The organism is Hyphomicrobium sp. (assembly GCF_019744875.1).
In the GTDB taxonomy this organism is placed as follows: Bacteria; Pseudomonadota; Alphaproteobacteria; order Rhizobiales; family Hyphomicrobiaceae; genus Hyphomicrobium_C.
Genome location: NZ_JAIETU010000002.1, coordinates 1,242,163 through 1,297,962, shown reverse-complemented (window position 1 = coordinate 1,297,962; position 55,800 = coordinate 1,242,163). Strand labels below are relative to the sequence as shown.

The following is a 55,800-nucleotide window of genomic DNA, read 5'->3' as shown; positions in this document are numbered from 1 at the left end:
TGTGCGCGCAATCAGCACCCCGACGTGGTCGTGCTGGACATCAATCTCGAAGGCGCGAGCGGGCTCGAGCTGCTCCGTCGCCTCCGCATCGAGAACAGCAGCGTGCGCGTGTTGATGTTCTCCATGCATTCCGAAGCGATCTACGCGAACCGCGCTCTGCAGGCCGGCGCCTACGGCTACGTCTGCAAAAGCGCCGGCGCCGACGAACTGACCACGGGCGTGCTGCGCGTCTTCCAGGGCGAGCGCTATCTCGACACGACGCTGGCGGGAGAGCTCGCCATGAGCGCGGTACGCGCCGAGGATCCGATGCGCAACCTGACCAACCGCGAGATCGAGATCCTGCGCATGCTCGGCGAGGGCAAGAGCCTGCAGGGCATCGCGGATGCCATCGGCATCGCCTACAAGACGGTCGCGAACTCGTGCGGGCGCATCAAGGAAAAGCTCGACCTGCCGAGAACGTCGGACCTGATCCGCTTCTCGATCGAAAATCGCCGCAACTAAACCGCGCGCCGTCGCGCCGGATGCCGAACGTGGTTAGCGCGCCAGCCGCTCGCGCGTGAGCGTCTTGGCCAGCTCCACGGCGGGCTGGTCGAAGGGATCGAGCTCAAGCAGCCGTCCGGCCAGGATCGTCTCGATCATGAAATGCATGAGCAGCGCACCCATCGTGCGCTCGTCCAGAGCCGCGAGATCGAACGTGCGGACCGGGCGGCCCGCCTGTGTGAGCGCGTCCGCGATGGCGTGAGCCTGCGCATCGACGACGTCGCCGATGGTCCTGCCGCCCAGGAAGCCCTGGCCGGCCGTCTTGGCCATCTCGGCGTCAAGCACGGGGCCTTCGCCGGCGCTCGCCACGCGCACGAGCGTCACCGCGATCTCGCGCGGGCCGTCCATGAACAGTTGCAACTGGCTGTGCTGATCGAGCGGTCCGAGCGCCGGAACCGGCGTCGTGCCTTCGCCGCCCTTGCCCAGGCTCTCGGCCCAAAGCTGGACGTACCACTCAGAAAAGCGCCCGAGGCGGTCGTTGTACGGCATCATCACGAGCGTGCGGATGCCGCGCTCCTTGGAAAGGCCGACGGCCGTCGCCGCGCCGATGGCGGGCGCGAACGCGGCCGGGAAGGATGAGGAAACGAGGCTGTCGATCACCTCCTGCGCGCCCGCGCGGATCTTGCGCACGTCGAGCCCGCGCGCCATCGCCGGCATCAGCCCGACGTTGGTGAGGCACGAGAAGCGCCCGCCGATGCCGGTGTGGTGAGGAATCATGGGAACGCCGAGGCTCGCCAGCAGCGCGCGCAGGCCGTTCGTTTTGCCGGCAACTTCGGGTTCGGTGATGCCGAGGAACATCTTCGGGATCTGGCTTTCGAGGCCTGCGGCTTTCACCGCTGCGAGCGTCGTCAGAAGCTGCGCCAGCGTTTCCGTGGTGCCGCCCGACTTCGACGTCACGACGAAACGCGTCTTTGCGAGATCCAGCCGGTTGAGGCCCGCCGCGAGCGTCAGCGGATCGAGATTGTCGTAGAAGCGAGTTTGCGGCCGCGGGTGGCGCAGATCGGAGCAGCACGACACGCCGGGCAGGTTCCAGCCCGCGAGCTGCGCCAGCGTCTGCCCGCCGAGCCCGGAGCCGCCCGTGCCGAAAAACACGACGGCATTGCCACCTTCGAGCAGGCGCGTCAGCGCCGCGTCGGCCTCATCGATGTCGGCGGTCTCTTCGGCGATCTTCAACAGTGGCAGCCGCCCGCTCGCATGGTCCGCCTTGAGGTCGTGCAGCGCGGGCGCGCATTTTTCGAGCCAGCGGCCAAGCTCGCTTTCGCTGAGCCCGTGCGCGCCGATGGCGCCGGACAGGCATCCGGCAATCGACTGGCGATATGGAGCGGAGGAGGCAGGCGAAGAGGATTTGGTCATGGCGTTCCGGGATGGCGGGGCGTCCCACGAACCGGCGAGACGGACGGTTGGTTTCCGGAGGGATTAGCCGTTTTCCGGAGACGCGCCAAGCGAGAGCGCGTGGCCAAGGGGAGGAGAGCTAGGAAATTTGTTGCGCGCGACAGAAGGCACGTCGAGACCCCGGCGGCGCGGACGCCACCGGGGTGTGTTAAGCGTCAGCCCTTCTTGTCGCTAGCTGCCGCGGCGGTGGCGGGCTGGCCCACGATCGTGATGATCAGGTTCTCGGGCGCGAGCAGGCGCTTGGCAACGCGCTTGGCGTCGTCGAGCGTGATTGCCTCGATCATCTTGTTGCGGTTCTCGATGTACTCGGGGCCGAAATCATCTTCGAGCAGGCCGAGGAGCTGGCTCGCGATCTTGGCGTTCGTATCGAACCGCAGCGCATACGAGCCGATCAGGTACTTCTTCGCGTTCTCGAACTCTTCGGGCTTCGGGCCTTCCTCGGCGACCTGCTTCAGCTCTGCACGGATCACGTCGAGCGACTGGTTGATGGCGTCCGCCCGCGTCGCCACGCTGCCCATCAGGATGGACGTGTGCCTGAAGGGCTGCAGATAGCTGTAGACCGAATAGGCGAGGCCGCGGCGCTCGCGCACCTCTTCCATCAGCCGCGAGGCGAACCCGCCGCCGCCGACGAGATGGTTGATGACGAACGCGGGCATGAAATCCGGATCCTTGCGCGCCATCGCGGGCAGGCCGAACACGGCGACGGACTGCGGCACGTCCATCGTGATGCGCTTCTCGGTGCCCGCGACCGGCGTCGTCATCGGCACGGGTACGAGGTCCGGGTTCGCCGGCAGGTCGCCGAACACGTCGTCGAGCAGCTTTCCGAGCTGCTCGGGAGAGATGTCGCCGACAGCCACGACCTTGAGGTTGCTGCGCGCGAAGGTGCGCTTGCGGAACGCTTCGAGGTCCGCGCTCGTGATGGCACCGACTGTGGCTTCCGTGCCCTGCGAGGGGCGCGCATAGACATGCCCCGCGAAGGCAGTTGCGAACCACTCCCGGGCCGCGACCTTGTCCGGGCTGCGGTCGGCGTAGACGAGATTGGCGAGCAGCTGACTGCGGATGCGCTCCACGGCGTCCGCGTCGAAGCGCGGCTTCGTGATCGCGAGCTTGAGAAGCTTCACAGCTTCGTCGCGGTTCTGCGTCAGCGTTTCGAAGTTGCCGTAGAACGCGTCGCGGCTGTCCTCATAGGACATGCGCATCGCCAGCGTTTCCATCTGCTCCTGGAAATCCGATGACGTGAGGTCGCCGGCGCCCTCGTCGAGCATCGCCGTCAGGAAGTTTGCGACGCCGTCCTTGCCGGCCGGATCCTGCGCGTTGCCGCCTTCGAAGGAGAACTTGAGAGCGAGCAGCGGATTTTCATGGGCTTCGACGAGCCACGCTTCGATGCCGCCGGGGCTTTTGATTTCTTGGATTTTCATCGCGTGTGCGGGCCTGGTGAAGGAGAGACAAAGGGCGAGCGCAAGAACCGGCAAGATCGCGGCGCCGGAACGGGCAACACGCACGCCGAAGCGGAGCTGATCCAGACAGGCGGAGCGGAGCTTATCCATAAACGACTGGTCCTTGCGACGAGGGCGTCCGGTGCGGCGAGCCGGAGCGAGGCGGCTGCCCCGATCCGGCAAGACCGACAAAGGCATCAGGAACGGCTTTTCGGAGCCGGCAGTTCAGGCGCGCGCGCGGCGTCGTTCTCGGCCGAAGGCGTGAGGTATCCGGTCACCGAGCGGCGCACATCGAGGTAGGTCGCGGCGGCCCGCTTGATGTCGTCGACCGTGACCTTCGACAGCGCATCCGGCCAGCCTTCGATCTGCGCCACCGTGCGGCCGACCGCGAGGCCCCAGCCGTAGCGGCGCGCGAGCGAAGCCTGATCGTCGTTTTCATAGATGTAGTCGGCGATGTAGCTCGACCGCGCCCGCTTGAGCTCGGCTTCCGTCACGCCGTTGTCGCGCAACTCGCCGAGCACCTTGTCGATCGACGCTTCGACCTTGGGCAGGTCGCCGGCATTAGCCGCGATGGCGTAGAGATTGATCGTGCCGTAGTCGAGGCTCGAGCCCTGGTAGCTGCCGCCAGCGGACGAGGCGATCTTCTCTTCCACGACGAGGCGCTTGTAGAGGCGGCTCGTTGCGCCGTCGGCCGCGATCTTCATGAGCAGGTCGAGCGCTTCGGCTTCGCCCGGCTTGGCGGTCATGTAGCTGGGCACGACGTAGTCGCGATGAAACGAGGCCTTGCCCGCGCGCGGATCGGAATACTCGACGCGGCGCGCCGCGCGCTGCGGCGGATCGGACGGCCGGTTGCGCGACTTGTCGACGGCAGGGTTGGAAGGCACCGCGCCGTAGGTCTTCTCGGCGAGCGCGCGCACCTCTTCGGCCGTCACGTCGCCGGCAACGATCAGCACGGCGTTGTTGGGGGCGTAGAAGTGCTTGTAGAACGTCAGCGCGTCGTGCGGCGAAAGTTTAGCCATCTCATGCTCCCAGCCGATGACCGGGATGCCGTAGGGATGCGAGTAGTAGAGCGTCGCGTTCATCTGCTCGTCCATGATCGCGGCGGGATTGTTCTCGATGCGGCTGCGCCGCTCTTCGAGGATGACGTCCCGCTCCGTCAGCACTTCCTTCTCGGTGAGGCGCAGGTTGACCATGCGGTCAGCCTCCATCTCCATCACCGTTTCGAGGCGCTCCTTGGCGATGCGCTGGAAATAGCTGGTCACGTCGTGGCCGGTGAAGGCGTTGTCCTGTCCGCCGAGACGCGCGACGATCTTCGAGAACTCGCCGATCGGGATCTTCTCCGTCGACTTGAACATCAGATGCTCGAGGAAATGCGCGATGCCCGACACGCCCTTGGGCTCGTCGGCCGCGCCGACCTTGTACCAGATCATATGCGTGACGACGGGGGCGCGATGATCGGGGATCACGACGACCTGAAGACCGTTGGCGAGCTTGAACTCGCTAGTGCGGGGCTGCGCTTGGGAGGGCGAGATGGCGAGCATGAGGGTGAGTGTCCACGTGAGAAGGCGCAGAACGCCCGGGAAGTTCATCATATGATCCTCGGTGGCGAGAGATCGCGGGTCAATCTGGACGTCCGGCGCCGACGGCACGGCCAGGTTAAGCGACTGCAGCAGATCTCGTCATTCAGGCCGGTTATGTCAAATGACAACGCGTTCATGTCGCTGTGATTTGGCAAGCGTTCGCGCACGCTAAGTCGTTGCAATAAAATATGAAATGAGGGGGCGGCAGTGCCAGCGCGAGTTACTCTTCGCTGTCGTCGCTGTTCTCGGTGCCCGTGAAGGTCTTGATCGCCGAAAGCACCGAGCCGCGGCACGGTCCGAGCGGACCGGCGGCGAGATCGGCATCGTTGTCGCCGCGCGCCTTCGCCTGCTCGTAGTTGACCTTGCAGTACTCCGCCTGCTGGCGCTCAAGCTCCAGCTTCGACACCTTCGCGACCTTGTCGGGATCCTTGAGCGCGGCGACTTCGTTTGCCGCAACCTCGGGCGGCAGGCCCGGTTCAGGAACGCGCTCCGGGTTAGGAGGCATGACGAGCGGCGCGCGCTCGGCCATCTTGGGTTCGGCGGACTTTACGCTAGCGGTGTTGAGGCCCACGGCATCGAAGATCTTGCCGTTAAGCTCGACGTCGTCGGCGGAGCAGCCCGCCAGGACGACCGAAAACGGAACGGCTGCGAGCAACGCGATGCGTGCGCGATGCCGGCGGCTGGTCAAGCTTTTGGCCATGTCGATCGCAAGCCCCGTCTGTAACCGATTGTGTCTGTAACCGATTGAGTTTTTTAGCGATTGAGTCTCGCCCCTTGCACACCCGGGCTACATCGGGTTTGCGGCGTCATTGCGACTCCCCACGATCGAGTCATACAGGAGGGCCACTACACCGGCAACAATGGCCACATCTGCGATGTTGAAGACATACCAGTAGTAACCAAATGCGTGCAGCGAGAAGAAGTCTGCAACCCCGCCGATCAGGAGCCGGTCGAGCCCGTTTCCGATGGCCCCGCCGATGATCAGGCCGAGCGCGATGGCCATCAGGCGGCCCGTTCCCGCCACCGACAGCCAGACCCACAGGGCGAGCGACGCCACAACCGCAAACAAAGCAAGAACATTCTGCCAACCCTGTCCGGATTGGTCGAGCATCGAATAGCTGATGCCGGTGTTTTTCACGAAGACCAGGTCGAGGAACGGCGTGATCTCGACGCGCCCCTTTTCGGCGATCCGGTAGATGAGCAGCATCCACCACTTGTGCGCCTGGTCGATCAAGAACACCGCCGCGGCCACTTTCAGGGCGAGCGCGGCGTGAGGTCCCCAGAACCAGCGCGAGAGACGGCTGCGTCCGCCGCTGCGGTCTTCGTCGGCGGTGCTCATGCGGACACCATGGCGTCACGCTCGCGCACCGCCGCCGCGTCGCGGGCCGAGAGATCGGGGAAGTCCGGATCCGAGCCCACGTCCTGGGTTACGCGCCACGAGCGCGCGCACTTGCGCCCTTCCGCGCGCCGAACGATGACGCCCACGCCCGGCACGTCCGGCAACGTGAAGGCGTCCTCGGGAGCCGCCGTGGCCGTCACGGTGGCGCCGCTCGTGAGGGAGATCTCCGCGAGATCGAGGCTGGCGACGAGGGTGAGCGTCTGAGGATCCGTGATGTAGACCTCGGGTGCGGCTTCGAGGCTCGATCCGATCCGCTTTGCCGCCCGTTCGATCTCAAGCGCGCCCGTCACCACGCGGCGCACATCGCGCACGCGCTCCCACTTCGTGGCGAGCGCATCGTCACGCCACGCGGCCGGCACCTCGGGGAACGTTTCGAGATGCACACTGCGGGCTTCGCCGTAGCGATGTCCCCACGCCTCCTCGGCCGTGAAGGAAAGAATGGGCGCCAGCCACGACGTCACGCAGCCGAAGATCTGGTCGATGACGGTCAGCGCCCCGCGCCGCTTCACGCTCGAATGGGCTTCGCAGTAAAGCGTGTCCTTGCGGATATCGAAATAGAACGCCGAGAGGTCCGTGTTCATGAACGGCAGCAGCGCCGCCACCACGCCGCGATAGTCGTAGGCGGCGTAAGCGGCGCGCACCTCCGCGTCGAGTTCCGAAAGGCGATGCAGCATCAGCCGTTCCAGCTCCGGCAGCTCGGCCTTCGGCACCTGCAGGTCCGGCGAGAAGTAGTGCAGCGCGCCGAGCATCCAGCGCAGCGAGTTGCGCAGCTTGCGATAGGATTCGGCGGCGGACTGCACGATGGCGGGTCCGAAGCGGATGTCGTTCGTCGTGTCGGCGGAGGCCACCCAGAAGCGCAGGATGTCGGCGCCGGACGTCTTCATGACGTCCTGCGGGGAAAGTACGTTGCCCTTCGATTTGCTCATCTTCTCATCCCCCTTTTCGTCGAGGATGAAGCCGTGCGTCAGCACCACGTCGTAGGGCGCGCGCCCGCGCGTGCCGCAGCTTTCGAGCAGCGAGGAATGGAACCAGCCGCGGTGCTGGTCCGAGCCTTCGAGATACATCACGCGATCATATTGCTTGCCCGCCTCCGGCAGGACCCCATCATGCGGTTTGCGCTGGATGCCCGCGAGACCGGGGAACTGCTCCGGGTCTTCGAGCGTGAACGCATGCGTCGATCCGGAATCGAACCACACGTCGAGCACGTCGCGCACCTGCTCCCAGTTCGCCGGATCGTACTTCGGCCTGAGGAAGCGCTCGGCGGCGCCGGCTGCAAACCATGCGTCCGCGCCTTCCTTGGCGAAGGCCTCGGCAATGGCGTCGTTCACGTCTTCGTCGCGCAGGATGTCGCCTTCGATGAAGGCGTCATGATCGCGCTTGGCCACGAACACGCTGATCGGTACGCCCCAGGCGCGCTGGCGCGAGACGACCCAGTCGGGCCGGTTCGCGATCATGCCGTTGATGCGGTTCTCGCCCGTCTCCGGCACCCACTCGGTGGCGCGGATTTCGTCGAGCGCGACAGTGCGCAGCGAGCGGTCGGCGCTGCCTGCGAAGGGCTTGTCCATGGCGATGAACCACTGCGGCGTATTGCGGAAGATGATCGGCTTCTTCGAGCGCCACGAGTGCGGATACTGATGCTTGAGGCGGCCGCGCGCGATGATGTTGCCGGCCTCGCTCAGGGCTTTGATGACGGCGTCGTTGGCGTCGCCCTTGTCGCCGTTCTCTTTCAGGACGCGTTTTCCCGTGAAGCCTGGGGCTTCCTTCGTCAGCACGCCGTCCGCATCGACCGTGAACGGGATCGTGGTGTCGATGGCGCGGTCGCGCAGCGCCTTCTGGTTCGCGATCCAGATGATGTAGTCGTCCGCGCCGTGCCCCGGCGCCGTGTGCACGAAGCCCGTGCCCGTGTCGTCGGTGACGTGATCGCCATCGAGGAGGGGCACCGGAAATTCGTAACCGAGGTGGCGAAGTGGATGCACGCACACGAGCGTGGCGAGCAGGTCGTTGGGTACACTCTTTAGTCGCGTGTACTTCGACACTTTTGCAGCTGCCATGACCTCTGCTGCTCGCTTGTCAGCGAGGATAAGTTCAGTGCCTGGCGTAAGCCAATTTCCGTCAGGGGCGTCATCTACGACGTAAACTGCGTAATCGATCTTTGAGGAAAAAGAGATCGCGCGGTTTCCAGGCAAAGTCCAAGGTGTCGTGGTCCAAATGACAACATTCGCCCCTACCAAGAGATGTTCTTCCGCCGCTTGAGGGCCCCATACCTCGAACTTCACCCACACCGCGTCCGACTGATAGTCGTGATACTCGACCTCGGCTTCCGCCAGCGCCGTCTTCTCGACCACGCTCCACATGACCGGCTTCGAGCCGCGATAGAGCAGCCCATTGGCGGCGAACTTCATCAGCTCGCGCGCGATGGTCGCTTCCGCTGGAAAGCTCATCGTCAGATAGGGGTGCCCCCAGTCGCCGATCACGCCGAGCCGCTGGAACTCCTCGCGCTGCACGTCCACCCACTTGGCGGCGAACGCCCGGCACTCGTCGCGGAACGCATTGATCGCGGCCGGATCGGAGAAGTTCGGTTTCTCCTTCCCCTTGGCGCGATACTGCTCCTCGATCTTCCATTCGATGGGAAGGCCGTGGCAGTCCCAGCCCGGCACATAGTTGGAATCGAAGCCGAGCATCTGCTGGCTCTTGACCACGAGATCCTTGAGGATCTTGTTCAGCGCATGCCCGATGTGGATGTTGCCGTTGGCGTAGGGTGGGCCGTCGTGCAGCACGAACTTCGGTCGCCCCTTGGAGGCCTCACGCAGCTCGCGGTAGAGATCGCGCGCCTTCCACTTCTCGAGCAGCTTCGGCTCGAGCTCGGGGAGCCCGGCGCGCATCGGAAAGTCGGTTTGGGGCAGATTGAGCGTTTGGCTCCAGTCGCGCTCACCCGCGCCCTCGCCGCCTTTGACGCCCTGATCGGCCACGCCGTTTCCCTTAGCCATTTTCGCAGTCTTTCATGTCAGGAGGGGCGGCCCAGAATTCGGCGCCGCCCCGATTTGCAGGCGTTCTACCAACCTGCGGGGCGAGACGCAAAGCCCGCCCCCCAAAAGCCCGGCCCCAAGGCTGCCCGGCTTAGCCGGCAAGGCGTGCCGCATCCGCCGCCTTTGCGGCGATGCGAGCCGGACGGGCTTCGAGCCGCGCCACGTAGTCGACGAACTCCGGCCGCGGCGGAAGGACGCCGAACCCGAGCATGTAAGCGAGGCCCGAGCCCACCATGACGTCCGCCGCCGAGAAGCGCGCGCCGAGCAGCCACGGTCCCGGCTTAAGCCCGGCCGAGAGCGTATCGAAGACGTTTTCGGGCGTGCCCCAGCCGGCGAACGTCGGCGGTGTCTCGCGTTTGACGGCAATGTCGATGCTGGCCGGCTCGACGCAGCTTCCGTAGAAAAACATCCAACGGAGAAAGGTGCCGCGATCCGGGGCGTCGATGGCGGGCGCCAGACCGGCCTTCGGATACTTGTCAGCCAGGTAGACGAGGATCGCCGGCGTCTCGGTGACGATCACGTCGCCGTCGCGCAGCACCGGGATCTTGCCCATCGGATTGATCTTCAGGAATTCGGGCAACTTGTGCTCGCCCGCCTTGAGATCGATGGGCACGATCTCGAACGGCTCGCCGAGCTCGTGCAGCATCAGGTGGACGGTCGTCGAGCGCGACTGCGGGTTGTGATAGAGCGTCAGCATCGGGTGTCCTCTCGGTTAGTGCCAGTCGCCGAGCACGGCGTTCACGAGGGCAAGCGCAGCGACGGCCGCTGTATCCGCGCGCATGATGCGCGGCCCAAGCGACAATGCGATGGCCTCGGGATGGGCGAGGATCATCTCCCGCTCATCGGGCGAAAAGCCGCCCTCGGGTCCGATCAGCACGGCCACCGGGCCGGGTTTGAGATCGGCAAGCGTCGCCACCGGGCTTTGCTGCGCGGCCGCTTCGTCGCAAAAGATCAGACGGCGGCCAAAAGGCCACTGCGCCAGCAGCGCCGCGAGCTTGACCGGCTCGGCGACGTCAGGAACGCGAAGCACGCCGCATTGCTCCGCAGCCTCGACGACGTTTGCGCGCATGCGGTCGAGATTGACGCGCTCGGCAATCGTATGCCGCGTGATCACGGGCACGATGCGCGCGACGCCGAGTTCGGTGGCCTTCTGAACCATGTAGTCGAGCCGCGAGCGCTTGAGCGGCGCGAAGATGTAATCGATATCCGGGCCGCCGGTCTGCTCGCGCACGAGCTCCTGCACGTCGAGCACGGCCCCGCGTTTGCCGGATGCTTCCAGGCGCGCGCGCCATTCGCCGTCGCGGCCGTTGAAGATCAGGAGGTCGGCGCCGTCGCCGAGGCGCAGCACGGTGCGCAGATAGCTCGCCTGCTCGGGCGTGCACGTCACCCGCGCGCCGCCCGCCAGCGGGTGAGCAACGTACAGCCGCTGCGAAGTGAAATCATGGATCGCCATGCGGCTTCCATATCCGAAAGGCCATCGAGATCCAACACGCGTTGACGGAGGTTGGCTCTTCACCTAGCATTCTTGGCGCGGTTGCAAGCCGCATCCGGATCCGCGGGAAGGGCAGAGCCCACTTGCTTCGGCACATGATCAGTCTTCAACCTTTGTGCAGCCGTTTTGCGGATCGTCGGCGCTTCATGCACGGAGGTATTTATGAAGCGGCTTCCCGCACGCCCCGATCTTGGCCAACTGAAGAAGCAGGCCAAAGACCTGCTCGCCCGATCCCGCCAGGGTGCCCCCGAAGCGCTTGAGCGGTTCCGCCAAGCCCTTCCGGCCGTCGCCGCCGGCAATCTCGCCAACACCGCGCTGCGCCTGCACGATGCGCAATCCTGCATCGCGCGCGAGCACGGCTTCCCCTCGTGGTCGGCGCTGAAAGTCTTCGTCGAAGCACGCAATGCAATGGCCGGCGCGAACGCGGCGGAGACGACCCTGAACCTGTGGCGGCTCCTCTACGCGAGCGACATCGCAGGCGGGGAGAACCGCGCGCATCCTGCCGCCGCTGTCCGGCTGATTGAGGAAACCCCCGAGCTTGTGACGGGCGATCCGTATCTCGCCTGCGCCCTCGGCGACGAAGCGGTGCTGAAACGCGAAACGGCGCGTGATCCGGGCTGGGTCAATCGCGCAGGCGGTCCGCTCGCGCTCCCGCCGCTCGTTGCCGTCGCGCATTCGAGCCTGATGCGTTTGCCCGCCTACCGCGACCGCCTGCACGCCTCGGCGCGTCTGCTGCTGGAAGCCGGTGCCGATCCGAACCAGGCCGTAGCGAACCGGTGGATGGCTTCGGTGGAGACGGCCGACCCGTCCAATCCACTCTCGGCGCTCTATGGCGCGGCGGGACAGAACCACGATCCGGTTCTCACTCAGCTCTTCCTCGACCACGGCGCCAATCCGAACGACGGCGAGTCGCTCTACCATTCGCTCGATAATCCCGCCTGCACCGAGCTGCTGCTGAAAGCGGGTGCGCGCGTCATGGGATCGAACGCGCTCTACCGCGCCCTCGACCTTGAGGATGTGGCGCCCCTGCGTGTGCTGCTGGCCCACGGCGGCAATGCGAACGAGCCGCCTCTCGGCCCGCCGACGTCGGACTGGGGATCGCTGCTGGGGTGGGCGATCCGTCGCCGAAGGTCCCTCGCGCACATCGAGGCGCTGCTGGCCGCCGGAGCCGATCCATCGGCCAAGACGCCGCGGGGCGAAACCACAGAGCTGCTCGCGCTCAAGTTCGGCTTGCCCGACGCCGCGCGCCTTCTGAGAGAGGCGGCGGGGGGCAAAAGCGATCTCACGCCCGAGGACGCCTTTATTGCCGCATGCACGCGCGCCGATGAGCCGGCGGCGCGCAGCCTTCTCGCCGCGCACCCGGGCCTGATCGCAGCGCTCACCGAGCCGGATCTGAAGCTGCTGCCGGAAATTGCCGCCAGCCCAACCGGCGATGATGCGGTTCGCCTGATGGTGAGCCTCGGCTGGCCGATCGGCGTCCGCGGCGGCGACTGGAACGCCTCGGCGCTGAACCACGCGGTCATGCGCGGCGATGCGCCTCTCACCCGCTTTCTGCTGGAGCATGGCGCCCAGTGGACCGAGGAGCACGCCTTCGGCGACAACGTCCTCGGTACGCTCTCATGGGCGTCGTGGAACGCGCCGCACGAGGGAGGCGACTGGGCGGGCTGCGCAGAGGCCCTGATGGCCCACGGGCTTCCGCCCGCCGCGCCGGATCCGGGCGGATCCGACACGAGGGTCCTCATTCGCGGCGGCCGCGGCCGGTTTTCCGCCGAGGTTGTCGAGGTCCTGCTGGCTGGCTCTCGAAGTCCGCCGCCATGAGTTGCCGTCGAACGCCGTGGCGGCTAACGTCCCGGCGCAATCGAGATCGAGGACGACGACGCAATGATGGCAAGCGCGGCGAGCCCGGGCCAGGAGCCCAATGACGGCGCAAAGGCGGTGGCCGACGCCGAAGCCGGCAATTGGGTCGACCGGATCGCCCCTGTTTCCTGGCGCCCCTACCTGCGCCTCGCCCGCATGGACCGCCCGATCGGAACGTGGCTGCTGCTGTTTCCGTGCTGGTGGTCGCTGACGCTTGCGGCCGTCTCGAACGGCCAGCCCTACCCCGACCTGTGGATGCTGTTCCTGTTCGCGGTCGGCGCCGTCGTCATGCGCGGCGCGGGCTGCGCCTACAACGACTACGTCGACCGTGAGTTCGATGCCCGCGTGCAGCGCACGGCCAGCCGGCCCATTCCGTCGGGGCAGGTCACGCCGGAGGCGGCGCTGCTGTTCACCGTTGCGCTGGCGCTGATCGGTTTTTGCGTGCTGATCTGGTTCAACCTGTTCACGATCCTGCTCGGCATCGCCTCGCTCGGGCTGGTCGCGATCTACCCCTACATGAAGCGGCTGACCTACTGGCCGCAGGCCGTGCTCGGCCTCGCCTTCAATTGGGGCGCGCTAATGGGATGGGCCGCCGTAAAAGGCTCGCTCGACTGGCCGCCGATCCTGCTCTACGCCGGCTCCGTGCTGTGGACGATCGGCTACGACACGATCTACGCCCACCAGGATACCGAAGACGACCTGATGCTGGGCCTGAAGTCCACCGCACTGACGTTCGGGGACGATACGCCGTTCTGGATCGGAAGCTTCTACGTCGTGGCGCTGCTGCTCTGGATCACGGCGGGCTTCCTGGCTGGAACCCATCTCGTGTTCTTCTTCGGCGTTGCCCTCGTCGGGCTGCAGATGGCCTGGCAGGTCTCGACCCTGGATACGAAAGACGCAGGCAATTGCCTGCGCCGTTTCCGTGCCAATCGCGACGTGGGCGCGGCGATCTTCCTCGCCCTCGTCACGGATACGCTGCTGTCGTGGTGGGCCGGCCTGAGCTGACCGCCATTGTTGACGAACTGAGCTGACGGCCTCAGCCGGCGTCTAAGCCGGCTTCAGCAAGTGCGCCGGCCCGCTCTCTCGGCGCTCAGCGCTTGACGTCCTCGTCGGACGGCTCTTCGTCCTGCGCGCCCTTCATTTCCTTGAGCTTGGCGAACATGCGCGCCTCTTCCTCGGCGGGCGTTTCTTCGCGCGCTTCGGGCGCCTCTCTCGGCTGCACGATCTCGGCGGTCGGACGGAACACGCCGTCGCCGTCACCGTCATCATCGTCGCTATCGCTGTCGTAGTCGGCCGGAGCCGTCGTCTCTTCCGTCGGCAGCAGCGTGCCCGCCCGAATGGCTTCCTTCGTGGCCTCGCGGCGTTCGCGATCCATGCGGCGTGCGGCGCGCTTCACCTCGTTGTCGAGGTCGACCTGCGAGCAGAGCCCGAGCGTCACCGGATCCTGCGGCACGAGGTTCGGCGAGTTCCAGTGCGTCCGGTCCTTGATCTGGGCAATCGTCGGCTTGGTCGTGCCGACGAGGCGCATGAGCTGGCTGGTCTTCAGCTCCGGGTGGTTGCGCAAAAGCCAGAGCACCGCGTTCGGGCGGTCGTGGCGGCGCGACACCGGCGTATAGCGCGGGCCGCGCTTGGAGATCGCTTCCGGCATGACGACCTTGGGCTCGGCGATGCGAAGCGAGTAGGACGGATCCTTCTCCGCCTTCTCGATCTCGTCGCGCGTGAGCTGGTTCGACGTCACGGGATCATGGCCTTTGATGCCCTGCGCCACGTCTCCGTCGGCAATGCCCTTAACTTCGAGCACGTGCAGTCCGCAGAACTCGGCGATCTGGTCGAAGGACAGCGAGGTGTTCTCGACCAGCCAAACGGCGGTCGCCTTAGGCATCAGGGGCTTACGGTCGCTCATGGCGGCTCTTCTCCGGGCTTCCGCGGGGCGAACCGCGAAAACCATTTCAATTGAATGGAAATGGGGGATCACAGCTTATACCGCAAATTGCGGCTTGAGCGCAACACTTGTCGGGACCGCCCCCTCCGGGCGGGGCGGCCCGCCGAGTTGCGCCCGGGCGGCGACGCCGCTAGACCAAGGCCTCGGAATTGAGGCCAGGCAGGCGAGACCAGGGCCTCCGAACGAGGCCAGCCAGGAAAGAGAGCGCTCCATGACAGTCCCCAGCACCATCTATTTCGAGGACCTGACGGTCGGCCAGGAGGCTTCCCTTTCGAACACGGTGAGCGAGCGCGACATCCAGGTGTTTGCGGACGTCTCGGGAGACCACAACCCTGTCCACCTCGATGCCGATTATGCGGCCAAGACCATGTTCAAGCAGCGCATTGCGCACGGCATACTATCGGCCGCCTACATTTCCGCCGTCTTCGGCATGAAGCTCCCCGGCCCCGGAGCCATCTACATTTCGCAGACCCTGGCATTCAAGGCGCCGGTCAAGATCGGCGACACCGTGGTCACGACGGTGAAGGTGGTCGAGCTCGTTCCCGAGAAGAAGCGCGCGCGTTTCGAAACCGTCTGCACCGTGGGCGGCAAGCCGGTTCTCACCGGCGAAGCGCAGCTCATGATCCCGTCCCGTCCGGCAGCCTGAGCGAAGCGCCCGGCGGCACCAGCCGGGAGCGCGCCGAAGGGAGCGTCATGCGCATCGTCCGCGGCTATCGAGACGTCCCGCCCGAGGCCAAGGGCGCAGCACTTGCGTTGGGCAATTTCGACGGCGTCCACCGCGGCCATCAGGCCCTGATCGGCGCGGCCGTCGCGGCTGCGCGGCGCCTCTCGCGTCCCGCGGGCGTGCTCGTGTTCGAGCCCAATCCACGCAAGTTCTTCAAGCCTGACGCCCTCCATTTCGAGCTGACGCCGCTCGACGCCAAGCTCGACCTGTTCGAGGGGCTCGGGCTGGACGTCGCCGTCGTGCTGCCCTTCGATGGAGCGCTCGCCAGCCTCGATGCCAACAAGTTCGTGGACGACATCCTCGTGGACGCGCTCGCCGTGTCGCACGTTGTCGTCGGCTATCATTTTTTCTTCGGCAAAGGCCGCGCCGGATCGGCGGAAACGTTGAAGCAGGCAGGCGCTCAGCACGGTTTCGGCGTCACCGTCGTCGAGCCGGTCTCCGACCGCGGCGAGCCGTTTTCCTCGACAAGCGTTCGCCTGATGCTTGCCGAAGGCGACGTCATCGGCGCGGCCGAGGCGCTGGGCCGGCCGTGGAGCGTGCGCGGCACCGTGATCGGCGGCGCCAAGCGCGGCACCGGCATGGGCTTTCCAACCGCCAACATCGCCCTGCCGAAAGGAGCCGCGCTCGGGCATGGAATTTTCGCGGTTCGCGTGAACCTGGGCGACCGCCATCTCGAAGGCGCGGCCTACCTCGGCACGCGCCCGACGTTCGATGACGGGCACCCCGTGCTCGAGGTTTTCCTGTTCGATTTCGACGGCGACATCTACGGCCGCGAGATCGAAGTCATCTTCATCGACAAGGTGCGCGACGATCGCAAGTTCGCGAGCATGGACGAGCTGGTGCGCCAGATGGACGAGGACTGCGCCAAGGCCCGCCAGATCCTCGCGGCGGACGCGGCGCAGCCAGGCCCTCGCTAGTCAGGCCCTCGGGCGCGAGGTGCTGTGCGCTAGAACGTCGGGATGCTGCCGGGCGCCTTGTCGCCGGGTTTCCGCCCGGCCTTGCCGAGCTTCATGATCTCCCGCGAGCCGTCCGGATAAGCGAGCGTCACGTACTCGCAAGCCCGGTCGAGCGCCAGGATCGATCGCAGGATGCGCTGGCCGGCATCTGACCCCTCGTTGATGAGATCGAAGTCCATGGGGCCCGCGTGATAGGTGCAGGCGGCAGATCCGCCGGGCTGCTTCTTGTTGGGCACGGTTTCGCCGTCGAGCGTGAAGGCGGCGGCGGCGATGCCGGCAACGATAATGCCGCCCGCGATCATAGCCTCGTTTTTCATGGGGCTTGCTCCATCCCGATCCGGCTCACGCGCCGCGGGAACGTCCCGGCGCGGAGCGATTCGTTTACGATCCCTCCCTATCATCACAAGCTGGCGCGGAGCCTGAACCGTCGTCGGATGGATCCGATCGGCCGGCACGCGCAGGCGGTGTCGCAAAGATGGCCATGCAAGCCAAAACGTATCTCGGTGCTTCGATCCTTCTCCTCGCGGCCCTCCCGGCGCTCGCCGAGCACCCCGGAGACGGCGGGCGAGACCCGCGCCGGCATGGCCGGCCAACCATTGTCATCGAGCCCAATATCGACCTTTCCCGGCGCGACAAGCCGGACACGGACGCGCCGGACGTCATCATGGCCGAGGTCTCCCAGTGCTCGGCAACCGGCATTCGCCTGTTCGTCGATTGCCTGCGCGGCAACTTCCGGCCGGTCATGATCCGCCGCCTGGAGGCGTGCGTTGCCTCGGAAACCATACCGGACGATCTCACCCGGGTGGCGGCTTGCCTTCCGAGGCCGCGTCTGCGCTGATGAATGGCCTCTCCGGCCTGCCAGGAGTGGCCGGGCAACCACGGTCTGGCATCCGACTGGCGAGGGGGGAGCAGCGCCACCCCTTGTGAACGCACCCGCCTCTCGCCATAACTCCTGCCGAGCAGCGCCCGCCCCAATAGATTTGCGGCACGACCAGAGGCCCACGCATGTCGACCCGTCAGGACGGGGCCAAGAGCCCGCTCGTGCGCAATCGCGCCGATCTTGTCGGCTGGATCGCGGCCGGAGAAAAGCCGAAGGACGCCTGGCGCATCGGCACCGAGCACGAGAAATTCGTCTTCTACACCGAGACCCTCGAGCCCGTGCCCTATGCCGGGCCGCGCGGCATTCGCGCGCTCATGGAGCATATGATCGTCCGCTACGACTGGCAGCCGATCCTCGAAGGCGACAACATCATCGCTCTGAAGCGTCCGGACGGCGAACCGGGCGGCACGATCAGCCTCGAGCCCGGCGGCCAGTTCGAGCTGTCCGGCGCGCCGGTGCGCACGCTGCACGACACGGCGGATGAAACGCAGGGTCATCTGCGCGAGGTGCTCGATGTCGGCGAGGACCTCGGCATCGGCTTTCTCGGCGTCGGCTTTTCGCCCAAGTGGACGCTGGACGAGACGCCGCGCATGCCGAAGGAGCGCTACAAGGTCATGACGCGCTACATGCCGCAAGTCGGCAAGCGTGGTCTCGACATGATGTATCGAACTGCGACCATCCAGGTGAACCTCGACTTCGGCGACGAAGCGGACATGGTCAAGAAGCTGCGGGTCAGTCTTGCGCTGCAGCCCATCGCAACCGCGATGTTTGCGTCATCGCCGTTCACTGAAGGCCGCGTCAACGGCATGCGGTCGCTGCGCAGCGAAGTCTGGCGCGAAACGGACCCGCGCCGCACAGGCATGCTCCCCTTCGTCTTCGAGGACGGCATGGGCTACGAGCGCTATGTCGACTACGCGCTCGATGTGCCGATGTACTTCGTCTACCGCGAAGGCCGATACATCGACGTCGCCGGCGCCTCGTTCCGAGATTTCATGCAGGGCAAGCTGGCCGCCATGCCGGGCGAGCTGCCGACCCTCGACGACTGGTCCGACCACCTGACGACGCTGTTTCCCGAAGTGCGCCTCAAGCGCTTCCTCGAAATGCGCGGTGCCGACGGAGGCCGATGGACGCGCATCTGCGCCCTCTCGGCGTTCTGGGTGGGCCTGCTCTACGACCGCGTCGCGCTCGACGCCGCGTGGGACCTCGTCAAGACCTGGACGGCCGAGGAACGGCAGGCGCTGCGCGAGGGCGTGCCGCGCACCGCACTCGCCACCCCGTTCCGCGATACGACCGTCCAGCAGTTGTCCATGGAGGCCCTGGGCATTTCCCGGCTCGGGCTGCGCAACCGCCGCGAGATCAACGCCAGGAGCCAGGACGAGACCATCTATCTGGCGCCGCTCGAACGCCTCGTCGGCACGGGCCGGACGGTCGCCGACGAGCTTCTCGAGCGGTTCCACGGGCCCTGGAACGGCTGCATCGACAAGGTGTTCGAAGAATTCGCATTCTAGGCCCCGGAGAGCGCGGCCCCGGACAATGCGGACCAGATGGAACGATTCGGGCGCTCAGCGGAGTTATCCCTCGGGCGCCCCGCGTCACCCGTGCACTTTGAACCCGATTTACGAGCGGTTCCAGGCAGTTCCGGGCAGTTGACTCTCGGTTCAGGCCACGTTCATCGTTAGCGGCATAAACCATATCTCGCGGAGGAAGACGCTCCGCTCCCTGCACGTTCGCTGATAGGATTGCGGCCGCATCACGCGCCCGCAGCCGGACGACAAAAGCCGCCGACAGAAAAGGAGATCGACCTCGTGAGCCGGACACTCAGCCTTGCCATCGCCGCCTTGTGCGCGGCGGCTGCATCGTCCGCGCTTCCCGAAGTCTCGGTGGCGAACGATTGCGCCCAGCGGTGCTATGCGCAGGAGAACGCCTGCCGTCGCGCCACCAAGGACAGCCCCACCTGCGGTGCGCAGGTCACGCGCTGCCTGCAGGGCTGCCGCGCAACGCGCTAGGCGCGTACCGCGCAACGCACTAAGCGCATCACCTAAAAAAGACGAGAGGATTGGACCCCGCTGTTTCCAGCCGGGATGCCAATCCTCGTCTTGTCGTCAGTACATCTGCAGCGCCAGCACGCCGCCGGGTCCGATCATCAGGCCCCACACGTCGCCGGCCGCGACGTCGATCTCTTCGGTTTGTGCCGGCTTGCCGGGCACCGCCAGCGAGACGGTTTGCTTGCCAGGTGGCACTTCGAGCGTGGGTCCGTCCGGCTTCTTGGCGCCGCGCCCTGCCGGGATCTTCACCTTCGTCTTGCCGATCGTGACCTCGGCGTCGGCATCGAGAATGTTGCCGAGCATGAGCTTGACGTTGCCGGGCTTGGGCAGCATGCCGGCTTTGGACGCCAGGGCCTGCTTGCGCAGCGCGAGCGTCACGACGGTCGCGTCTCCGTCCGCGGTGATCGTGAGCCGGGCAGGGCCTTCGCTCGTGTCGTAGCTCACGAGTGCGCGGCCGGGCTCGACGATGGCGCCCGCAGCTTCCTTCCAATCGCTGCGCTTGGCGAGCTCACGGCGATAGAACTTGAGCACACTGGCAACGCTCGCGGCCACCCGCGCATTCACCTGGATACGATAGAGCGACTTCTCGCTGCCGTTGAGGGAGTTCGGTGACGGCACGGGAAAGCCCGCGATCTCCTGCACTGTGAGTTCAGGGTCCGCAGTCGTGGCGGGCTTAGCCTCGACCGTAGCGGCCGGCGCCGACGATGCCGCCTTAGCAAGGCCCGACCCCGTGGCGCTCACTTTCGCCGACTTGCCCATCTGCATGATGGTGATCGAGATGTCGTCGTCGCCCTTCGAGAAGCGCAGCGCGGCCATCGTGTCCTTGTCGATCACCGTCGGCTGCTCGCGCCAGCCCTTGGACTTCATTTCAGCGCGATAGAAGCGCGCCAGATCCCGCACGCTCGACGACGCGTTGAAATCCACGGCGCCGCTGTCCGTGTCGAGTTCGACGCTATCGGCCGTCTCCGGCAGGGGAATGGGCGAGGTGGTGTCGCGGAGTGCAGCGAGCGGCGCGCCGTCCGCCACGGCTTCGCGTGCCGGGGCGGGTGCGCCGCCCTTGGCGATGCCGCTCATCGCGTCGGTTGTCGCCTGGCGGGCCTGGTTCAGGATGTCGGTCGCGAGTTTGTCGAACGCGTCATTCATCTCGCGCTGGGCCGCGCTCGGCTCGGGCGCTGCCGGTGCGGGCGCGGGTTCTTCCTCCGCCACCTGCGACTTGGTGAGAACGCCGGCCGGAACCGGCTCGATCTTCGCAATCGTGCGGCCGTCCTTCTGACGCTGCACGAGCGCGATCACCGCCGTGCGCTCGTCTTGCACGAAGTACGAGAACTGGCCGTGATCGGTGTCCTGGATCGCGCCGTCCAGCTTCTTCGCCTTGTCCTTCGTCGACCACGGCACCCAGCCGCGCGCGATCAGCTCGCCGTTGAGGAAACGCATGGTCTCGGCGACGGGCACATCCGTAAAGCAGCTCAGATACGGCCGCGACGGATCGAACAGAATCTCGCGCGCGTCCGCCGGGAACGGGAGGTCCTTCTCGAACGGAATGCCGCTGTACTGCACGCTCGTCTTGTTGCCCTGCGCAGGCGCGAGGGTGATGAAGGCGTTGAGGCCCTGCTTGCCCTTCTTGAACGTCATGATGGCCTGGTCGGGCGTTTCGGCCTTGGCCGAGAACGGCGCCTCGTAGCGCTGCCATCCCGCCCTGCCGAGTTCGGACGCGAGGATTTCAGCCGTCTTGGAGACGCTGTCCTGGGAGATGAAGATGGTCGTCGCCGGGCTCGCGTAGAGCTGGCTCGCCCCTGCCGTACGCGGCAGCCGGCTGGTGTCGAAACCGGTCTCGTCCGCTTGGGGCGCCGCAGCGGCCGTCTCGGCCGGGGCGGAAGGCTCGACCGCAGGTGATGCGGCTTGCGGTCCGGCCTCAGGTAGGGGCGCCTCCGGCTGATCCGCTGCGGGGCGGTAGGATGTGGCTGCATAGACGGCGGCAAGAACCGCGGCACCGATGATGGCTCCCTTGACGCCGATGCGCTGGGGAGTACGGACAGACTTGTTCACGAGATTGCACCTGAAACTTGGCGCGCGGATCGGCTATCGCTCCGCGGGGAGTGGGGCCGATGTCATCGCGCACGCGCGCCGGGCGCGATGTTCCCCGCGGAACACGCCGTCGGCTCTATCCGAGCCGGCGGCGGAACTCTTCATACCCGAACGAGCGCACCACCTCGTAGCGCCCATCCTCGTGCAGCATGGCGAGGTCCGGCAGCGGCGTGCCGTTGAACGTGGTGTTCTTCACGAACGAGTACTGCATCATGTCGCTGAAGATGACGCGCGAGCCGGGCACCAGCGGCGCGTTGAACGAGTATTCGCCGATCACGTCGCCCGTCATGCAGGTCTTGCCGCCGAGAATGTAGGAGTGCGCCAGCACGCCGGGCTTCTCCGCGCCGAGGATGGCGGGCGTGTAAGGCACTTCCAGCACGTCCGGCATGTGCGTCGAGGCGGACGCATCGAGGATCGCGATGTCGCGCTCGTTGCGGTGCAGGCCGATGACCGTCGAGACGAGATAGCCCGTGTCGACCACCAGTCCCGCGCCCGGCTCCAGATAGACCTCGACGCCGAACTCGCCCCGGAACGCCTTGAGCGCCGCGATCAGCTTGCCGACATCGTAGCCCGGCTTGTTCATGAAATGGCCGCCGCCGAAATTCACGGCCTTGACCCGGCGCAGATAGGGCTCGAACGAGCGCGCGACGTGCTCGATCAGGCCGACCGAGCCGTCGGCCAGCGATTCGCACAGCGTGTGGACGTGGAAAATGTCGATGTCGTCCCATGGCAACTGGTCGATGTCCTCGACAGTCGTGCCGAAGCGCGAGCACGGCGCACACGGGTCGTAAAGCGCGCCGCCGACGGTCGCGTTCGAGTACCCGGGATTGATGCGCGCGCCGACCGCGAGCCCGGTCCGGCCAGAAGCACGCACGACGTCCAGCACCTTCGCCATCTGCTCGGGCGAGTTGGCATAGATGTGATCGGCGATGCCCGTCAGGCGTTCGATTTCACCGGGCCCGTAAGCGGGCGCATAGACGTGCACCTCGCGGCCGAACTCCTCGCGGCCCATGCGCGCCTCGTACTCGCCGGACGCCGTCGTGCCGTCCAGCACGTCGCGCATCATCGGAAACGCGGCCGGCATGGCCCAGGCCTTGGTGGCGAGCAGGATCTTGACGCCGGCCTCGCGGCGCACGCGCGTGGCCGTCGCAAGGTTTCGCTTGAGCGCCGCCACGTCGAGCACGTAGGCGGGCGTCTGGATGTCGTCGGGAATTTGCGGGATCATGGGGCGATTGAAATCCAGAATTGCGGGCCGCCGCCGGAACCGGCGGAACGAGGCGGAAGCGCGCTATATGGCATCGCAGTGTGAAGACTTCCAGCGCTTCCCATGCGAACGGAACAGCGCGGCCCGCTAGATCCGGGCTTCAGGTCGCTGATTGGGCCAGGTGTAGAAAAACGTCAGGAAAAACAGCACGAGATAGATCGCCAGAAACGCCACGCCGCCGAGCGCGGTCGAGATGTCGAAGTACGAGAGGCCGAACAGGTAGTCCGGCCGCTCCGCCCCGAAGCTGGCGATGCCGGTGGCGGGCTTTGCAATCCCGCCCCACGCGCGCTCCGTGCCGAGCAGCAGCGCGTTGAGGCCCGCCGTCACGCCGCCCATGAAAGCCAGCCCGCAGGAGAGAAGCGCGAACGCGGTGCACCGGAGAAGCAGGGGAGCGTCCTTGAGGAACAGCCACAATCCCGCGATGTAGGCCGAGATCATTCCGAAGCTGACGGACACGACGGTTAGAACCAGCCCGGTCAGCTCGTTTCTGATCGACAGGATCTCGGCTTCGGACATGTTCCCCCCGGCATCGCAGCCTCGCGCGTCCGGCGAGGTCTGGTCTGCACGGGGTCGTCCGTCAAGTGCGTTTCAGTCAAAGTGCTTGCCGAAAGAGCTGGAACCGGTCGTGGCGAAGCGGCCTGCGACGGAGCCCAGGGGGAAGCGTGGCGCGGGGATTAGTGGCTCGAGGCCGCCGCGTCCGTAAAGAAATCCAGGTCGTCCTCGATGTTCTGCGCCGCAATTCTCCAGTTGCCCGGAGCGTGCGTCGAGCGGCCCTGCTCGTTGGCGTAGGACTGGTCCGCAATGGCGGCCACCGGCTCCGCGCTCGGTGCCGGAAACGCGCAAAGCCGCGAGGCTAGTCCCTGCAACTCGTTCATAATCACGGCGCGCCGCACCTCGTGCTGCGCCGTCACCTGCCGGATTTCCGACAGCAGCTTTTCATCGACGTGGTTGAGCGCGGCGTTCAAGGCACGCACCAGCGCCTGCTCTTCCTGAGCGTTCTCGGCCAGCCGTCGATGCATCTCCGCGAGCTTCTGAGAAAGTTGAGCCATGGGGGTCCCCGCTGATTGAGAGTCGAATCACACGCTCAAGTTTCCTAAAATTTGTGACTCCACTGGGGACGGAGAACGCCACAATTGGCGCGTAGCGGGCCTTTTTTTATTCCACGGTCCGACACTTTTTCGCAAAGTTGGCTCTGATACGACGATCTAGCGCGCGGGCTTCAGCGTCGCCGCAATGTGATCGGCGACCGTTGCAATCACGCCGTCATCGCGCATGTACGCGTTGTGATAGAGCGCATCGCTGAGCCGCTTCCACATCATATCGGGATTGGGAATGCCGCCGTCCTGCGCGTCGCTCGCGACGACGCTGTTGTAAAGGCCCTGCGCCGCATCGAACAACGCCGCATCGTTGATGCCGCCGAGGTCGACCGCCTCGATGCGTTCCTCGCGCGCGTTGATCGCGTAGGGCGGAAGACGCGTTACGCCGACGAGGCGGAAGGCGCCGTCGCCGCCGAATGCCGCGCCGATCACGCCGCCGTGGATCGCCGAGGTCAGGAACTTGGCGTAGGCCCACGCGCCGCCCGCGCGCGCGATGAGCCAGATCGCGAAGAACACCGCGCCATAGATCACCGGCACGAGCAGCAGGAACGTGAAATCCGCCGCCGTCCCGAGCCCGAACTCTCCGGCCTGGAGCTTCGTCAGAATGGGATCGAGGAAGTAGGAGCCCGTCCACACGAAGAAGAGGGCGGTGCCGACGACGCCTGCCAGCGACGCGAACGCCGTCAGCGAGCGCATGGCCGAAGCGGTCTTCACGTACTGCGGCGAGATCTGCGCCGCCCGCTCGAGCAACTGCATGGCTTCGTCGCGCGGGCTGTGCACCACGAGCCATTGCGACGGCGCGAGCGATTTCGAAAAGAGCCGCGTGGCGAACTGCTGGCGCGCGAGCTTGCGCACGCCCGCCGCGAGGCTCCACAGCCCGAGCGCGCACAGACCGCCGAAGAACACCACGGCTTCGATTTTCTTATTGGTGTCCGAGGGCAGGATCTCGACGAGATACCAGATCATGATGGGCGGAATGACGAGACCCAGCACGGTCTGGAACAGCGCGATCAGCATCGGCACGGTCTTGAGGCGGCGCGTGAAGAACGGCGTGCCGAACGAGATGATGCCGCCGCGTTGCGCCGAGCGCGGCGCCTGCGTCAGGCCTTCGACCGTGACGTTGCCGCCATGGCTGTGTGCGATGATGGCGTGCGGTCGCCCCTCCCGATCGAGGCCGCGCAACGTGCGCGACAAGTCGGAGGCGCCGCGAAGCCGGTCGAAATCCGAGTTCTGCCCGCTCCAGTGCAGCGGCAGGATTTCGACGCCGCCGATGCCGCGCTGCGCGAGATCGGTGATCAGCCGCTCCGTAAACTGCGAGCCGCGCTGCCACCAGCGTGCGCCGGTGTCCTCGGCATGCGCGTCGTTCGTGCCGTGCACGGTTACGATGACGGGACCGCGCGCAGCGCTGCCGCTCGCCCCTGCTGCGTTGTCACGTGTCGCGTCGTGCATCTGATCGTGCTCCCCCGGCCGCGCCGCATTCGCGCAACCTCCCCTGTGCTGGTTATCTCAGGGGAAAAGGGCGTATGGGAACAAAAAAATGGGCGGCGCGACGTGCGCCCTTGAGGACGTGGTAAAGGTCGGAGAGGATCAGCAAGTCGCGCGCGCCATTCGGCTCAGCCGCCGGTCACGCTTCTCCGCCACGCATCGATCGCGGTATCCGTAGGCTCAATCACGACGGAATCGGGCGCGAATGCCGTCCAAGCGGATCGGTGCTTTTCCGAAACCGTCGTCAGGATGGGTTTACGCGCTTCGAACGCCGCCACGAATGCGTCGAACAAGCCGCCATGGGCCGCTTCGAGCTTGCCGAACTTGCTCAGCACGACGAGATCGCAATCCGCGATCTGCGGCAGCACGGCCGCGCACGCGCCCTCCGCCCCGCGCGCATCGATATGGCACGAGGTATCGACAGGCGGGGTGGCGAGAAAAATGGAATGCGAGCGGCCCGAGGCGATGTCGCGCAGCACGCCGGCATTGCAGGTGCGCCCCGGGAGACCATGCGTCTCCTCGACCACGCCCGCAACGCGCAGGCCGCCGTCCTTCCAGCGCCCGATCGCTTTTGCGAAAAGGACCTGCACGGCCGCGCTGTCCGTGCCTTCGACGGTCGCAATGGAAGGAGAATCGGCCATGGCGGCTTCCTCACGAAACCCGGATCTCGCAAGATCTCGAGCCTAGCATAAGGCGAACAGGCCGGCGCGTCACCTCTGCGGGACCGCGGCGAAAGGTGGATGCGCGGCCGCGTGTTGTGTCTGGATCGAATATGACCGCGCACAAAAAAGCCCGGAACGTGGGACGCTCCGGGCTCAATCGATTTACGCCTTCGCAACGATCAGGTCTTGACCGCGAACAGCTCCGCTTGGTCGGCGGGCGTCATGTCGAGCACGTGCCAGGGCAGGCCCTGCTTGCCGAGCTCGTCGAGGAACGGCTTCGAGGGAAGCTGCTCGACGTTGAACACGCCCTTGCCGCCCCACGCGCCCTGGAACATCTGGATCGCGCCGACGACGGGCGGCACGCCCGTCGTGTAGGACACGGCCTGCGCCTTGGTTTCCGCGTAGCACTGCGCGTGATCGCAGACGTTATAGATCAGCACCGTCTTGCGCTTGCCGTCCTTCGTGCCGTCGATGATGCAACCGATGGACGTGCGCCCTGTGTAGTTCTCACCCAACGACGACGGCGGCGGCAGCAGCTCCTTCAGGAACTCCATCGGGATCACGGGCGTGCCCTTGTACATGACGGGATCGATCCGCGTCATGCCCACGCTCTGCAGCACGTCGAGATGCTTGATGTAGTTGTCGGAGAACGTCATCCAGAAGCGGATCTGCTTCAGACCCTTGATGTTCTGGACGAGGCTCTCTTCTTCCTCGTGATAGATGAGGTAGCTCTTGCGCGGGCCGACTTCCGGATAATCGATCATGCACGAGATGGTCAGCGGGTCGATGTCGATCCACTGGCCGTTCTTCCAGTACTTGCCGCGCTGCGTCACCTCGCGGAGATTGATCTCCGGATTGAAGTTGGTCGCGAACGACTTGCCGTGGCTGCCGTCGTTGCAATCAATAATGTCGATCGTGTCGATGGTGTCGAACAGGTGCTCCTGCGCGTAGGCGCAGAAGATGTTCGAGACGCCGGGGTCGAACCCGCAGCCCAGCACGCCCATGATGCCCTTGGAGGCATACTTGTCCTGGTAGGCCCACTGCCACGAGTACTCGAACTTCGCGACATCGCGCGGCTCGTAGTTGGCCGTGTCCATGTAGTGCACGCCGGTCTTGAGGCAGGCATCCATGATCGGCAGGTCCTGGTAGGGGAGCGCCATGTTGATCACGAGATCCGGCTTCACGCGCTCGATCAGCGCCACGGTCTCGTCGACGTCGTCGGCGTTGACCTGGCTGACCTCGATCGGCGTGACGCAGAGCTTGGCGACGTTCTCGCAGCTCTCGAGGCGTCGCGACGCCAGATGAACTTTCTTGAAAACGTCGCGGTTCATGGCGCACTTCTGCGCCGTAACCGAGCCGGCCGCGCCGGCTCCGATGATAAGAACGCTGTCCAAAGGAGAAGCTCCCTTAACAATGATTGGCGCGTCGCACTTCACTGGGACCGGACGCGATCACGGTCGAAAGAACTGCTCGCGTGCACAGCACGGGTGAGCAAGCGCCCGCAAATAGGCCAGAACCCCGCGCATTTCAACGTCCCGCAGCGGTTTGCGGCGCTTGGAAGCAAAATAAATTTCGTGCCCGCCGCGCCAGGGATCGTCCGGCCGTCAAAAAAGCTTCATGCCGGGCGGCAGCGGAAGCCCGCCGGTGACTTCGCTCATCTTCTCCTGAAGCTGCGTCTCGACCTTGCTTTTCGCGTCGCTCGACGCGGCGACGATGAGGTCCTCGATGATCTCGGCTTCTTCCGGTTTGAGCAGCGAAGGATCGATATGCACGCGCTTCATGTCGCCCTTGCCGGAGAGCGTGACGGAGACCAGGCCGCCGCCGGACGTGCCGGTGACTTCGAGCGCGCCAAGCTCTTCCTGCATGCGCTGCATGCGCTCCTGCATGTCCTTGACTTGCTTCATCATGCCCATCAGGTCTTTCATCGGTCCTCCTACCGGGTGGCTTTGTCCAGAACCTAGAGCAATTTACGGGGTGCCGCATCGTGCCAAATCGACCCCGGCGCGCGCGAACAGCTCCATCGACGACCTGAACTTCCGGGCGTCGAGCTCACCCAGAATGTCTTCCAGCGGAATGTTCCGGTGGGAGAACACCAGACCTGCGCACTCCCGGATGCGGGTGCCGAGGATCGGGTGGGCGAGATAGGCGCGCGCCTCGTCGAGGGACGAGATCGCGTAGCGCTCCGACATAGCGCTGCGGCCGAGGCCCGCCTCCTGCGGAAAGATGAACCAAATCCAATGGGTGGCTTTGCGTCCGGCGCGCAGTTCGCGCAGCACGGTTTCGTAGACGAGCGATTGCGCATCCACGAAGCGTTGCAGGTTGAAGGGATCGTCCATGCGTCCGCCTCCTCATGATGACGGCATGAGAACGCGCGGGGCGGTGGGAAGTGCCTTGGGGAACCAGAGTTGGCGCAAAAAAAGTGCCGGGCTTTCGCCCGGCCAAGTTACTCGATCGCGTCCTTGTGCGGGAGAAGGTGCGCGGAGCTACTCTTTCTTCTTTTTGTCGGTGATCTTGAAATTGGTATCGACGGTGATGGTGTACTTGCCGTCGGCGCACTCGGCGTTCGAGATGGCATAGAAGCCGTCGCCGGATGAGATTTCGCCGAGCTTGCAGCCATCGGCGGTCAGCGATTTGGCGATGCCGTCGACGGTGGTCTTTGAGAACTTGCCTTCGGACGCCGCGAAGGCGGATCCGGTCAGGGCCGCCAGCAGGGCAGCCGAAAGTGAAACAAAGCGCATGGCGTTTTCTCCCCGCCGTCGCTGTCCAAGCGGCAGCTATTGCCATGCTATAACATTGCCAGTGTTGACCGGGGAGGGGACACGGCCCATCACGCAGAAAATCGGGAGCAATTCCCCCGCAGGCAGTCGGCAGCGGGCAACAGGCAGCAGCAGGTTCACCGGCTGCCTGCTGTCCACCTCACCCCGTCTTGCTGTCGTCGTCGCGCTCGCGCTGCACGGGACGCACCGGCGTCACCTCCGCATCGGGGAACGCACCCAGCACCGCCGCCACTGCCGGGTGCTGCTTCAGGGCCGCGAGTTCGCGCGCATCGCGCTCGCGGCGCACTTCGCCGATCGGCCGCTCGCCGGGCACCTTCGAGAGCGCCACGATCCAGCGCCGCCCCGTCCACTTGTTGAGCTTCTCGCGCAGGTCGTTGGCGACGTCCGGGTTGCCGCCCGGCAGCAGGAACAGGTCGATGGTGCCGGCCGTCCCGTCGTAGCTGACGAGGCTCACCTGATCTTCGAGCGCAATGCGCAGCTTCGCATCGCGCCGGTCGCCGGCGAGCGCCACCACATCCGCAAACCGCAACAGAGGCCGCAGCGACGGGCCGGGCGCCGCCACGGCGGGCGCGCCGTCCTCGTCCGCCTCTTCGTCGATCCCGCCGTCGGAGGGAAAATCGAAATCGCCGGGGTTTTCCGAGTCGAACGCCGCGTCGCCGGCACCGTCGCCGTCTGCCCCTTCGAACTCGGCGTCGCGGCGGGCAACGGGTGCCGTGGAGGAGGCTGCATGCGCGCCCGCTCCGTTGCGTTCGGCCGCGGGGGGCCGCTCGGCGGATCGGCGCGATGTGGGTGCGCCGCCAAGCGCGCGAATGATCTCGTCCGGCGGCGGCAAATCGGACGTGTGCGCGATCCGGATCAGCACCATTTCGGCGGCCGCGAGCGGGTTGGGCGCCTTGCCGGCTTCCTCGAGACCCTTGAGCAGCATCTGCCAGAGGCGCGCCAGAAGCGCCATCGAGAGGCGCTCGCCAAGCGCGCTTGCGCGGCGCTTTTCGTCGAGGGCGAGGTCTTCACCGGCGGCGTCCGCGCCGACAGCCTTGATGCGCGCCGTGATGTGCGTCGCTTCGGCGAGGTCGGAGAGCACCTGCGCGGCTTCCGCGCCATCGTGGTGCAGGCGGTCGAGCGCCTGGAGCGCGGATGCGATATCTCCCGCGACCAGCTGCTCGAGGAGATCGAAGATCCGCCCGCGGTCGGCGAGCCCGAGCATCGCACGAACGTCCGCCGCCGTGACCGTGCTGCCGTCTGCGCTGTCCGCGCCAAGTGAGGTGGAGATCGCCTGATCGAGGATCGACAGCGCATCGCGCACCGAGCCTTCCGCGGCGCGCGAAATGAGCGTCAGCGCGTCGTCGTCGGCTGATGCGCCTTCGTTGGCGACAATGGACTTGAGGTGCTGGGCGAGGCGCGGAACGTCGACGCGCCTGAGGTCGAAGCGCTGGCAGCGCGACAGCACCGTCACCGGCACCTTGCGCACTTCGGTCGTGGCGAAAATGAACTTCACATGCCCCGGCGGCTCTTCGAGCGTCTTGAGGAGCGCGTTGAACGCGCCCTTCGAGAGCATGTGCACCTCGTCGATAATGAAAACCTTGGTGCGGGCGGAGAGCGGCCGGTAGCGCGCGCTTTCGATGATCTCGCGGATGTTGTCGACGCCGGTGTTGGACGCGGCGTCCATTTCGATCACGTCCGGGTGCCGGCTCTCCATGATCTCGCGGCAATTGATGCCGAGCACGGGCATGTCGATCGTCGGCTGATGGATCGTGTCGGTCTCGTAGTTGAGCGCGCGCGCGAGAATGCGGGCCGTCGTCGTCTTGCCGACGCCGCGTACGCCGGTCAGCATGAAACCGTGCGCGATGCGCCCCGATGTGAACGCGTTGCGCAGCGTCTGCACCATGGTTTCCTGGCCGATCAGGTCGTCGAACGTCTGCGGCCGGTATTTCCGCGCCAGCACGACATACGGCTTGGCCGGCGAGTTCGCCTCGTCAGCCGTCATCGCATCGCTATCCGATTTCTTCTTGGCCATCGATCCTGCATTTCACTTCGTTCGTCGCGGGCGGGCTGGTGCCGGCCCGGCAGAGCGCGGCGCGATCTTAGGATCTAAAGCGCCGGATCAGCAAGACGAGCCCCCGAAGGGTACGGGGGAGGGGCTGCGATAGCGCTCGCCCCTTTCGGAGCGAGCGCCGTTCGCGAGACTAGTCGCAGCAAGGTCCGCCGTCACAGCAGACCAGAAGGTCGCAGCAAACCTGCGCAGCCTGGGCCGTGACGGTCAGCGCCAGAAGCGCAAAGACCGCCGATGCAATGACTTTTGTCATTGGGTTTCTCCTGTTTGATGATGGGATTTCGGACTTACGAAAGACCCATCGATCGCGGAGGAGGAAGCGGCGGCTCGATGCTGAGCCCGCCCGCGCGCTGGTTGAGCGGCGCGAAAGAAATGCGTGTCGCGTCAAGGCGCGGCAGCCAGCCGGCCGTGGCGGATTCGATGGCCGATTGGCACTGAAGGCAGGGCACCGCTGCAGCCAAAATCAGCTTGTCGCAACAGGGGCAGGGAGACCGATCGGTGCCGCCGTTGTGGCCATAGGGACAGGGCGCTTCGGCAAAGCTGGCTGTGACGACGCCCATCATCAGCGGCAGAGCCGCAAGCAGCATCAGCAGTGGGCGAAGGATCTTCAACACGCCTCGCTCCAATGCCCCAAAGCTCTTCTGTCCAAGGACAACACGTCTGCCGAACGGCCCGGGAGCGTCTTGGCGAACCTCACTCTGGGCCCAAAGGGCCCGGGAGCAAGGCGACCCGCGCCCACGTGAACCGCCCCTTAGCCCGAAGGGCTCGGGAGCAAGGCGACCCGGCGCGAGCGCCGCCCCTGCGGAGCCCGCCTCGCGGGCGTGAGCAAATTAAAGAGAGGCTGACGAACGACCCGTGCACCTGTCGTTAGGGCTGCTTCCTTCCGGACCTGACCCGGTTGGCGATGGTCTCGTCCGCCGCCAGCCTCGAAGCGGAATATGGCGTCTGACCGCGAGTGAGGCAAGCCTCTTGCGGGCCGCGACGGCCTGCGCGGCGGCGGAGCGAGGCCCGGATCGGGAGGCATGGCGGCCTGGCCACCGGAGCCGTCCTTAACCGGCTTCTCAACCGACTGTAGCGAAGGGCCCGGAAAACTGGCAGAATTCCGCGCAAAATCGGGAGCCGGTTCGGGCTCGGGGGCCTAGTAAAGCGATGATGGATAATCTTTTTCTGTTGGCGGTTGCAGCACTGGGCTGGGGGCTTTCGCTCGCGACCTACAGCATTTTCGCGATGCGCCGCCAGTGGCCGATGGGCGCCCTACAGATGGATTTCCCGGCCATCCCGGTCCTCATCGGGCTGGTCGCCATCGCCGTTTCGGTCTGGTTCGCCGTTGCGCGCGGTCCCGAAGCGGGCGGCTGGGTGATCATTCTGTTCGGCATTCTGCTCGCGATTTTCTGGACCGGCTTTTTGCGCGTCGGCTCGCAGATCTCGCTGTTCCTCGCGCCGATCGCGACCGTGCTGCTGATCACGGGCTGGCTCAGCATCCCGCTCGGCTGAGCGCGCGCTTATCCCTGACGGCAGCGCTCGACTTTCGCGTCGTGCTGCGACCAAAGTCTGCTTCCTGAATCATATGGTTGTGGCGGCGTTTCGCACGCGTGCGCCCTTGCTTTCGCGCTGCGATAGACGTACTGGAACGGTTAACACTGCTGCGGGGGTGAGCGCACGCAGAGACCGTAGTGCGAGCGGCCGTCGAGGCCATTCTGCGGTCCGTGCGGCCTCCATTCTCCGCGGGTGATCCGCACTGGGGAGCCAGCATGGCCGTCCGCCGCCTTCATCCCGATCAGCCGCACGATTTCTCGTTTACGCCAGAGAACCTCGCGTGGGCCAACGAGACGATCGCCAAATATCCGCCGGGCAAACAAGCCTCCGCGATTATTCCATTGCTCTGGCGCGCGCAGGAGCAGTCGAACGGCTGGCTGCCTGAGCCCGCGTTGCGCTACGTCGCCGACATGCTCGACGTCGCCTACATCCGCGCCTACGAGGTCGCGACGTTCTACACGATGTTCCAGCTCTCCCCCGTCGGCGCGAAAGCGCACGTGCAGGTTTGCGGCACCACGCCGTGCCAGCTACGCGGCGCCGAAGGCCTGATCGAAGTCTGCAAGCGGCGCATCTCGGAACATCCGCACACGCTCTCGGAGGACGGGCAGTTCTCGTGGGAAGAGGTGGAATGCCTCGGCGTCTGCGCCAACGCGCCGATGGTGCAGATCTTCAAGGACACCTACGAGGATCTGACGCCCGAATCGCTGGACAAGATCCTGGGCGCGTTCGCGCGCGGATCGGCGCCGAAGTCCGGCTCGCAGATCGGCCGCAAGACGTCGGAGCCCGAAGGCGCGCCGACCAGCCTTGTCGATCCTGAGCTCTACGACGGCTCGACGGTCGGCTCGTGGCGGGCGCGCTTCCCTGAGCTCCGCGACGGCGCACCGGCAGGTGATGCGCCCGCGTCCGACAAATCCGAGGGTTAGATCGCCATGCTGCTCGAGGACAAGGATCGGATCTTCCGCAACATTTACGGGCTCCACGACTCGGGGCTCAAGGGCGCGCTCAAGCGCGGCTCCTGGGACGGCACCAAGTTCTTCATCGACAAGGGCCACGACTGGATCATTCACGAGGTCAAGACGTCGGGCCTGCGTGGGCGCGGCGGTGCGGGCTTCCCGACGGGGCTCAAGTGGAGCTTCATGCCGAAGGCCGATCCGCGCCCGTCGTATCTCGTCATCAACGCCGACGAGAGCGAGCCGGGGTCCTGCAAGGACCGCGAGATCATGCGCAATGATCCCCATCTTCTGATCGAAGGCGCGCTGCTCGCAGCCTTCGCGATGCGCGCCCACACCTGCTACATCTATATCCGCGGCGAATTCATCCGCGAGCGCGAGCGCCTCCAGCGCGCCGTCGACGAAGCCTACGCCGCCAAGCTGATCGGCAAGAACAACGTCCACGGCTGGGATTTCGATCTCTACTTGGCGCACGGCGCAGGCGCATACATCTGCGGCGAGGAAACCGCGCTGCTCGAAAGCCTCGAAGGCCGCAAGGGCCAGCCGCGCCTGAAGCCGCCGTTCCCCGCCAACGTCGGCCTCTACGGCGCGCCGACCACGATCAACAACGTCGAGAGCATTGCCGTCGTGCCGGACATCCTGCGCCGCGGCGGCAACTGGTTCGCAGCACTCGGCCTGCCAAATAACACGGGCACTAAGCTGTTCCAGATTTCCGGCCACGTGAACCGGCCGTGCGTCGTCGAGGAAGAGATGGGCATTCCGCTGCGCCAGCTCATCGATGAGCATTGCGGCGGCGTGCGCGGTGGCTGGAATAACCTGATGGCGGTCATTCCGGGCGGCTCGTCCATGCCGCTCATTCCGGCCGACCTGTGCGAAACGCTGACGATGGACTTCGACAGCCTGACGAAGCTGAAGTCCGGCATGGGCACGGCCGCGATCATCGTGCTCGACAAGTCGGCCGACGTGGTCAAGGCCATCGCCCGCATCGCCTACTTCTACAAGCACGAGAGCTGCGGCCAGTGCACGCCCTGCCGCGAAGGCACCGGCTGGATGTGGCGCGTGCTCGAGCGCATGGCGCGCGGCGAAGCGGAAAAGTCCGAGATCGACAAGCTGTTCGACGTTTCGAAGCAGATCGAAGGTCACACCATCTGCGCGCTGGGTGATGCGGCGGCCTGGCCCGTTCAGGGCCTGATCCGCCACTTCCGCCCCGAGATCGAAGCCCGCATCGACGCCTATCAGGCGGCCCACAAGGAGGCCGCGCAGTGACCAGGAAGATCCACCAGGAGAACCATCGGCTCGATATCAGCCGCTCGGATGTCTCCGGGTCCGTGTTTGACGACGTCAATCTGTCAGGCGCGACGTTCGAGAACGTGAATCTCTCGGGCGGCGTCTACCACAACATCAATCTGTCCGGCTGCCGGTTTGACGATTGCAATATGTCCGGCTGGCGCATTCACGATGTGAACCTGTCGGGCTTGAAGATCGAGAACGCCAATCTCACCGGCGCCGCGATTGCCAACTGCCGGATCGAGGGGCTGTCGATCGACGGCGTTCCGGTGGTCGACCTCCTTGCCGCTTACAAAGCTTCGATTTCCAGCCCAGCGAACGAGGGCGTAGTCTGATGCCTAAGGACCTCATCATCGACGGCAAGGCCATCACGGTCGAGGACGGCATCACGCTGTTGCAGGCGTGCGAGCTGGCTGGCGCCGAGATCCCGCGCTTCTGCTATCACGAGCGCCTGTCGATCGCGGGCAACTGCCGCATGTGCCTCGTCGAGGTGCAGGGCAGCCCGAAGCCGATCGCCTCCTGCGCTATGGGCGTCAACGATCTGCCACCCAATCGCGACAACACTCCGAAGGTCATCTCGACCCGCAGCGCCACCGTGAAGAAGGCGCGCGAAGGCGTGATGGAATTCCTGCTCATCAACCATCCGCTCGATTGCCCGATCTGCGACCAGGGCGGCGAGTGCGACCTGCAGGACCAGTCCATGGGCTACGGCGCGGGAGGCTCGCGCTTCGCCGAGAACAAGCGCGCCGTCGAGGAGAAGTACCTCGGCCCGCTCATCAAGACGTCCATGAACCGCTGCATCCACTGCACGCGGTGCGTCCGCTTCATGACCGAGATCGCGGGCGTCGAAGAGCTCGGCGCCATCGGCCGCGGCGAAGACATGGAGATTACGACTTATCTGGAGCGCGGCATCCTCTCCGAGATGAGCGCCAACGTGAACGACCTCTGCCCGGTCGGCGCGCTCACCCATCGCCCGTGGGCGCACAACGCGCGCCCCTGGGAGCTGCGCAAGACCGAAAGCATCGACGTCATGGATGCGGTCGGCTCCGCGATCCGCATCGATTGCCGCGGCCGCGAGGTGATGCGCATCCTGCCGCGCAACAACGACGCCGTGAACGAGGAGTGGATCTCCGACAAGACGCGCCACGTCGCCGACGGCCTGCGCACGCAACGCCTCGATCAACCTTACGTCCGCAAGGATGGCCGCCTCGTCCCCGCAACATGGGAGGACGCGCTCGCAGCCGTCGCCGAGCGGATCGGCGCCACGAAGCCCGACCGCATGGCCGCCATCGCAGGTCCGCTCGCGGGCGCTGAGGAAATGTTCGCGCTCAAGGATCTTTTCGGCCGTCTCGGCGCCAGCAACATCGATTGCCGTGAAGACGGCGCCAAGATCGATCCCGGCGTTGGCCGCGCCGGCTATCTGTTCAACGCCACCATCGCCGGCATCGAAAGCGCCGACGTCATTCTGCTGATCGGCACCAATCCGCGCATCGAGGCCGCCGTCCTCAATGTGCGCATCCGCAAGCGCTGGCGCCAGGGCGGGCTCACCGTCGGCGTGATCGGCGAGCAGGCCGATATCGGCTACCCGTATGACTATCTGGGCGCGGGCGGCCAGACGCTGCGTGAGCTGGCGGATGGCAAGCATGCCTTTGCCGAAAAGCTCGCGGCGGCGCAGGCCCCGCTCGTCATCGTCGGCGCTGCCGCTCTCGCGCGCGCCGATGGACGCGCCGTGCTCGCTGCCGCAGCGCGCATTGCGAAAGCAGCGTCCGCCGGCAAAGACGCAAGCGTGGCGTGCTTCAACGTGCTGCACACGGCAGCCTCGCGCGTCGCCGGTCTCGATCTCGGCTTCGTGCCGAAGAAGCCGGCAACCACGGGCGTCGCGAACATCGTCGCGGCCGCTGAAGGCGGCGAGCTGGATGTTCTGTTCCTGCTCGGCTCCGACGACATCGACACCGCCCGCCTCGGCAAGACGTTCGTCGTTTATCAAGGCAGCCACGGCGATGCCGGCGCGCACCGCGCCGACGTGATCTTCCCGGCGGCCGCCTATCCCGAGAAGAGCGCGACCTACGTAAACACCGAGGGCCGCGCGCAGATGACGGCGCGTGCTGCGTTCCCGCCGGGCGACGCGCGCGAGGACTGGACCATCATCCGTGCGCTCTCGCCGCTTGTCGGACAGACGCTGCCCTACGACAGCCTGCCGGCTCTGCGCGCCGCCATGTACAAGGTCGCCCCGCAGCTCGCCGCGCTGGACCGCGTGACGCCCTCGTCGGGCGACGCTCTGGATGCTCTCGCGGGCAGCAAGGGCGCCGTGAAGGACGAGCCGTTCAGCTCGGCGGTGACGGATTTCTACCTCACGAACCCGATTGCGCGCGCCTCCGCCGTCATGGCCGAGATGAGCGCGCTGAAGGCGGCGGCAGGCAAGGCCAAGGCCGGCCTGTCGGCTGCCGAATAGGAGCGAGCGGAGCATGTCGAGCGAGACGATGACGATGTTCTGGGACTACGGGCTCTGGCTGCTGATCGCGGTCGGCGCGTCGCTGCTCGTGCTCGTGGGCCTGCTGCTCTGCGTCGCGTTTCTGCTGCTCATGGATCGCAAGGTCTGGGCGGCCGTGCAGATGCGCCGGGGCCCGAACGTCGTCGGGCCGTTCGGCCTGCTGCAGTCGTTCGCCGATCTTCTGAAATTCGTATTCAAGGAGCCGGTCATCCCGGCCGGCGCGGACAAGGGCGTGTTCCTGCTCGCCCCGCTCGTGACTGCCACCTGCGCTCTCGCCGCCTGGGCCGTAATTCCGATGAGCAAGGACGGCTGGGGCACCTGGGTCATCGCAGACCTCAACGTCGGCGTGCTCTACCTCCTCGCCATCTCGTCGCTCGGCGTCTACGGCGTGATCATGGGCGGTTGGGCATCGAACTCGAAGTATCCGTTCATGGGCGCGCTGCGCTCGGCCGCGCAGATGATCTCCTACGAGGTCTCGCTCGGCTTCGTCGTCATCACCGTGCTCCTGATCGTGGGATCGCTCAATCTCTCCGCAATCGTCACGGCGCAGACATCGGGCGTCGGCGCCTGGTTCGGCCTGCCGGCTTCCGCGCTCGATTGGTACTGGCTGCCGCTCTTGCCGATGTTCGTCATGTTCTTCATCTCGTCGCTGGCCGAGACCAACCGCCCGCCGTTCGATCTGGTGGAAGCGGAAAGCGAGCTCGTGGCGGGCTTCATGGTGGAGTATTCGTCCACGCCCTACCTGTTGTTCATGCTCGGCGAATACGTGGCCATCACCACGATGTGCGCCATGGCCACCATTCTCTTCCTCGGCGGCTGGCTGCCGCCGCTCGACATCTGGCCGCTGAACGCTGTGCCCGGCATCTTCTGGTTCGGGGCCAAAGTGGTGTTCATGTTCTTCATGTTCGCCATGGCCAAAGCCATGGTGCCGCGCTATCGCTACGACCAGCTCATGCGGCTCGGTTGGAAGGTGTTTCTGCCTCTGTCGCTGGCGATGGTCGTGGTCGTCGCCGGTGTTCTGCAGTTCATGAGATCGGCATAGGAGACGGTTGGCCATGCGGGCGGCCCAGGGGCTGAAATCGCTGTTTCTGCTGGAGTTCGTTTCGGCGTTCTTCCTTGCCATGCGCTATTTCTTCGCGCCGAAGAAGACGCTGAACTATCCGTTCGAGAAGGGTCCGCTGTCGCCGCGCTTCCGCGGTGAGCATGCTTTGCGCCGCTACCCGAACGGCGAGGAACGCTGCATCGCCTGCAAGCTGTGCGAGGCCATTTGCCCTGCGCAGGCCATCACCATCGAGGCCGGCCCGCGCCGCAACGACGGCACGCGCCGCACGACGCGTTACGACATCGACATGGTGAAGTGCATCTATTGCGGCCTCTGCCAGGAGGCCTGCCCGGTCGACGCCATCGTCGAGGGGCCAAACTTCGAATTCGCGACCGAGACGCGCGAGGAACTCTACTACAGCAAGGAGCGCCTGCTCGCGAACGGCGATCGCTGGGAGCGCGAGATTGCGAAGAACCTTGCGCTCGACGCGCCGTACCGGTGAAGCGCGTGGAACGATGAGACGGCATGGTCCCTCCCTGTGATGGGGAGGGGTTAGGGGAGGGGGACTTCAGTTGGCCAACAGCCTGCAGGTTCCCTCTTCCGGCCTTCCCCACAGGGGGGAAGGTGAAGTGCGGAGTGGGGCATGGGACTGACTGCGATCTTCTTCTATCTCTTCGCGACCCTGGCGCTTGCGTCGGGCGCGATGGTGATCGTCGCCAAGAACCCGGTTCACGCCGTGCTGTTCCTCATCGTCACGTTCTTCAACGCGGCTGGCCTGTTCATTCTGCTCGGCGCTGAATTCCTGGCCATGCTGCTGGTCATCGTTTACGTCGGCGCGGTGGCGGTGATGTTCCTGTTCGTCGTCATGATGCTCGACGTCGATTTCGCGGAGCTGCGCGCGGGCTTCATCAAGAACGCGCCCGTTGGTCTCATTGTCGGCGGCGTCGTGCTTGCCGAGCTGGTGGCGCTGCTTTCCGCGCGCGCCATCGTGCCTCCACCGGTCGCCGCCACAGGCGCGCCGATCCCCCGGGACGTCACCAACACCGAGGCGCTGGGCCAGCTTCTCTACACGAAATACGTCTACTTCTTCCAGGGCGCGGGCCTCGTGCTTCTCGTCGCCATGATCGGCGCCATCGTGCTGACGTTGCACCACCGGCAGGGAGTCAAGCGTCAGTCGATCGCCGACCAGGTCGCGCGCGGCCCGAAGACTGCGGTGAAGATGGTGAAAGTCGCGTCCGGCGGCAGCGTCGTTCCCGACGCGCCCAAGCGATAAACGAGCCGGAGAGGAAACGCTCAGCCATGGAAATCGGGCTCGCACATTATCTGACGGTCGCCGCGTGTCTGTTCACGCTCGGCATGTTCGGCATCTTCCTGAACCGCAAGAACGTCATCATCATTCTGATGTCGGTCGAAATGATGCTGCTGGCCGTCAACATCAACTTCGTCGCCTTCTCTCATTTCCACGGCGACCTCGTTGGCCAGGTCTTCTCGCTCTTCATCCTGACGGTGGCCGCCGCGGAATCCGCGATCGGTCTCGCCATCATCGTCGTCTTCTTCCGCAACCGCGGCTCGATCGCGGTGGAAGACATCAACATGATGAAGGGGTGAACGTGGGCACCGGTCATCAGGCAGCAGGCAACGGAACGAGCGGCAGCATCGCATGTCTGGCGGCACGGCCGCCGGCTGTTTGCTGCCCGCTGCCGGGGGACATTCAATGATTTACGCCGCTATCGTGCTCCTTCCGCTCGCCGGCGCACTGATCGCCGGGCTGTTCGGCCGCCTGATCGGGCCGCGGCCTGCTGAGATCGTGACCACGGCGCTTCTGATCACCGCCGCTCTGCTGTCCTGGATCGTCTTCACCCGCGTCGGCTTCGACGGCGAGACCGCGCGCGTGCCGCTGCTCCGCTGGGTCACGTCGGGCGAGCTCGATACGGCGTGGGCGCTGCGCATCGACACGCTGACGGCCGTCATGCTGGTGGTCGTCACCACCGTCTCGGCGCTCGTGCATCTCTATTCGATCGGCTACATGCACGAGGACGACAGCCGTCCGCGCTTCTTTGCCTACCTCTCGCTGTTCACCTTCGCCATGCTGGCGCTCGTGACGGCAGACAACCTCCTGCAGATGTTCTTCGGTTGGGAAGGCGTCGGTCTCGCCTCCTACCTGCTGATCGGCTTCTGGTACAAGAAGCCGGAAGCGAACGCCGCGGCGATGAAGGCGTTCATCGTCAACCGCGTCGGCGACTTCGGCTTCCTGCTCGGCATCTTCGGCCTGTTTGCGACCACCAATGCCATCGGCCTCGACGCGGTCTTCGCAGCCGCTCCCGATCTCGTCGGCAAGACGATGTCGTTCGTGGGCTACGAGCTCGATACCCTGACGGTCATCGCGCTTCTGCTGTTTATGGGCGCCATGGGCAAGTCAGCCCAGTTCCTGCTGCACACCTGGCTGCCGGACGCCATGGAAGGCCCGACGCCGGTCTCCGCTCTCATCCACGCCGCGACGATGGTGACCGCCGGCGTGTTCATGGTCGCGCGCCTGTCGCCGATTTTCGAGCTGGCGCCCACGGCGCTGATGGTCGTGACCCTGATCGGCGCCATCACGGCGTTCTTCGCCGCCACCGTCGGTCTGGTCCAGAACGACATCAAGCGCGTGATCGCCTATTCGACGTGCTCGCAGCTCGGCTACATGTTCGTCGCCTGCGGTGTCGGCGCCTACTCGGCCGCCGTCTTCCACCTGTTCACGCACGCCTTCTTCAAGGCGCTCCTGTTCCTGGGAGCGGGCTCCGTCATTCACGGGCTGCATCATGAGCAGGACATGCGCCGCATGGGCGGCCTCGCCAAGAAGCTGCCGATCACCTGGATCATGATGCTGATCGGCACGCTCGCGCTCACCGGCGTCGGCATCCCCCACGTTGGCGGCTTCGCGGGCTTCCACTCGAAGGACGCCATCGTCGAAGCGGCCTATGCCGCGCACACGCCGAACAACTACGCCTTCTGGGCGCTCGTCGTCGCCGCGTTCATGACGTCGTTCTACTCCTGGCGCCTGATCTTCCTCACCTTCCACGGCGAGACGCGCGCCGACCATCACGACTACGACCACGCGCACGAAAGCCCGTGGGTCATGCTGGTGCCGCTGTTCGTTCTCGCCTTCGGCGCGGTCTTCGCCGGCATCGCCTTCCATCACGCCTTTATCGGCGAAGGCTACGGCGACTTCTGGCGCGCGGCCCTGTTCGAGGCGCCGGGCAAGGACATCCGCCACCACATGCATGAGGTCCCGGGCTGGGTGCCGCTGGCGCCGACGGTGGCCATGCTCTCAGGTCTCGCCCTCGCCGTGCTCTACTACATCGTCTCGCCGGGCCTGCCCGCCGCCACCGCGCGCGCCTTCCGCCCGCTCTACCTGTTCTTCCTGAACAAGTGGTACTTCGACGAGCTGTACAACTTCATCTTCGTGCGCCCCGCCTTCGCCATCGGCCGCTTCCTCTGGAAGGGCATCGACGGCGCGGTGATCGACGGCACCATCGACGGCACCGGCAAGAGCGTGCTCTGGGGCACGGGCCGGATCGTCAAACTGCAAACCGGCTACGTGTATCACTACGCCTTCGCCATGCTGATCGGCGTCGCCGCACTGCTCACGTACTTCATCCTTAGCGGCGGCGGGTCGGCCCCATGAACATCTCGGACGCTCCCATTCTGTCGCTGGTGACGTTCCTGCCGATTGCGGGCGCGATCTTCATCGCGTTCCTGTCGCGCGAGGCGCTGGCCAACATCCGCTACACCGCGCTCTGGACCACGCTCATCACGTTCGCGGTCTCGCTGCTCATCTGGATCAACTTCGATCCCGCAACCGCGAGCTTCCAGTTCGTCGAGGAGCGCGCCTGGCTCGGCCCCATCAAGTACAAGATGGGCGTCGACGGCATCTCGATGCTGTTCGTCATTCTCACCACCTTCCTGATGCCGCTCTGCATCCTGGCGTCCTGGGAGGCGATCGAGGATCGCGTCAAGGAATACATGATCGCGTTCCTGGTGCTGGAAGCGCTGATGATCGGCGTCTTCTGCGCGCTCGATCTCGTACTGTTCTACCTGTTCTTCGAAGCCGGCCTGATCCCGATGTTCCTCATCATCGGCGTCTGGGGCGGCCCGCGCCGCGTCTACGCGAGCTTCAAGTTCTTCCTCTACACGTTCCTCGGCTCGGTGCTGATGCTGCTCGCCATGATGGCCATGTACTGGCAGGCGGGCACGACAGACATCCCGACCCTGATGACGACCAAGTTCCCGTCCGACATGCAATTCTGGCTGTGGCTGGCGTTCTTCGCCTCGTTCGCGGTCAAGATGCCGATGTGGCCGGTGCACACCTGGCTGCCCGACGCGCACGTCGAGGCGCCGACCGCGGGCTCGGTCATCCTGGCCGGCATCCTGCTGAAGATGGGCGGCTACGGCTTCCTGCGCTTCTCGCTCCCGATGTTCCCGGAGGCGAGCGCAACCTTCGCGCCGATGGTGTTCACGCTCTCCGTCATCGCCATCGTCGCGACCTCGCTGATCGCTCTCGTGCAGCAGGACATGAAGAAGCTCATCGCCTATTCGTCCGTCGCCCACATGGGCTTCGTCACGATGGGCATCTTCACGTTCACGCAGCAGGGTCTGGACGGCGCCATTTTCCAGATGCTGTCGCACGGCCTGATCTCGTCGGCGCTCTTCCTGTGCGTGGGCGTCGTCTACGACCGCCTGCACACCCGCGAGATCTCGGCCTACGGCGGCCTCGTCGAGCGGATGCCGATCTACGCCGTCATCTTCATGGTCTTCACCATGGGCAACGTCGGCCTGCCGGGCACCTCCGGCTTCGTCGGCGAGTTCTTGACGCTGCTCGCCTCGTTCAAGGTCAACACTTACGTCGCGGTGGCCGCCACGTCGGGCGTGATCTTCTCGGCCTGCTACGCGCTCTATCTCTACCGGCGCGTCGTGTTCGGGGTGCTGGAAAAGCCCTCGCTCAAGGCCATGGCGGATGTCACCCCGCGTGAGATCGCAATCCTCGCCCCGCTCGTCGTGCTCACAATTCTGTTCGGGATCTATCCCGCGCCCATTCTCGACGTCACCGCGGTGTCGGTCAAAGCGCTCGTGACCTCGCTTGAGGCCGCAGGCCACGCCGCCGCAGCCGTCGCACCATAGGATCGCTGAGATGCCCGCCGATATGCTCAACTTTGCCGCCGCCTACCCCGAGATGATCCTCGCCGCGGGTGCGATTGCGCTTCTCATGATCGGCGCGTTCGGCGGCACGCAAGGCAACAGTGACCGCGCCGGATGGCTCGCGATCCTCGCCCTCGCGGCGACGGGCGTTGCCGTCGCGATGCAGACGGGCACGGAGCGGGCCTTCAACGACGCGTTCATTTCCGACAACTTCGCGCGCTTTGTGAAGCTGCTCGTGCTGTCCGGCTCGGCGGTCGCGATCCTGCTCTCGATGGACGACCTGCGCCGCGCCAAGGCCGACCGCTTCGAGATCCCGGTGCTCATCCTGCTCGCCACCGTCGGCATGATGATGATGATTTCGGCCAACGATCTGTTGGCCCTCTACCTCGGCCTCGAGCTGCAGAGCCTCGCGCTCTATGTCCTCGCCGCCGCCCGCCGCGACGACGTCCGCTCGAGCGAAGCCGGCATGAAGTACTTCGTGCTGGGTGCGCTGTCGTCGGGCATGCTGCTGTACGGTGCCTCGCTGCTGTACGGCTTTGCTGGCACCACCTCCTTCGCCGGGCTGGCGACGGCCGCCGCGGCCCCGAATGCGGCGGCGAACCTGGGCCTCATCGTCGGCCTTGTGTTCCTGCTCGTCGGCCTTGCATTCAAAGTCTCCGCCGTGCCGTTCCACATGTGGACGCCCGACGTCTACGAAGGCGCGCCGACGCCGATCACGGCGTTTTTCGCAGCCGCCCCCAAGCTCGCCGCCATGGCGCTGCTGGCGCGCGTGCTGATGGATGGGTTCGGTGGTCTCTTCATCCAGTGGCAGAAGATCATCATCTTCCTGTCCATCGCCTCGATGCTGCTCGGCGCCTTCGCGGCCATCGGCCAGACGAACATCAAGCGCCTGATGGCCTACTCCTCGATCGGACACGTCGGCTTCGCGCTCGTCGGCCTCGCGGCCGGCGGCGAGCAGGGCGTGCAGGCGCTGCTGATCTATCTCGCGATCTATCTCGTGATGACGCTGGGATCCTTCGCCTGCATCCTGGCGATGCGCCGCGACGGCCAGCCCGTCGAGGACATCAGCGAGCTTTCGGGGCTCGCGCAGAACAACCTGCCGATGGCGTTCATTCTAGCGATGCTGCTGTTTTCGCTCGCGGGTGTTCCGCCTCTGGCCGGCTTCTTCGGCAAGTTCTACGTGTTCGCCGCGGCCGTGAAAGCCGAGCTCTACGGGCTTGCCATCATCGGCGTGCTGGCGAGCGTCGTCGGCGCGTTCTACTACCTGCGCATCGTCAAGGTGATGTTCTTCGATGAGGCCAAGCCCAGGTTCACGCCGGCAGCACCCTATGTGCGTCTGGTCATGATTGCCGCTGGGCTGTTCGTGGTTCTCTATGCAGTCTACCCGCAACCGCTTGTCGCGGCTGCGGAGACCGCTGCCAAATCGCTGCAGCTCTGAGCGTCGCCTACGACGCGAACTTGATGCCGCAATCGCGGCCACGCCGCCAGACGACGACACAATCGGCGTCGATCTTCTCCATCGGCGACACAAGCCGGAAGGTATCCGGGATTTCGCCCGCCGCGACGAGGCGCAGGCACGCTCCGGATTTGGAGCTGTTGCGAAGCACGACCGTCATTTCCCGGCCGGCAGCTTTGATGATCCCGGCGCGATTTGTGGCCCGGCGCTTGGTTTCCCGCGTATCTTTCGTCATTCTAGTCTCTCGTGGATAGCGAGGTGGTGGTCGCGTGCTGTCCCGTGCGAATGGGCAAAGCGCGCGCGTTGGTTGATATAAGATATAAGTTTCAAGTGTTTAATAACGCATGTATGTCAGCGCTAGAATTAATCGGATTTTGCCGCCCGACGGCTGCAAAAGACAATCGGCCGCATCATGAAGACCGCTTTTCAGCATTTCCCGGAGCTCGACTCCACGAACGCGGAGGCCATGCGCCGCGCTGTGGCCGGGGAACAGGGACCGCTCTGGATTTCGGCCGGGCGCCAATCCGCCGGCCGCGGCCGCGCGGGGCGCACCTGGAATTCTGACGACGGCAACCTCTTTGCAAGCCTGCTTATCAGCCTGGCCGCCCCGGCCCCCAAGGCCTACCAGCTCTCTCTTGTGTCCGGCGTCATGGTGTACGAGGCGTTAAGCGCGGTTCTGGCGCCTCAGGCCCAGGCGGCGCTGCGCTTGAAATGGCCCAACGACGTTCTGATCGGCGGCGCCAAGGCCGGCGGCATCCTGATCGAGAGCACGGTCATCGCGCGTGAGCGCGACGGCGCGCCAGTGTCGGCCGACGGTATGCGGCTGGCGGCGATCATCGGCATCGGCATCAACATCGCGACCCACCCGGCGGATCTCGACCGCCCGGTAACGAGCCTCGCCGCGCACGGCGCAACACCGGCACCTCAGGACCTGCTCGCGCGCATCGCCGCAGCGGCAGAACACTGGATTGCGGTCTGGCGCGATGGGGAGGACTTTGCCGCGATCAGGAAGGCTTGGCTAACGCGTGCGCATCCTATAGGGGAACGGATGAGCATCACTACGGGGTCTGAGCGCGTTACCGGTACATTTGAAGGATTGGACGCCGACGGCGGCCTATTGATCGACGCGGGAGCGGGCATCAGGCGTTTCGCCTTTGGCGACGTGTCTCTTGCAGTGTGATTTGACACTTTCCATTCAGAGACACTTCCATTCAGAGACAGGGCGCAAACACGTAGATGCCATCTGATCAGACGAAACGTCAGTCGTCCCGCGACCGGGATGAGCTGGTCTTCCTGGCGCTCGGCGGCTTGGGCGAGATCGGCATGAACGCCTATCTCTATGGCGTCGGCCCGCCGGACGCGCGCCGCTGGCTCATGGTCGATCTCGGCATCACTTTTCCTGAAGGCGAGGACGACCCGGGCGTCGACGTCATCTTCCCGGATCTGCGCTTCATCGAGGAAGAGAAGAGCACGCTCGCCGGCATCGTCATCACGCATGCGCACGAAGATCACATCGGCGCGGTGATCGAGCTGTGGCCCCGGCTCGGCGTGCCGGTCTACGCCACGCCCTTCACCGCCGGCATGCTGAAGGCGAAGCTCTCCGAGTACGGCAACAAGCTGCAAATCCCGATCCGTGAAATTCCGCTCAACGGCCGCTTCCAGGCTGGCCCGTTCGATGTCGAGTTCATGGAGATGTCGCACTCGATCCCTGAGAGCAGCGCGCTCGCAATCCGCACGCCGCTCGGCACGATCCTGCATACCGGCGACTGGAAAATCGATCTCACGCCCACCATCGGCGGCCGACCGGACGAGGCCCGCCTTACGGCGCTGGGCGACGAAGGCGTGCTCGCGCTTTGCGGAGACTCGACCAACGCCATGCGCGAAGGCAGCTCCCCCTCCGAGCGCGATGTCGCTAAGACCATCGCCGCCTTGGTGAAAGATGCGCCCCATCGTGTCGCCGTCACGACGTTTGCGTCCAACGTCGCGCGCATCAAGGCGGTGGCGGATGCCGCCCGCGCCGCGGGCCGCGAGCTTGTCGTGGCCGGCCGTGCGCTGCATCGCGTGATCCAGGTCGCCATCGACACCGGCTATCTGCCGCAGGGTTTCCGCTACGTCGACCAGCAGCAGTACGGCGAGCTGAAGCGTTCGAAGGCGGTCTGCATCTGCACCGGCAGCCAGGGCGAGCCGCGCGCGGCCATGGCTCGCATCGCCGAGAACGAGCACCCCGACATCTCGTTGGACAAGGGCGACATTGCCGTCTTTTCGTCGCGCACCATTCCCGGCAACGAGCGCGCCGTGGGCTGGATTCAGAACAGCCTCGTGCGCATGGGCGTCGAGGTCGTGACGGACGCCGAGGCGCTCGTGCACGTCACCGGCCATCCCCGCCGCGACGAGCTGCGCCAGCTCTACTCCTGGGTACGCCCCAAAATGGCGATCCCGATGCACGGCGAGGCGCGCCACCTGAAGGCGCATGCCGAGCTCGCGCGCGAAGCAGGCGTCGGCGAAGTGCAGGTCGCCTACAACGGCGAAATCGTGCGGATTGCGCCCGGGCCCCTGCGGATCATCGACGACGCGCCCGTCGGCCGCCTGTTCCGCGACGGCCGCCTCATTGTTCCCTCGGGCGAGGGCCCCGTCCGCGAGCGCCGCAAGCTGGCCAGCGTCGGCATCATCGCCGTCTCGCTCGTTTTCTCCCGCAAGGGCGACATCGTGGCCGACCCCCAGGTCGCCCTGGACGGCATCCCCATCGAGGATGCCGAGGGCGATCCGATGGAGGATATCGTCCTGTCGTCCGTCGAGGGCACGCTGCGGTCGATCCCGCCCGCCCGCCGCCGGGACCTGGACATGGTTGTGGAAGCGGTTCGGCGCAGCGTCCGCAGCAGCGTGGCCAATGCCTGGGGCAAGAAGCCCATTGTCAAAGTGCTGGCGAGCGTGATCGAAGGGAAGTCCTGAAACCGAGTGCGTGCGCCCGCCGGCCATCCGAAATGATGCGGGCGACCGAAATGTATGATCATGGGGTTTGGAAATGATTGGACGCCTGAACCACGTCGCTATCGCCGTTAAGGATCTGGCTGCAGCCACGTCGGTCTACAAGAACGCGCTCGGCGCGGTATTGACCGACCCGGTCGAGCAGCCCGAGCACGGAGTGACCGTCGTTTTCGTCACCCTGCCGAACACCAAGATCGAGTTCCTGGAGCCCCTGGGCGCCAACTCCCCGATCGCCAAGTTCCTGGAAAAGTTTCCGGATGGCGGCATCCATCACGTTTGCTACGAGGTGGACGATATCCTGGCCGCGCGTGATAAGCTCAAGGAGCAGGGCGCCCGCGTGCTTGGCGATGGCAACCCGAAGATCGGCGCGCACGGCAAGCCGGTGCTGTTCCTTCATCCGAAGGACTTCTGCGGCACGCTGACGGAGCTCGAGCAGGCCTGACCGGGAGACGACCATGAGCCTCACCCTCGGCGTTGTGCTCTACATCATGATCTGGTGGATGACGCTGTTCGCGGTTCTGCCGCTGGGCGTCAGGACGCAGGGTGAAGCGGGAGAGGTCGTCGACGGCACGCCGGAGAGCGCGCCGGTCAAGCCGCGGATTTTGCGCGCCATGCTCATCAACACCGTCGTGGCGGCGTTTGCCTTCGCCTTTGTCTGGGCGGCGCTCGAAAACGACTGGCTCGGGCTCTATGTCCCGACCGAACAAAATCTGCCCGCGGGCGTCACGCGCTGAGCCTCACGCCTGCACCGGGCACGCCCTGAACATCGGCGTGCCCCGCAGATCTCGGCAGTGAAAAAACCTGCCGGCTTCTCGGCACAAAACCCAGCGTCGCCCCTATGCCTCGGCTTGTGGATGGCCGAGGAAGATGCGCGTCGTCCTTAATGATGGTCGCGAGCGAGGATGTTGCGGGGTGACGCGGGCATCGTCTGCGTACGGATATATTCCGACGGCCTGCCCCAAAACGCAAAGAGCAAGGCATTCGCCTTGCTCTTGCTAGCTTTTAGCCCGTGTCAGCGACACTTTGCGTGCCGTCTGTTTATTCGGCTCTCAGTCCGGTTTCGTTGTCCGGTACTGCGGCCATTTTCTCCCTAGACCTGGGCCCCGAGCCATCTGGATCTCATTGGCTTCGCCCCTGTCACTTGAACGAGGGCACCATAACCGAACGGCGTCGCTATGTCACGGGTTGACGCATAAAAAAATCATAGCTGCACAAAGCTCATGCACCGGCCTGCTCGCACGATGGCTAGCGTGACGGTTTGATGGCAAAAGTGCACTGCAGTGCGGGCCCGCAACGCTTGATTTGCCCTCCGCGATAATCCTCGTTATTGACGCCTTCACGAGATCTTCGCCCAGCCCGTCGCCTTCCTTTTGTGCGCCTCGGGTACCCGCCGCCGCGTTTGCAACGCAACATAAGTCAGGCCCATGCATCTATCCCGCTACTTCCTGCCGGTACTGCGCGAAACTCCGAAAGAGGCCGAGATCGTATCGCACCAGCTGATGCTGCGGGCGGCCATGGTCCGCCAGTCCTCGGCGGGCATCTATTCCTGGCTGCCGCTCGGCTTGCGCGTTCTGAAAAAGATCGAAGCGATTGTACGCGAAGAGCAGAACCGCGCCGGCGCCGTCGAAATCCTGATGCCGACCATCCAGTCGGCCGATCTCTGGCGTGAAAGCGGCCGCTACGAAGCTTACGGCAAGGAGATGCTCCGCATCACCGACCGGCACGAGCGCCAGATGCTGTTCGGGCCGACGGCCGAGGAAGTCGTCACGACGATCTTCCGCGACAGCATCCGCAGCTACAAGGATCTGCCGCGCAACCTTTACAACATTCAATGGAAGTTCCGCGACGAGATCCGCCCGCGCTTCGGCGTCATGCGCGGGCGCGAATTCCTGATGAAGGACGCCTACTCCTTCGATCTCACCAAGGAGAACGCGCGCGCCGCCTACCGCCGCATGTTCGTGGCCTACCTGCGCACGTTCGCCCGCCTCGGCCTGCGCTCCGTGCCCATGAAGGCCGACACCGGCCCGATCGGCGGCGACCTCAGCCACGAGTTCATCGTTCTGGCCGAGACCGGCGAAAGCCAGGTCTTCTGTCACAAGGACCTGATCGAAGGCGAGATTCCGGACGCGAACACCGATTTTTACGGCGATCTCGGCCCGATCTTCGACAAGTGGACCTCGCTCTACGCCGCGACCGAGGAAATGCACGACGCCGCGCGTTTCGAGGCCGAAGTTCCGGCCGAGAAGCGGGTTTCGGCGCGCGGAATCGAGGTCGGCCACATTTTCTACTTCGGCACCAAATACTCCGAGCCGATGGGATGCAGGGTTCAAGGCCCCGACGGGCAGCAGATCACGCTGGAGATGGGCTCCTACGGCGTCGGTATATCGCGCCTCGTCGGCGCCATCATCGAAGCGAGCCATGACGCGTCCGGCATCGTCTGGCCGGTGCCTGTCGCACCGTTCGAGGTCGCCGTCATCAATCTCAAGGCGGGCGACGCGGCAACCGATGCGGCCGCCCTCGACGTCAAGCGCCGGCTCGAAAACGCCGGCATTGACGTCATCTATGACGACACCGACGAGCGCGCCGGTGGCAAGTTCGCGACCATGGATCTGATCGGCATCCCCTACCAGGTGATCGTCGGTCCCAAGGGCGTGAAGGCCGGCGAGATCGAAATCAAGGACCGCAAGACCGGCGAGCGCGAGACGCTTGCGATCGACACGGGGCTCGAGCGCGTCATCACGTCCATCATGGACCAGCGCGTTCTGGTCTGATCACGTCCACTTGGGGAGGCGGGCATGGCAGCAACGACCGACACGAAGCCGTTTGCACCGTTCGAGTGGATGCTCGCGTCCCGCTATCTCCGCGCCCGCCGCAAGGAGGGATTCGTCTCTGTGATCGCGGCGGTGTCCTTCCTCGGCATCATGCTGGGCGTTGCCACCCTCATCATCGTCATGGCGGTGATGAACGGGTTCCGCAAAGATCTGTTCTCCAAGATCCTGGGCCTCAACGGCCATGTCGTCGTCTACAAGATCGGCGCGCCGTTCAACGACTATCCGGACATCACCAAGGCCGTCTCGACCGCCAAGGGCGTCGAGCGGGCCATACCCCTGATCGAGGGGCAGGTGATGGTGTCGTCGACCGTGCAGGCCCTGGGCGCCGCCGTTCGCGGCATCGGCGAGGAAGACCTGAAGCACCTGAAGCTGGTGGCCGACAACATCCGTTTCGGCACCCTCGACGGCTTCGACCAGTCCGGCGGGCTCGCGATTGGCACGCGCCTCGCGAACATGTTGCGCATCAGCGTCGGCGACCCGATTACGATCATCTCGCCGCGCGGCGCCGCAACGCCGTTCGGCACCGCGCCCCGATCCAAGACATATCCGGTCACGACGATCTTCGAGCTCGGCATGTCCGAGTACGACAAGACCATGATCTTCATGCCGCTGGGGGAAGCGCAGCGCTACTTCTCGAAACCCAATGAGGTGGACATCCTGGAGGTGGTCATCTCCGACCCCGAGGATGTGGACAACGCGGCGCGAAGCATTCGCACGGTGGCCGGTCCCACCATCAACGTCACCGATTGGCGGCAACGAAACGAGACCTTCTTCACGGTGCTCGAGGTCGAACGCAACGTGATGTTCATCATCCTGTCGCTGATCGTGCTGGTGGCGGCCTTGAACATCATTTCCGGCCTCATGATGCTGGTGAAGGACAAGGGGCGCGACATCGCCGTCTTGCGAACCATGGGGGCCAGCAAGGGCTCCGTGATGCGCATCTTCCTGATCACCGGCGCCTCGATCGGCATCGTCGGCACGATTGCGGGCCTGATCATCGGCGTCGTCTTCTGCGCCAACATCGAGGAGATCCGCCAGTTCGTCGCCTGGGCCGCGGGCACCAAGGTCTTCGACCCCAACGTCTACTACCTGACGCGCCTGCCCGCAGACATCAACCCGGTTGAAACCGGATCGATCGTTCTCATGGCGCTCGTGCTGTCGGTGCTCGCGACGATCTACCCGTCGTGGCGCGCCTCGCGTCTCGATCCCGTCGAAGCGCTGCGGTACGAATGATGAGGGACGCCTCGGTGCTCGAAACGTCTGCACAGCATATTCCCGTTCTGCGGCTGATGGGCCTGCAGCGCGCGTTCCACCAGGGCACGCGTGAGATCCACGTTCTCGCGGGCGCCTCCGTCGATGTCTGGGCCGGCCAATGCGTGGCGCTCGTTGGGCCGTCCGGCTCCGGCAAGTCTACGCTGCTGCACATTGCGGGCCTGCTCGAAACGCCGGACGAGGGCAGCGTCATCGTTGCGGGTCGCGATTGCGCTTCGCTCGACGATCACGCGCGCACGCTGATCCGCCGCGCCGAGATGGGTTTCATCTATCAGTTCCACCAGCTCCTGCCGGAGTTCTCGGCGCTGGAAAACGTCGCCATCCCGCAGATGATCCTGGGCCGGTCGCGCCGCGACGCGGAGGCCCGTGCGCAAAAGCTGCTGTCGTCCATGGGGCTCTCCGAGCGGCTCGACCATCGCCCGGCCCAGCTTTCTGGCGGCGAGCAGCAGCGCACGGCCATTTGCCGCGCGCTCGCCAACCGTCCGCGCCTCATTTTGGCCGACGAACCGACGGGTAATCTCGACCCGAAGACCTCGGAACACGTTTTTCACGAGCTGATTGGGCTATTTAGGAGCGAAGGGGTTGCAGCCCTGATCGCCACGCACAATCTGGAGTTGGCTCGGCGCATGGATCGCGTCGTTGTGCTGGATAGCGGGCTTTTGGTCGAAATCCATCCCCAATCCGTGTAATGATGACGTGTCTCAATCCCTGTATCTAGGGGAACAGCGCGGCGCCGCGGCATGAGCAAGTATGCCGCCGAGCCCGATCACGGGCGAACCATCGCGGGCAGAAGCCACGCGAGGTTTCGTGGAAACCGAGACAACTAAGGAGGCAGCTATGCCGATCGAGAGACAAGCTCTTCGCTTCGCCGCACTCGCGGCTACGCTCTTCGCGTCCTTTCCTGCTTTCGCAGCCGATCCGCAGGGCGTCTGGATGAACGACACCGGTCGCGGAGCCATCGAGATCAAGGACTGTGGCGGCAAGCTGTGCGGTCATGTCGTCTGGCTGAAAGACACCAGCGACGCCAACGGCTGCGGCCGCGAGATCATTCACAACATCGTATCGACGGGTGATGGAGTCTGGGGCGGCGACGACGCCTGGATCTACAGCCCCGAGAAAAAGAAGAACTACAACGTCGAGATCACGCCGCTGTCCGACGGCACGCTGAAGGTGAAGGGCTACGCGGGCATCAGCTTCCTGTCGAAGACGATGATCTGGACCAAGGCGCCCGCCAACATCGAGCGGTGCAGCGAACAGCAGGCCGCAGCCAACCCGGCGGCTCCGAAGTCCGAAGCGGCAGCCCCGCCGGTCTCCGGCGAAAAGGGCGCAAGCGGAACGCAGCCTGCACCGGGCGCAAAGGCCCCCGCCGACGCACCTCCCGCCGTAGCGAAGAACGAGACGGAAGAAGGCGGCATCGATGCCGGCGACTTCAGCGACGTGTTCACGATGAAGGACGGCAAGTGCAAGCTCGATACGCCCTGGGTCAAGCTCGACATCGATTGCAAGAAGGACAAGTCGAAAGACGGCGAGTAGGATTGACGCGCTCCACGCGCGACACGAGGCGGCGAGCTGAGGCTCGCCGCCTTTTTTTGTTTGGGCAACGAGCGAGCGCCGCGAAGCGCGTAGACTTCGGGCAAACAGAGAGGACGGCACGCGATGACACCGGAACTCACACTGCTCGCCTGGACGCTCGTTCTGGCAATCGTGCAGATTCTCTTGCCCGCCATGCTGCGCAATCGCGAAACGGGATTGGATTACAACGCGGGCGCGCGTGACACCGCCTCACCCGCCCCGGTCGGTAAGATCACGGGCCGTCTTCAGCGCGCACAGCGGAATTTGTTCGAGACCCTGCCGCTCTTCGCGGCCGCCGTGCTGATTGCGCACGTCGCGGGCCGTAACGGCGAGCTGACGGTCTGGGGCGCTTCGCTCTATCTCGCCGCGCGCGTTATTTATGTGCCGCTCTATGCGGCCGGCATCCCGTTCGTCAGGTCGCTGGCCTGGATGGTGAGCATGGCGGGGCTTGTGATGATCCTGGTCGCGATCCTCGCGCCAAACTAAAAAGTCGCGATCCTCGCGCCAACCTGAAAAACGCGATCCTCGCGCCTGTCTGAGTGAGCCAGTCTGAGAGAGCGTGCCTGAGCGAACCAGCTCAGAACAGCCCGGCCGACTTCGCAGCCAGCACGGCGAGGCTGAGCGCCCCGATCCACGTTGCCGCGTGCCAGAAGCGGTTTTGACGGCGCGACGCCTTCGCCAGGCTCTCGACCGTTGCCGGGTCGAGCCGCAGGCCGTTGCGCGCCATCTCCGTGAGCCCCGCCGACGCGCGCTCAGCCTCGGAGAGCATGCCCGGCACCTCGGCGAGAATCCGGGCGATTGTCGTCGCGCCTTCGCCGGCCTTTTTCATCGCGCCGCGTGCGCCGTAGTTGGCCTCTACCCATTCTGCCGCCACTGGCTCGGACGCGCTCCACAGGTTGAGCGACGGATCGAGCCCGCGCGCCACGCCCTCCACGATCACCATGCTCTTTTGCAGCAGGATCAGCTCGGGCCGCGTCTCCATGTCGAAGACGTCGGTGTAGGCGAACAGCTGGCCGAGCAGGTCGGCCATCGAGATCTCGTCCGCCGTGCGCCCGTGGATCGGCTCGCCGATGGCCCGCAGCGCCTGCGCGAACACCTCGACCGGATGGTGCGGTGGCACGTATCCCGCCCAGAAATGCACGTCCGCCGCGCGCCGGTAGTCGCGCGTGATGAGGCCGTACAGGATCTCCGCGAGAAAGCGGCGTTCCTTCTGCCCGAGCCGTCCCATGATGCCGAAATCGACGGCCACCACGTTGCCGGCCTTGTCGACGAACAGATTGCCCTGATGCATGTCGGCATGGAAGAAGCCGTCCCGCATCGCATGCGTGAGGAAGCTCCTGAGCACGACGAGGCCGAGGGCCTTGAGATCGTGTCCCTCGGCCTTGAGGCGCGCGTGATCGGCAATCGGCACGCCGTCGATCCAGTCCGTCGTCAGCACGCGCTTGGCCGTGCGCGTCCAGTCGACGCCGGGCACGCGGAAGCGCTCCTCGGGCTGGATGTTCTCGGCCATTTCGGAGATCGCCGCGCCTTCGAGGCGCAGATCCATCTCGAGCTCGGTCGTGCGCGCGAGGTTCTCGACCACGGCTACCGGCTTGAGGCGGCGAGCCGGCTCGCTCACGCGCTCGACGAGGCGCGCGGCGAAGAAGTAGCTGTCGAGGTCGCGCTTGAACCGCTTCTCGACGCCCGGCCGCAGGATCTTGACGGCGACGGTCCGGCGCTGTCCGTCCTTGCCGATCGTGACGGCCTTGTGCACCTGCGCGATGGACGCGGCCGCGACAGGCGGGCCGAACTCCACGAAATGATCTTCGAGCTTGCCGCCGAGCGCCTCTTCCACGGCGCGGCGCGCTTCCGCCATGCTGAACGGCGGCAGGCGATCCTGCAGATGGCCAAGGTCGCGGGCGAGGTCGGGCCCGATCACGTCGCCGCGCGTGGCGAGAAACTGGCCGAGCTTGATGTAGGAGGGGCCGAGGGCTGCGAGCGCGTTCGAGATGCGCCGGTCCTTGGGTTTGCCCGCGTTGAAGGGCGCAGCCAACAGCGTGATCGGCAGGGCCAGCAGCCGGGCCGCGCGCAGCGGCAGCGGAACGGGCTGGCCCTTCGGAATAAAGCGCACGCCGTGCTGGGCCAGAACGATGCCCGCTCGCGACAGCCGCCAGATGTTCGTGAGTGCGTTCGCCATGCTGGCCAAGCGGTACTTGCCCCGCCCCGCCCTGGCAAGCCGCGTTTCTGGTTTTCGTTGACGGATAGGAAGGTTGTGGATCATGGATGGAACTACAACATAACGTGCGCAATCGAAGTGCCGCCCCGGCCGAGTCACACTAAAAATCGGGTATGACCAACGCTCCCAAGTACATCCACCTGAAGACCCACTCGGCCTACTCCCTGCTCGAGGGCGCGCTGCCGATCGCCAAGATCGCCAAGCTGGCCGAGGCGGCCGGCATGCCGGCCATTGGCCTCACCGACACCAGCAATCTGTTCGGCGCGCTGGAGTTTTCAGAAAAGCTTTCGGGAGCG

The 55,800-nt window shown here is 65.4% G+C and carries 54 protein-coding genes and 1 other RNA gene (2 of these 55 cut by a window edge); 30 read left to right on the top strand and 25 right to left on the bottom strand.

What is annotated here, in order from left to right; genetic code table 11:
- Positions 1 to 501: the 3' portion of a response regulator transcription factor gene (locus K2Y42_RS06135; RefSeq protein ID WP_291149792.1), read on the top strand. Its footprint begins 117 nt before the window's first position; only the last 501 of its 618 coding nucleotides appear in the window; its start codon lies off the left edge, out of view; its stop codon occupies positions 499 to 501.
- A gap of 33 nt (positions 502 to 534) precedes the next feature.
- On the opposite strand, the gene K2Y42_RS06130 is transcribed toward K2Y42_RS06135, so the two are convergent.
- The 8 genes from K2Y42_RS06130 to K2Y42_RS06095 all read right to left on the bottom strand — a co-directional run bounded on the left by K2Y42_RS06130 (position 535) and on the right by K2Y42_RS06095 (position 10,826).
- Entirely contained in the window at positions 535 to 1,893 is a 1,359-nt protein-coding gene (locus K2Y42_RS06130) for a glucose-6-phosphate isomerase (protein ID WP_291149789.1), read from the bottom strand.
- Positions 1,894 to 2,087: 194 nt separating this feature from the next.
- Positions 2,088 to 3,350 (bottom strand): pitrilysin family protein, encoded by a 1,263-nt coding sequence (locus tag K2Y42_RS06125; RefSeq protein ID WP_291149786.1) that lies wholly within the window; start codon positions 3,348 to 3,350, stop codon positions 2,088 to 2,090.
- Positions 3,351 to 3,565: 215 nt separating this feature from the next.
- The gene (locus tag K2Y42_RS06120) at positions 3,566 to 4,960 is read right to left on the bottom strand and encodes a pitrilysin family protein (protein WP_291149782.1); all 1,395 of its coding nucleotides are present in this window, start codon (positions 4,958 to 4,960) and stop codon (positions 3,566 to 3,568) included.
- 208 nt (positions 4,961 to 5,168) lie between these two features.
- Positions 5,169 to 5,648, bottom strand: a complete 480-nt coding sequence (locus K2Y42_RS06115; RefSeq protein ID WP_291149779.1) for a hypothetical protein — start codon at positions 5,646 to 5,648, stop codon at positions 5,169 to 5,171.
- Positions 5,649 to 5,735: 87 nt separating this feature from the next.
- Entirely contained in the window at positions 5,736 to 6,287 is a 552-nt protein-coding gene (gene lspA, locus K2Y42_RS06110) for a signal peptidase II (protein WP_291149776.1), read from the bottom strand.
- Positions 6,284 to 9,334: an isoleucine--tRNA ligase gene (ileS, locus tag K2Y42_RS06105; RefSeq protein ID WP_291149772.1), complete on the bottom strand. Its 3,051-nt coding sequence runs from the start codon at positions 9,332 to 9,334 to the stop codon at positions 6,284 to 6,286. The genes lspA and ileS overlap by 4 nt, the downstream gene beginning before the upstream one ends.
- 130 nt (positions 9,335 to 9,464) lie before the next feature.
- Positions 9,465 to 10,070, bottom strand: a complete 606-nt coding sequence (locus K2Y42_RS06100) for a glutathione S-transferase family protein (RefSeq protein ID WP_291149769.1) — start codon at positions 10,068 to 10,070, stop codon at positions 9,465 to 9,467.
- A gap of 15 nt (positions 10,071 to 10,085) precedes the next feature.
- Positions 10,086 to 10,826: a 16S rRNA (uracil(1498)-N(3))-methyltransferase gene (locus tag K2Y42_RS06095; RefSeq protein WP_291149767.1), complete on the bottom strand. Its 741-nt coding sequence runs from the start codon at positions 10,824 to 10,826 to the stop codon at positions 10,086 to 10,088.
- 201 nt (positions 10,827 to 11,027) lie between these two features.
- On the opposite strand from K2Y42_RS06095, the gene K2Y42_RS06090 reads away from it, so the two are divergent.
- Together K2Y42_RS06090 and ubiA are read left to right on the top strand one after the other, a co-directional pair.
- Positions 11,028 to 12,683, top strand: coding sequence for a hypothetical protein (locus K2Y42_RS06090; protein WP_291149764.1), 1,656 nt, complete (start codon positions 11,028 to 11,030; stop codon positions 12,681 to 12,683).
- A 66-nt stretch (positions 12,684 to 12,749) separates the two neighbouring features.
- Positions 12,750 to 13,727 (top strand): 4-hydroxybenzoate octaprenyltransferase, encoded by a 978-nt coding sequence (gene ubiA, locus K2Y42_RS06085; protein WP_291150210.1) that lies wholly within the window; start codon positions 12,750 to 12,752, stop codon positions 13,725 to 13,727.
- An 85-nt stretch (positions 13,728 to 13,812) separates the two neighbouring features.
- On the opposite strand, the gene K2Y42_RS06080 is transcribed toward ubiA, so the two are convergent.
- Entirely contained in the window at positions 13,813 to 14,625 is an 813-nt protein-coding gene (locus K2Y42_RS06080) for a cell cycle transcriptional regulator TrcR (protein WP_291149761.1), read from the bottom strand.
- A 250-nt stretch (positions 14,626 to 14,875) separates the two neighbouring features.
- On the opposite strand from K2Y42_RS06080, the gene K2Y42_RS06075 reads away from it, so the two are divergent.
- Both K2Y42_RS06075 and K2Y42_RS06070 read left to right on the top strand, forming a co-directional pair.
- The gene (locus K2Y42_RS06075; RefSeq protein WP_291149753.1) at positions 14,876 to 15,310 is read left to right on the top strand and encodes a MaoC family dehydratase; all 435 of its coding nucleotides are present in this window, start codon (positions 14,876 to 14,878) and stop codon (positions 15,308 to 15,310) included.
- Positions 15,311 to 15,357: 47 nt separating this feature from the next.
- Positions 15,358 to 16,305 carry a bifunctional riboflavin kinase/FAD synthetase gene (locus K2Y42_RS06070; protein ID WP_291149749.1) on the top strand — a complete coding sequence of 316 codons (948 nt, stop codon included), beginning with the start codon at positions 15,358 to 15,360 and terminating at the stop codon, positions 16,303 to 16,305.
- Between the two features lie 29 nt (positions 16,306 to 16,334).
- Here K2Y42_RS06070 and K2Y42_RS06065 read toward each other — a convergent pair whose 3' ends face one another.
- Entirely contained in the window at positions 16,335 to 16,661 is a 327-nt protein-coding gene (locus tag K2Y42_RS06065) for a hypothetical protein (protein WP_291149746.1), read from the bottom strand.
- A gap of 164 nt (positions 16,662 to 16,825) precedes the next feature.
- On the opposite strand from K2Y42_RS06065, the gene K2Y42_RS06060 reads away from it, so the two are divergent.
- The 3 genes from K2Y42_RS06060 to K2Y42_RS06050 all read left to right on the top strand — a co-directional run bounded on the left by K2Y42_RS06060 (position 16,826) and on the right by K2Y42_RS06050 (position 19,230).
- Positions 16,826 to 17,182: a hypothetical protein gene (locus K2Y42_RS06060; protein WP_291149743.1), complete on the top strand. Its 357-nt coding sequence runs from the start codon at positions 16,826 to 16,828 to the stop codon at positions 17,180 to 17,182.
- Between the two features lie 167 nt (positions 17,183 to 17,349).
- Entirely contained in the window at positions 17,350 to 18,732 is a 1,383-nt protein-coding gene (locus K2Y42_RS06055; RefSeq protein ID WP_291149740.1) for a glutamate--cysteine ligase, read from the top strand.
- Between the two features lie 297 nt (positions 18,733 to 19,029).
- A complete protein-coding gene (locus K2Y42_RS06050; RefSeq protein WP_291149737.1) occupies positions 19,030 to 19,230 on the top strand; it encodes a hypothetical protein in 201 nt (66 codons plus the stop codon).
- Positions 19,231 to 19,326: 96 nt separating this feature from the next.
- On the opposite strand, the gene K2Y42_RS06045 is transcribed toward K2Y42_RS06050, so the two are convergent.
- The 13 genes from K2Y42_RS06045 to ffs form a co-directional block, all read right to left on the bottom strand.
- A complete protein-coding gene (locus tag K2Y42_RS06045; protein WP_291149734.1) occupies positions 19,327 to 21,315 on the bottom strand; it encodes a hypothetical protein in 1,989 nt (662 codons plus the stop codon).
- 115 nt (positions 21,316 to 21,430) lie between these two features.
- The gene (locus tag K2Y42_RS06040; RefSeq protein ID WP_291149731.1) at positions 21,431 to 22,579 is read right to left on the bottom strand and encodes a carboxynorspermidine decarboxylase; all 1,149 of its coding nucleotides are present in this window, start codon (positions 22,577 to 22,579) and stop codon (positions 21,431 to 21,433) included.
- 126 nt (positions 22,580 to 22,705) lie between these two features.
- Positions 22,706 to 23,134 carry a hypothetical protein gene (locus tag K2Y42_RS06035; RefSeq protein WP_291149728.1) on the bottom strand — a complete coding sequence of 143 codons (429 nt, stop codon included), beginning with the start codon at positions 23,132 to 23,134 and terminating at the stop codon, positions 22,706 to 22,708.
- A gap of 158 nt (positions 23,135 to 23,292) precedes the next feature.
- Entirely contained in the window at positions 23,293 to 23,667 is a 375-nt protein-coding gene (locus K2Y42_RS06030; protein ID WP_291149725.1) for a hypothetical protein, read from the bottom strand.
- Positions 23,668 to 23,823: 156 nt separating this feature from the next.
- Positions 23,824 to 25,164, bottom strand: coding sequence for a hypothetical protein (locus K2Y42_RS06025; protein WP_291149723.1), 1,341 nt, complete (start codon positions 25,162 to 25,164; stop codon positions 23,824 to 23,826).
- A gap of 164 nt (positions 25,165 to 25,328) precedes the next feature.
- Entirely contained in the window at positions 25,329 to 25,841 is a 513-nt protein-coding gene (locus K2Y42_RS06020) for a DUF2478 domain-containing protein (protein ID WP_291149721.1), read from the bottom strand.
- 200 nt (positions 25,842 to 26,041) lie between these two features.
- On the bottom strand, positions 26,042 to 27,256 hold the full coding sequence (locus K2Y42_RS06015) for a saccharopine dehydrogenase family protein (RefSeq protein WP_291149718.1): 1,215 nt from the start codon (positions 27,254 to 27,256) through the stop codon (positions 26,042 to 26,044).
- A 210-nt stretch (positions 27,257 to 27,466) separates the two neighbouring features.
- Positions 27,467 to 27,787: a YbaB/EbfC family nucleoid-associated protein gene (locus tag K2Y42_RS06010; protein WP_291149715.1), complete on the bottom strand. Its 321-nt coding sequence runs from the start codon at positions 27,785 to 27,787 to the stop codon at positions 27,467 to 27,469.
- A 42-nt stretch (positions 27,788 to 27,829) separates the two neighbouring features.
- Positions 27,830 to 28,198: a DUF1810 domain-containing protein gene (locus K2Y42_RS06005; RefSeq protein WP_291149712.1), complete on the bottom strand. Its 369-nt coding sequence runs from the start codon at positions 28,196 to 28,198 to the stop codon at positions 27,830 to 27,832.
- A 147-nt stretch (positions 28,199 to 28,345) separates the two neighbouring features.
- Positions 28,346 to 28,600 (bottom strand): hypothetical protein, encoded by a 255-nt coding sequence (locus K2Y42_RS06000; RefSeq protein ID WP_291149709.1) that lies wholly within the window; start codon positions 28,598 to 28,600, stop codon positions 28,346 to 28,348.
- 178 nt (positions 28,601 to 28,778) lie between these two features.
- Positions 28,779 to 30,653: a DNA polymerase III subunit gamma/tau gene (locus K2Y42_RS05995; RefSeq protein WP_291149706.1), complete on the bottom strand. Its 1,875-nt coding sequence runs from the start codon at positions 30,651 to 30,653 to the stop codon at positions 28,779 to 28,781.
- Positions 30,654 to 30,976: 323 nt separating this feature from the next.
- A complete protein-coding gene (locus K2Y42_RS05990) occupies positions 30,977 to 31,303 on the bottom strand; it encodes a hypothetical protein (RefSeq protein ID WP_291149703.1) in 327 nt (108 codons plus the stop codon).
- A gap of 217 nt (positions 31,304 to 31,520) precedes the next feature.
- Positions 31,521 to 31,620: signal recognition particle sRNA small type (gene ffs, locus K2Y42_RS05985), an RNA gene on the bottom strand.
- 218 nt (positions 31,621 to 31,838) lie between these two features.
- On the opposite strand from ffs, the gene K2Y42_RS05980 reads away from it, so the two are divergent.
- From K2Y42_RS05980 to nuoN, 12 genes are all read left to right on the top strand, one after another.
- Positions 31,839 to 32,183 (top strand): hypothetical protein, encoded by a 345-nt coding sequence (locus K2Y42_RS05980; protein ID WP_291149700.1) that lies wholly within the window; start codon positions 31,839 to 31,841, stop codon positions 32,181 to 32,183.
- A 257-nt stretch (positions 32,184 to 32,440) separates the two neighbouring features.
- Positions 32,441 to 33,148: an NADH-quinone oxidoreductase subunit NuoE gene (gene nuoE / locus K2Y42_RS05975; RefSeq protein ID WP_291149697.1), complete on the top strand. Its 708-nt coding sequence runs from the start codon at positions 32,441 to 32,443 to the stop codon at positions 33,146 to 33,148.
- Between the two features lie 9 nt (positions 33,149 to 33,157).
- Entirely contained in the window at positions 33,158 to 34,441 is a 1,284-nt protein-coding gene (nuoF, locus tag K2Y42_RS05970) for an NADH-quinone oxidoreductase subunit NuoF (RefSeq protein WP_291150208.1), read from the top strand.
- Positions 34,438 to 34,797: a pentapeptide repeat-containing protein gene (locus K2Y42_RS05965; RefSeq protein ID WP_291149695.1), complete on the top strand. Its 360-nt coding sequence runs from the start codon at positions 34,438 to 34,440 to the stop codon at positions 34,795 to 34,797. Before nuoF ends, K2Y42_RS05965 begins: the two co-directional genes overlap by 4 nt.
- Positions 34,797 to 36,914 carry an NADH-quinone oxidoreductase subunit NuoG gene (gene nuoG / locus K2Y42_RS05960; protein WP_291149693.1) on the top strand — a complete coding sequence of 706 codons (2,118 nt, stop codon included), beginning with the start codon at positions 34,797 to 34,799 and terminating at the stop codon, positions 36,912 to 36,914. Before K2Y42_RS05965 ends, nuoG begins: the two co-directional genes overlap by 1 nt.
- Positions 36,915 to 36,942: 28 nt before the next feature.
- Complete coding sequence (nuoH, locus tag K2Y42_RS05955) at positions 36,943 to 37,995, top strand: NADH-quinone oxidoreductase subunit NuoH (protein WP_291150204.1); 1,053 nt, start codon at positions 36,943 to 36,945, stop codon at positions 37,993 to 37,995.
- Between the two features lie 13 nt (positions 37,996 to 38,008).
- Positions 38,009 to 38,497: an NADH-quinone oxidoreductase subunit NuoI gene (gene nuoI, locus K2Y42_RS05950; protein WP_291149689.1), complete on the top strand. Its 489-nt coding sequence runs from the start codon at positions 38,009 to 38,011 to the stop codon at positions 38,495 to 38,497.
- A 141-nt stretch (positions 38,498 to 38,638) separates the two neighbouring features.
- Complete coding sequence (locus K2Y42_RS05945; RefSeq protein ID WP_291149685.1) at positions 38,639 to 39,268, top strand: NADH-quinone oxidoreductase subunit J; 630 nt, start codon at positions 38,639 to 38,641, stop codon at positions 39,266 to 39,268.
- Between the two features lie 26 nt (positions 39,269 to 39,294).
- Positions 39,295 to 39,603 (top strand): NADH-quinone oxidoreductase subunit NuoK, encoded by a 309-nt coding sequence (nuoK, locus tag K2Y42_RS05940; RefSeq protein ID WP_291149682.1) that lies wholly within the window; start codon positions 39,295 to 39,297, stop codon positions 39,601 to 39,603.
- Positions 39,604 to 39,709: 106 nt separating this feature from the next.
- Positions 39,710 to 41,662 (top strand): NADH-quinone oxidoreductase subunit L, encoded by a 1,953-nt coding sequence (nuoL, locus tag K2Y42_RS05935; RefSeq protein ID WP_291149679.1) that lies wholly within the window; start codon positions 39,710 to 39,712, stop codon positions 41,660 to 41,662.
- 2 nt (positions 41,663 to 41,664) lie between these two features.
- Positions 41,665 to 43,155 (top strand): NADH-quinone oxidoreductase subunit M, encoded by a 1,491-nt coding sequence (locus K2Y42_RS05930; RefSeq protein ID WP_291150201.1) that lies wholly within the window; start codon positions 41,665 to 41,667, stop codon positions 43,153 to 43,155.
- A 10-nt stretch (positions 43,156 to 43,165) separates the two neighbouring features.
- Complete coding sequence (nuoN, locus tag K2Y42_RS05925; protein ID WP_291149676.1) at positions 43,166 to 44,611, top strand: NADH-quinone oxidoreductase subunit NuoN; 1,446 nt, start codon at positions 43,166 to 43,168, stop codon at positions 44,609 to 44,611.
- 7 nt (positions 44,612 to 44,618) lie between these two features.
- On the opposite strand, the gene K2Y42_RS05920 is transcribed toward nuoN, so the two are convergent.
- Positions 44,619 to 44,864: a PilZ domain-containing protein gene (locus K2Y42_RS05920; RefSeq protein WP_291149673.1), complete on the bottom strand. Its 246-nt coding sequence runs from the start codon at positions 44,862 to 44,864 to the stop codon at positions 44,619 to 44,621.
- 177 nt (positions 44,865 to 45,041) lie between these two features.
- Here K2Y42_RS05920 and K2Y42_RS05915 point away from each other — a divergent pair, with 177 nt between their 5' ends.
- The 9 genes from K2Y42_RS05915 to K2Y42_RS05875 all read left to right on the top strand — a co-directional run bounded on the left by K2Y42_RS05915 (position 45,042) and on the right by K2Y42_RS05875 (position 53,775).
- Positions 45,042 to 45,809 carry a biotin--[acetyl-CoA-carboxylase] ligase gene (locus K2Y42_RS05915; RefSeq protein ID WP_291149671.1) on the top strand — a complete coding sequence of 256 codons (768 nt, stop codon included), beginning with the start codon at positions 45,042 to 45,044 and terminating at the stop codon, positions 45,807 to 45,809.
- A 56-nt stretch (positions 45,810 to 45,865) separates the two neighbouring features.
- The gene (locus tag K2Y42_RS05910) at positions 45,866 to 47,578 is read left to right on the top strand and encodes a ribonuclease J (RefSeq protein WP_291149667.1); all 1,713 of its coding nucleotides are present in this window, start codon (positions 45,866 to 45,868) and stop codon (positions 47,576 to 47,578) included.
- Positions 47,579 to 47,651: 73 nt separating this feature from the next.
- Entirely contained in the window at positions 47,652 to 48,056 is a 405-nt protein-coding gene (gene mce / locus K2Y42_RS05905; protein ID WP_291149664.1) for a methylmalonyl-CoA epimerase, read from the top strand.
- Positions 48,057 to 48,069: 13 nt separating this feature from the next.
- The gene (locus tag K2Y42_RS05900) at positions 48,070 to 48,348 is read left to right on the top strand and encodes a DUF1467 family protein (protein ID WP_291149662.1); all 279 of its coding nucleotides are present in this window, start codon (positions 48,070 to 48,072) and stop codon (positions 48,346 to 48,348) included.
- Positions 48,349 to 49,038: 690 nt separating this feature from the next.
- Positions 49,039 to 50,385 carry a proline--tRNA ligase gene (gene proS, locus K2Y42_RS05895; RefSeq protein ID WP_291149660.1) on the top strand — a complete coding sequence of 449 codons (1,347 nt, stop codon included), beginning with the start codon at positions 49,039 to 49,041 and terminating at the stop codon, positions 50,383 to 50,385.
- Positions 50,386 to 50,409: 24 nt separating this feature from the next.
- Positions 50,410 to 51,678, top strand: coding sequence for a lipoprotein-releasing ABC transporter permease subunit (locus K2Y42_RS05890; protein ID WP_291149658.1), 1,269 nt, complete (start codon positions 50,410 to 50,412; stop codon positions 51,676 to 51,678).
- A gap of 56 nt (positions 51,679 to 51,734) precedes the next feature.
- A complete protein-coding gene (locus tag K2Y42_RS05885) occupies positions 51,735 to 52,406 on the top strand; it encodes an ABC transporter ATP-binding protein (protein ID WP_291150199.1) in 672 nt (223 codons plus the stop codon).
- A 148-nt stretch (positions 52,407 to 52,554) separates the two neighbouring features.
- The gene (locus K2Y42_RS05880) at positions 52,555 to 53,250 is read left to right on the top strand and encodes a DUF2147 domain-containing protein (protein ID WP_291149656.1); all 696 of its coding nucleotides are present in this window, start codon (positions 52,555 to 52,557) and stop codon (positions 53,248 to 53,250) included.
- 123 nt (positions 53,251 to 53,373) lie between these two features.
- Positions 53,374 to 53,775 (top strand): MAPEG family protein, encoded by a 402-nt coding sequence (locus K2Y42_RS05875; protein WP_291149654.1) that lies wholly within the window; start codon positions 53,374 to 53,376, stop codon positions 53,773 to 53,775.
- A 91-nt stretch (positions 53,776 to 53,866) separates the two neighbouring features.
- Here K2Y42_RS05875 and ubiB read toward each other — a convergent pair whose 3' ends face one another.
- Positions 53,867 to 55,465, bottom strand: coding sequence for a 2-polyprenylphenol 6-hydroxylase (gene ubiB, locus K2Y42_RS05870; protein ID WP_291149652.1), 1,599 nt, complete (start codon positions 55,463 to 55,465; stop codon positions 53,867 to 53,869).
- A 152-nt stretch (positions 55,466 to 55,617) separates the two neighbouring features.
- On the opposite strand from ubiB, the gene dnaE reads away from it, so the two are divergent.
- Positions 55,618 to 55,800 carry the start of a DNA polymerase III subunit alpha gene (gene dnaE, locus K2Y42_RS05865; RefSeq protein WP_291149649.1) on the top strand. The gene runs 3,345 nt beyond the window's last position, so only the first 183 of its 3,528 coding nucleotides appear in the window; its start codon is at positions 55,618 to 55,620; the stop codon falls past the right edge of the window.

What these genes read in the sequence shown, in the direction of transcription:
- K2Y42_RS05880 (WP_291149656.1), top strand. Translation starts at nt 52,555, where the DNA reads ATGCCGATCGAGAGACAAGCTCTTCGCTTCGCCGCACTCGCGGCTACG.
- K2Y42_RS06035 (WP_291149728.1), bottom strand. Translation starts at nt 23,134, where the DNA reads ATGTCCGAAGCCGAGATCCTGTCGATCAGAAACGAGCTGACCGGGCTG.
- K2Y42_RS06005 (WP_291149712.1), bottom strand. Translation starts at nt 28,198, where the DNA reads ATGGACGATCCCTTCAACCTGCAACGCTTCGTGGATGCGCAATCGCTC.
- ileS (WP_291149772.1), bottom strand. Translation starts at nt 9,334, where the DNA reads ATGGCTAAGGGAAACGGCGTGGCCGATCAGGGCGTCAAAGGCGGCGAG.
- K2Y42_RS06130 (WP_291149789.1), bottom strand. Translation starts at nt 1,893, where the DNA reads ATGACCAAATCCTCTTCGCCTGCCTCCTCCGCTCCATATCGCCAGTCG.
- K2Y42_RS06090 (WP_291149764.1), top strand. Translation starts at nt 11,028, where the DNA reads ATGAAGCGGCTTCCCGCACGCCCCGATCTTGGCCAACTGAAGAAGCAG.
- nuoL (WP_291149679.1), top strand. Translation starts at nt 39,710, where the DNA reads ATGATTTACGCCGCTATCGTGCTCCTTCCGCTCGCCGGCGCACTGATC.
- proS (WP_291149660.1), top strand. Translation starts at nt 49,039, where the DNA reads ATGCATCTATCCCGCTACTTCCTGCCGGTACTGCGCGAAACTCCGAAA.
- nuoN (WP_291149676.1), top strand. Translation starts at nt 43,166, where the DNA reads ATGCCCGCCGATATGCTCAACTTTGCCGCCGCCTACCCCGAGATGATC.
- ubiB (WP_291149652.1), bottom strand. Translation starts at nt 55,465, where the DNA reads ATGGCGAACGCACTCACGAACATCTGGCGGCTGTCGCGAGCGGGCATC.
- K2Y42_RS05980 (WP_291149700.1), top strand. Translation starts at nt 31,839, where the DNA reads ATGATGGATAATCTTTTTCTGTTGGCGGTTGCAGCACTGGGCTGGGGG.
- ubiA (WP_291150210.1), top strand. Translation starts at nt 12,750, where the DNA reads ATGGCAAGCGCGGCGAGCCCGGGCCAGGAGCCCAATGACGGCGCAAAG.
- K2Y42_RS06025 (WP_291149723.1), bottom strand. Translation starts at nt 25,164, where the DNA reads ATGCACGACGCGACACGTGACAACGCAGCAGGGGCGAGCGGCAGCGCT.
- nuoI (WP_291149689.1), top strand. Translation starts at nt 38,009, where the DNA reads ATGCGGGCGGCCCAGGGGCTGAAATCGCTGTTTCTGCTGGAGTTCGTT.
- K2Y42_RS05875 (WP_291149654.1), top strand. Translation starts at nt 53,374, where the DNA reads ATGACACCGGAACTCACACTGCTCGCCTGGACGCTCGTTCTGGCAATC.
- K2Y42_RS05910 (WP_291149667.1), top strand. Translation starts at nt 45,866, where the DNA reads ATGCCATCTGATCAGACGAAACGTCAGTCGTCCCGCGACCGGGATGAG.
- nuoG (WP_291149693.1), top strand. Translation starts at nt 34,797, where the DNA reads ATGCCTAAGGACCTCATCATCGACGGCAAGGCCATCACGGTCGAGGAC.
- K2Y42_RS06070 (WP_291149749.1), top strand. Translation starts at nt 15,358, where the DNA reads ATGCGCATCGTCCGCGGCTATCGAGACGTCCCGCCCGAGGCCAAGGGC.
- K2Y42_RS05885 (WP_291150199.1), top strand. Translation starts at nt 51,735, where the DNA reads ATGGGCCTGCAGCGCGCGTTCCACCAGGGCACGCGTGAGATCCACGTT.
- nuoE (WP_291149697.1), top strand. Translation starts at nt 32,441, where the DNA reads ATGGCCGTCCGCCGCCTTCATCCCGATCAGCCGCACGATTTCTCGTTT.
- K2Y42_RS06030 (WP_291149725.1), bottom strand. Translation starts at nt 23,667, where the DNA reads ATGGCTCAACTTTCTCAGAAGCTCGCGGAGATGCATCGACGGCTGGCC.
- K2Y42_RS05915 (WP_291149671.1), top strand. Translation starts at nt 45,042, where the DNA reads ATGAAGACCGCTTTTCAGCATTTCCCGGAGCTCGACTCCACGAACGCG.
- K2Y42_RS06075 (WP_291149753.1), top strand. Translation starts at nt 14,876, where the DNA reads ATGACAGTCCCCAGCACCATCTATTTCGAGGACCTGACGGTCGGCCAG.
- K2Y42_RS05995 (WP_291149706.1), bottom strand. Translation starts at nt 30,653, where the DNA reads ATGGCCAAGAAGAAATCGGATAGCGATGCGATGACGGCTGACGAGGCG.
- K2Y42_RS06080 (WP_291149761.1), bottom strand. Translation starts at nt 14,625, where the DNA reads ATGAGCGACCGTAAGCCCCTGATGCCTAAGGCGACCGCCGTTTGGCTG.
- K2Y42_RS05920 (WP_291149673.1), bottom strand. Translation starts at nt 44,864, where the DNA reads ATGACGAAAGATACGCGGGAAACCAAGCGCCGGGCCACAAATCGCGCC.
- K2Y42_RS05900 (WP_291149662.1), top strand. Translation starts at nt 48,070, where the DNA reads ATGAGCCTCACCCTCGGCGTTGTGCTCTACATCATGATCTGGTGGATG.
- K2Y42_RS06100 (WP_291149769.1), bottom strand. Translation starts at nt 10,070, where the DNA reads ATGCTGACGCTCTATCACAACCCGCAGTCGCGCTCGACGACCGTCCAC.
- lspA (WP_291149776.1), bottom strand. Translation starts at nt 6,287, where the DNA reads ATGAGCACCGCCGACGAAGACCGCAGCGGCGGACGCAGCCGTCTCTCG.
- K2Y42_RS06115 (WP_291149779.1), bottom strand. Translation starts at nt 5,648, where the DNA reads ATGGCCAAAAGCTTGACCAGCCGCCGGCATCGCGCACGCATCGCGTTG.
- nuoK (WP_291149682.1), top strand. Translation starts at nt 39,295, where the DNA reads ATGGAAATCGGGCTCGCACATTATCTGACGGTCGCCGCGTGTCTGTTC.
- nuoH (WP_291150204.1), top strand. Translation starts at nt 36,943, where the DNA reads ATGACGATGTTCTGGGACTACGGGCTCTGGCTGCTGATCGCGGTCGGC.
- K2Y42_RS06095 (WP_291149767.1), bottom strand. Translation starts at nt 10,826, where the DNA reads ATGGCGATCCATGATTTCACTTCGCAGCGGCTGTACGTTGCTCACCCG.
- K2Y42_RS06040 (WP_291149731.1), bottom strand. Translation starts at nt 22,579, where the DNA reads ATGATCCCGCAAATTCCCGACGACATCCAGACGCCCGCCTACGTGCTC.
- K2Y42_RS06120 (WP_291149782.1), bottom strand. Translation starts at nt 4,960, where the DNA reads ATGATGAACTTCCCGGGCGTTCTGCGCCTTCTCACGTGGACACTCACC.
- mce (WP_291149664.1), top strand. Translation starts at nt 47,652, where the DNA reads ATGATTGGACGCCTGAACCACGTCGCTATCGCCGTTAAGGATCTGGCT.
- K2Y42_RS06010 (WP_291149715.1), bottom strand. Translation starts at nt 27,787, where the DNA reads ATGAAAGACCTGATGGGCATGATGAAGCAAGTCAAGGACATGCAGGAG.
- K2Y42_RS05890 (WP_291149658.1), top strand. Translation starts at nt 50,410, where the DNA reads ATGGCAGCAACGACCGACACGAAGCCGTTTGCACCGTTCGAGTGGATG.
- K2Y42_RS06065 (WP_291149746.1), bottom strand. Translation starts at nt 16,661, where the DNA reads ATGAAAAACGAGGCTATGATCGCGGGCGGCATTATCGTTGCCGGCATC.
- K2Y42_RS06060 (WP_291149743.1), top strand. Translation starts at nt 16,826, where the DNA reads ATGCAAGCCAAAACGTATCTCGGTGCTTCGATCCTTCTCCTCGCGGCC.
- K2Y42_RS05945 (WP_291149685.1), top strand. Translation starts at nt 38,639, where the DNA reads ATGGGACTGACTGCGATCTTCTTCTATCTCTTCGCGACCCTGGCGCTT.
- K2Y42_RS06000 (WP_291149709.1), bottom strand. Translation starts at nt 28,600, where the DNA reads ATGCGCTTTGTTTCACTTTCGGCTGCCCTGCTGGCGGCCCTGACCGGA.
- K2Y42_RS06055 (WP_291149740.1), top strand. Translation starts at nt 17,350, where the DNA reads ATGTCGACCCGTCAGGACGGGGCCAAGAGCCCGCTCGTGCGCAATCGC.
- K2Y42_RS06020 (WP_291149721.1), bottom strand. Translation starts at nt 25,841, where the DNA reads ATGGCCGATTCTCCTTCCATTGCGACCGTCGAAGGCACGGACAGCGCG.
- K2Y42_RS06125 (WP_291149786.1), bottom strand. Translation starts at nt 3,350, where the DNA reads ATGAAAATCCAAGAAATCAAAAGCCCCGGCGGCATCGAAGCGTGGCTC.